53 protein-coding genes and 2 pseudogenes (1 of these 55 cut by a window edge) are annotated in these 56,275 nt (G+C 62.2%); 29 read left to right on the top strand and 26 right to left on the bottom strand.

All coding sequences use genetic code 11. From position 1 onward, the window contains the following. On the bottom strand, nt 1–686 hold the 5' portion of the coding sequence (locus ACF8E5_RS20850) for a LysR family transcriptional regulator (RefSeq protein WP_058605121.1). Its footprint begins 229 nt before the window's first position; 686 of the gene's 915 nt are visible here — the first part of the coding sequence; it begins with the start codon at nt 684–686; its stop codon lies beyond the left edge, outside the window. 204 nt (nt 687–890) lie between these two features. On the opposite strand from ACF8E5_RS20850, the gene ACF8E5_RS20845 reads away from it, so the two are divergent. The 14 genes from ACF8E5_RS20845 to ureG all read left to right on the top strand — a co-directional run bounded on the left by ACF8E5_RS20845 (nt 891) and on the right by ureG (nt 16,266). After that, nucleotides 891–1,913: a zinc-dependent alcohol dehydrogenase family protein gene (locus tag ACF8E5_RS20845; RefSeq protein WP_058605122.1), complete on the top strand. Its 1,023-nt coding sequence runs from the start codon at nt 891–893 to the stop codon at nt 1,911–1,913. A 615-nt stretch (nt 1,914–2,528) separates the two neighbouring features. Then, a complete protein-coding gene (locus ACF8E5_RS20840) occupies nt 2,529–3,908 on the top strand; it encodes a hypothetical protein (protein WP_392475739.1) in 1,380 nt (459 codons plus the stop codon). Beyond that, nucleotides 3,908–5,236: a GntR family transcriptional regulator gene (locus ACF8E5_RS20835; RefSeq protein WP_058639355.1), complete on the top strand. Its 1,329-nt coding sequence runs from the start codon at nt 3,908–3,910 to the stop codon at nt 5,234–5,236. Before ACF8E5_RS20840 ends, ACF8E5_RS20835 begins: the two co-directional genes overlap by 1 nt. A 131-nt stretch (nt 5,237–5,367) precedes the next feature. Beyond that, complete coding sequence (locus ACF8E5_RS20830; protein ID WP_078478698.1) at nt 5,368–7,017, top strand: VRR-NUC domain-containing protein; 1,650 nt, start codon at nt 5,368–5,370, stop codon at nt 7,015–7,017. Beyond that, nucleotides 7,014–9,275, top strand: a complete 2,262-nt coding sequence (locus tag ACF8E5_RS20825; protein ID WP_392475738.1) for an ATP-dependent DNA helicase — start codon at nt 7,014–7,016, stop codon at nt 9,273–9,275. Before ACF8E5_RS20830 ends, ACF8E5_RS20825 begins: the two co-directional genes overlap by 4 nt. A 243-nt stretch (nt 9,276–9,518) precedes the next feature. Next, nucleotides 9,519–10,433: a tyrosine recombinase XerC gene (xerC, locus tag ACF8E5_RS20820; protein WP_197844804.1), complete on the top strand. Its 915-nt coding sequence runs from the start codon at nt 9,519–9,521 to the stop codon at nt 10,431–10,433. Between the two features lie 280 nt (nt 10,434–10,713). Continuing rightward, nucleotides 10,714–11,547 carry an urease accessory protein UreD gene (locus ACF8E5_RS20815; protein WP_326384080.1) on the top strand — a complete coding sequence of 278 codons (834 nt, stop codon included), beginning with the start codon at nt 10,714–10,716 and terminating at the stop codon, nt 11,545–11,547. Between the two features lie 11 nt (nt 11,548–11,558). Continuing rightward, nucleotides 11,559–11,861, top strand: a complete 303-nt coding sequence (locus tag ACF8E5_RS20810; RefSeq protein WP_003253929.1) for an urease subunit gamma — start codon at nt 11,559–11,561, stop codon at nt 11,859–11,861. Nucleotides 11,862–11,880: 19 nt separating this feature from the next. Beyond that, complete coding sequence (locus ACF8E5_RS20805) at nt 11,881–12,198, top strand: urease subunit beta (RefSeq protein ID WP_028687722.1); 318 nt, start codon at nt 11,881–11,883, stop codon at nt 12,196–12,198. Further along, nucleotides 12,195–13,898, top strand: coding sequence for an urease subunit alpha (gene ureC / locus ACF8E5_RS20800; RefSeq protein WP_058639350.1), 1,704 nt, complete (start codon nt 12,195–12,197; stop codon nt 13,896–13,898). Before ACF8E5_RS20805 ends, ureC begins: the two co-directional genes overlap by 4 nt. 10 nt (nt 13,899–13,908) lie before the next feature. Next, nucleotides 13,909–14,394 carry an urease accessory protein UreE gene (ureE, locus tag ACF8E5_RS20795; RefSeq protein ID WP_058639349.1) on the top strand — a complete coding sequence of 162 codons (486 nt, stop codon included), beginning with the start codon at nt 13,909–13,911 and terminating at the stop codon, nt 14,392–14,394. A gap of 17 nt (nt 14,395–14,411) precedes the next feature. Continuing rightward, complete coding sequence (locus tag ACF8E5_RS20790) at nt 14,412–14,957, top strand: HupE/UreJ family protein (RefSeq protein ID WP_058639348.1); 546 nt, start codon at nt 14,412–14,414, stop codon at nt 14,955–14,957. Further along, on the top strand, nt 14,957–15,631 hold the full coding sequence (locus ACF8E5_RS20785) for an urease accessory protein UreF (RefSeq protein ID WP_058605132.1): 675 nt from the start codon (nt 14,957–14,959) through the stop codon (nt 15,629–15,631). The genes ACF8E5_RS20790 and ACF8E5_RS20785 overlap by 1 nt, the downstream gene beginning before the upstream one ends. Before the next feature lie 11 nt (nt 15,632–15,642). Then, on the top strand, nt 15,643–16,266 hold the full coding sequence (ureG, locus tag ACF8E5_RS20780; RefSeq protein ID WP_027915537.1) for an urease accessory protein UreG: 624 nt from the start codon (nt 15,643–15,645) through the stop codon (nt 16,264–16,266). 69 nt (nt 16,267–16,335) lie between these two features. Here the strand turns inward: ureG and ACF8E5_RS20775 are convergent, their stop codons facing one another. From ACF8E5_RS20775 to ACF8E5_RS20725, 11 genes and pseudogenes are all read right to left on the bottom strand, one after another. Further along, nucleotides 16,336–18,537, bottom strand: a complete 2,202-nt coding sequence (locus tag ACF8E5_RS20775; RefSeq protein ID WP_078478691.1) for an LTA synthase family protein — start codon at nt 18,535–18,537, stop codon at nt 16,336–16,338. Nucleotides 18,538–18,671: 134 nt separating this feature from the next. Beyond that, entirely contained in the window at nt 18,672–19,952 is a 1,281-nt protein-coding gene (locus tag ACF8E5_RS20770; RefSeq protein ID WP_058605135.1) for a hypothetical protein, read from the bottom strand. Nucleotides 19,953–19,997: 45 nt separating this feature from the next. Further along, a complete protein-coding gene (locus ACF8E5_RS20765) occupies nt 19,998–20,756 on the bottom strand; it encodes a hypothetical protein (RefSeq protein WP_058639346.1) in 759 nt (252 codons plus the stop codon). A gap of 45 nt (nt 20,757–20,801) precedes the next feature. Beyond that, a complete protein-coding gene (locus tag ACF8E5_RS20760) occupies nt 20,802–21,482 on the bottom strand; it encodes a C39 family peptidase (RefSeq protein WP_023533487.1) in 681 nt (226 codons plus the stop codon). Between the two features lie 60 nt (nt 21,483–21,542). Next, a complete protein-coding gene (locus ACF8E5_RS20755) occupies nt 21,543–22,961 on the bottom strand; it encodes a heme utilization protein (RefSeq protein WP_392475737.1) in 1,419 nt (472 codons plus the stop codon). Between the two features lie 49 nt (nt 22,962–23,010). Next, entirely contained in the window at nt 23,011–23,589 is a 579-nt protein-coding gene (locus ACF8E5_RS20750) for an adhesin (RefSeq protein WP_145254562.1), read from the bottom strand. Between the two features lies 1 nt (nt 23,590). Next, the gene (locus ACF8E5_RS20745) at nt 23,591–24,025 is read right to left on the bottom strand and encodes a hypothetical protein (protein WP_058639343.1); all 435 of its coding nucleotides are present in this window, start codon (nt 24,023–24,025) and stop codon (nt 23,591–23,593) included. 290 nt (nt 24,026–24,315) lie between these two features. Continuing rightward, nucleotides 24,316–24,879 (bottom strand): AAA family ATPase, encoded by a 564-nt coding sequence (locus ACF8E5_RS20740; protein WP_392475736.1) that lies wholly within the window; start codon nt 24,877–24,879, stop codon nt 24,316–24,318. Then, nucleotides 24,876–25,442: a nicotinamide riboside transporter PnuC gene (pnuC, locus tag ACF8E5_RS20735; protein ID WP_392475735.1), complete on the bottom strand. Its 567-nt coding sequence runs from the start codon at nt 25,440–25,442 to the stop codon at nt 24,876–24,878. Before pnuC ends, ACF8E5_RS20740 begins: the two co-directional genes overlap by 4 nt. Nucleotides 25,443–25,554: 112 nt before the next feature. Next, complete coding sequence (locus tag ACF8E5_RS20730; RefSeq protein WP_392475746.1) at nt 25,555–26,289, bottom strand: methyl-accepting chemotaxis protein; 735 nt, start codon at nt 26,287–26,289, stop codon at nt 25,555–25,557. Between the two features lie 138 nt (nt 26,290–26,427). Beyond that, nucleotides 26,428–27,099 (bottom strand): annotated as a pseudogene (locus tag ACF8E5_RS20725) (cache domain-containing protein); the annotation flags it as partial. 387 nt (nt 27,100–27,486) lie between these two features. Here ACF8E5_RS20725 and ACF8E5_RS20720 point away from each other — a divergent pair. Together ACF8E5_RS20720 and ACF8E5_RS20715 are read left to right on the top strand one after the other, a co-directional pair. Then, nucleotides 27,487–28,317, top strand: coding sequence for an undecaprenyl-diphosphate phosphatase (locus tag ACF8E5_RS20720; RefSeq protein WP_078479429.1), 831 nt, complete (start codon nt 27,487–27,489; stop codon nt 28,315–28,317). Continuing rightward, complete coding sequence (locus tag ACF8E5_RS20715; RefSeq protein ID WP_196125475.1) at nt 28,310–28,723, top strand: DUF1294 domain-containing protein; 414 nt, start codon at nt 28,310–28,312, stop codon at nt 28,721–28,723. Before ACF8E5_RS20720 ends, ACF8E5_RS20715 begins: the two co-directional genes overlap by 8 nt. Nucleotides 28,724–28,796: 73 nt before the next feature. Here ACF8E5_RS20715 and ACF8E5_RS20710 read toward each other — a convergent pair whose 3' ends face one another. After that, nucleotides 28,797–29,699, bottom strand: a complete 903-nt coding sequence (locus ACF8E5_RS20710) for a LysR substrate-binding domain-containing protein (protein ID WP_058639339.1) — start codon at nt 29,697–29,699, stop codon at nt 28,797–28,799. A gap of 129 nt (nt 29,700–29,828) precedes the next feature. On the opposite strand from ACF8E5_RS20710, the gene ACF8E5_RS20705 reads away from it, so the two are divergent. From ACF8E5_RS20705 to ACF8E5_RS20695, 3 genes are all read left to right on the top strand, one after another. After that, a complete protein-coding gene (locus ACF8E5_RS20705) occupies nt 29,829–30,440 on the top strand; it encodes an FMN-dependent NADH-azoreductase (RefSeq protein WP_392475734.1) in 612 nt (203 codons plus the stop codon). Nucleotides 30,441–30,630: 190 nt separating this feature from the next. After that, complete coding sequence (locus ACF8E5_RS20700; RefSeq protein ID WP_058605147.1) at nt 30,631–31,515, top strand: EamA family transporter; 885 nt, start codon at nt 30,631–30,633, stop codon at nt 31,513–31,515. 131 nt (nt 31,516–31,646) lie between these two features. After that, a complete protein-coding gene (locus tag ACF8E5_RS20695) occupies nt 31,647–31,946 on the top strand; it encodes a hypothetical protein (protein WP_058639337.1) in 300 nt (99 codons plus the stop codon). Nucleotides 31,947–31,987: 41 nt separating this feature from the next. On the opposite strand, the gene ACF8E5_RS20690 is transcribed toward ACF8E5_RS20695, so the two are convergent. Both ACF8E5_RS20690 and ampC read right to left on the bottom strand, forming a co-directional pair. Then, the gene (locus ACF8E5_RS20690; RefSeq protein WP_058605149.1) at nt 31,988–32,320 is read right to left on the bottom strand and encodes a hypothetical protein; all 333 of its coding nucleotides are present in this window, start codon (nt 32,318–32,320) and stop codon (nt 31,988–31,990) included. A 297-nt stretch (nt 32,321–32,617) separates the two neighbouring features. Continuing rightward, complete coding sequence (gene ampC, locus ACF8E5_RS20685; RefSeq protein WP_196121879.1) at nt 32,618–33,760, bottom strand: class C beta-lactamase; 1,143 nt, start codon at nt 33,758–33,760, stop codon at nt 32,618–32,620. Between the two features lie 114 nt (nt 33,761–33,874). On the opposite strand from ampC, the gene ACF8E5_RS20680 reads away from it, so the two are divergent. Further along, the gene (locus ACF8E5_RS20680) at nt 33,875–34,867 is read left to right on the top strand and encodes a bile acid:sodium symporter family protein (protein ID WP_058639335.1); all 993 of its coding nucleotides are present in this window, start codon (nt 33,875–33,877) and stop codon (nt 34,865–34,867) included. A gap of 50 nt (nt 34,868–34,917) precedes the next feature. Here ACF8E5_RS20680 and ACF8E5_RS20675 read toward each other — a convergent pair whose 3' ends face one another. The 3 genes from ACF8E5_RS20675 to ACF8E5_RS20665 form a co-directional block, all read right to left on the bottom strand. Next, nucleotides 34,918–35,463, bottom strand: coding sequence for a cupin domain-containing protein (locus ACF8E5_RS20675; RefSeq protein ID WP_027915556.1), 546 nt, complete (start codon nt 35,461–35,463; stop codon nt 34,918–34,920). A gap of 139 nt (nt 35,464–35,602) precedes the next feature. After that, nucleotides 35,603–36,130: a cytochrome b gene (locus ACF8E5_RS20670; protein ID WP_058639334.1), complete on the bottom strand. Its 528-nt coding sequence runs from the start codon at nt 36,128–36,130 to the stop codon at nt 35,603–35,605. Further along, nucleotides 36,127–37,179, bottom strand: coding sequence for a catalase family peroxidase (locus ACF8E5_RS20665; RefSeq protein ID WP_392475745.1), 1,053 nt, complete (start codon nt 37,177–37,179; stop codon nt 36,127–36,129). Before ACF8E5_RS20665 ends, ACF8E5_RS20670 begins: the two co-directional genes overlap by 4 nt. 126 nt (nt 37,180–37,305) lie before the next feature. On the opposite strand from ACF8E5_RS20665, the gene ACF8E5_RS20660 reads away from it, so the two are divergent. Both ACF8E5_RS20660 and ACF8E5_RS20655 read left to right on the top strand, forming a co-directional pair. Continuing rightward, entirely contained in the window at nt 37,306–37,827 is a 522-nt protein-coding gene (locus tag ACF8E5_RS20660; protein WP_058605153.1) for a sigma-70 family RNA polymerase sigma factor, read from the top strand. After that, entirely contained in the window at nt 37,824–38,573 is a 750-nt protein-coding gene (locus ACF8E5_RS20655) for an anti-sigma factor family protein (protein WP_392475733.1), read from the top strand. Before ACF8E5_RS20660 ends, ACF8E5_RS20655 begins: the two co-directional genes overlap by 4 nt. 32 nt (nt 38,574–38,605) lie before the next feature. On the opposite strand, the gene xthA is transcribed toward ACF8E5_RS20655, so the two are convergent. Then, the gene (gene xthA / locus ACF8E5_RS20650) at nt 38,606–39,418 is read right to left on the bottom strand and encodes an exodeoxyribonuclease III (RefSeq protein ID WP_058639332.1); all 813 of its coding nucleotides are present in this window, start codon (nt 39,416–39,418) and stop codon (nt 38,606–38,608) included. Between the two features lie 156 nt (nt 39,419–39,574). Here xthA and ACF8E5_RS20645 point away from each other — a divergent pair, with 156 nt between their 5' ends. From ACF8E5_RS20645 to ACF8E5_RS20635, 3 genes are read left to right on the top strand one after another with little or no spacing between them, the layout of a single operon-like run. Next, on the top strand, nt 39,575–40,222 hold the full coding sequence (locus tag ACF8E5_RS20645) for a GNAT family N-acetyltransferase (RefSeq protein WP_392475732.1): 648 nt from the start codon (nt 39,575–39,577) through the stop codon (nt 40,220–40,222). 52 nt (nt 40,223–40,274) lie between these two features. Beyond that, nucleotides 40,275–42,017 carry an autotransporter assembly complex family protein gene (locus ACF8E5_RS20640; protein WP_392475731.1) on the top strand — a complete coding sequence of 581 codons (1,743 nt, stop codon included), beginning with the start codon at nt 40,275–40,277 and terminating at the stop codon, nt 42,015–42,017. Continuing rightward, the gene (locus tag ACF8E5_RS20635) at nt 42,014–45,688 is read left to right on the top strand and encodes a translocation/assembly module TamB domain-containing protein (RefSeq protein WP_145254541.1); all 3,675 of its coding nucleotides are present in this window, start codon (nt 42,014–42,016) and stop codon (nt 45,686–45,688) included. Before ACF8E5_RS20640 ends, ACF8E5_RS20635 begins: the two co-directional genes overlap by 4 nt. A gap of 62 nt (nt 45,689–45,750) precedes the next feature. Here ACF8E5_RS20635 and ACF8E5_RS20630 read toward each other — a convergent pair whose 3' ends face one another. From ACF8E5_RS20630 to ACF8E5_RS20615, 4 genes and pseudogenes are all read right to left on the bottom strand, one after another. Continuing rightward, on the bottom strand, nt 45,751–46,332 hold the full coding sequence (locus tag ACF8E5_RS20630; RefSeq protein ID WP_196125486.1) for a DUF2589 domain-containing protein: 582 nt from the start codon (nt 46,330–46,332) through the stop codon (nt 45,751–45,753). A gap of 85 nt (nt 46,333–46,417) precedes the next feature. Then, nucleotides 46,418–47,053, bottom strand: coding sequence for a DUF2589 domain-containing protein (locus tag ACF8E5_RS20625; protein WP_197844853.1), 636 nt, complete (start codon nt 47,051–47,053; stop codon nt 46,418–46,420). A 57-nt stretch (nt 47,054–47,110) separates the two neighbouring features. Next, complete coding sequence (locus ACF8E5_RS20620) at nt 47,111–47,491, bottom strand: Mor transcription activator family protein (RefSeq protein WP_078478675.1); 381 nt, start codon at nt 47,489–47,491, stop codon at nt 47,111–47,113. A gap of 239 nt (nt 47,492–47,730) precedes the next feature. Beyond that, a pseudogene (locus ACF8E5_RS20615) lies at nt 47,731–48,189 on the bottom strand (hypothetical protein). A 149-nt stretch (nt 48,190–48,338) separates the two neighbouring features. Between ACF8E5_RS20615 and ACF8E5_RS20610 the strand changes: the two are divergent. Then, complete coding sequence (locus tag ACF8E5_RS20610) at nt 48,339–48,527, top strand: hypothetical protein (protein WP_023533551.1); 189 nt, start codon at nt 48,339–48,341, stop codon at nt 48,525–48,527. A gap of 31 nt (nt 48,528–48,558) precedes the next feature. Here the strand turns inward: ACF8E5_RS20610 and ACF8E5_RS20605 are convergent, their stop codons facing one another. Continuing rightward, nucleotides 48,559–48,933, bottom strand: a complete 375-nt coding sequence (locus tag ACF8E5_RS20605; protein ID WP_058639324.1) for a hypothetical protein — start codon at nt 48,931–48,933, stop codon at nt 48,559–48,561. A gap of 222 nt (nt 48,934–49,155) precedes the next feature. Between ACF8E5_RS20605 and ACF8E5_RS20600 the strand changes: the two genes are divergently transcribed. Then, on the top strand, nt 49,156–51,483 hold the full coding sequence (locus ACF8E5_RS20600) for an acylase (RefSeq protein ID WP_392475730.1): 2,328 nt from the start codon (nt 49,156–49,158) through the stop codon (nt 51,481–51,483). Nucleotides 51,484–51,570: 87 nt separating this feature from the next. On the opposite strand, the gene ACF8E5_RS20595 is transcribed toward ACF8E5_RS20600, so the two are convergent. Continuing rightward, on the bottom strand, nt 51,571–52,293 hold the full coding sequence (locus ACF8E5_RS20595) for a UDP-2,3-diacylglucosamine diphosphatase (RefSeq protein WP_326384088.1): 723 nt from the start codon (nt 52,291–52,293) through the stop codon (nt 51,571–51,573). Next, the gene (locus tag ACF8E5_RS20590) at nt 52,290–52,790 is read right to left on the bottom strand and encodes a peptidylprolyl isomerase (protein ID WP_196142799.1); all 501 of its coding nucleotides are present in this window, start codon (nt 52,788–52,790) and stop codon (nt 52,290–52,292) included. The genes ACF8E5_RS20595 and ACF8E5_RS20590 overlap by 4 nt, the downstream gene beginning before the upstream one ends. A 248-nt stretch (nt 52,791–53,038) precedes the next feature. Between ACF8E5_RS20590 and ACF8E5_RS20585 the strand changes: the two genes are divergently transcribed. Both ACF8E5_RS20585 and cysS read left to right on the top strand, forming a co-directional pair. Then, nucleotides 53,039–54,742, top strand: a complete 1,704-nt coding sequence (locus ACF8E5_RS20585) for a glutamine--tRNA ligase/YqeY domain fusion protein (RefSeq protein WP_392475729.1) — start codon at nt 53,039–53,041, stop codon at nt 54,740–54,742. 9 nt (nt 54,743–54,751) lie between these two features. Next, on the top strand, nt 54,752–56,134 hold the full coding sequence (gene cysS, locus ACF8E5_RS20580) for a cysteine--tRNA ligase (RefSeq protein WP_196186447.1): 1,383 nt from the start codon (nt 54,752–54,754) through the stop codon (nt 56,132–56,134). The last annotated feature ends 141 nt before the right edge of the window (nt 56,135–56,275 follow it).

Raw genomic sequence — 56,275 nt, 5'->3', positions numbered from 1 at the left:
AACTGCGGCACGGCCAGGACCACGTGGCGCTTGCGTCCAAGCGCCTGCAGGGCTTCGTCGATGAAGCCCGACAGGTCCCCGGCGAACGACACCAGGGCATGGGGCCTTGCGCAAAAATCATCGAGGCTGATGCTGCCCGGTACGCTGTCGGCCCGCAGCAGCTTCGGCCGGCTGCGGCGCAGCACCTTGCGTTTGGCATTGGCGGGCAGTTCGCTGGTGTAGCTGACGCCGACCGAAATTTCACCGGAGGCCAGCAAGGTGGGCATCAGCAGGTAATTGACGCGCCGTATCACCAGCACGATACCTGGCGCTTCGGCGCGTACGCGCTTGAGCAACTGCGGCAGCAGGCCGAATTCGGCATCGTCCGACAGGCCGATGCGAAACACGGCGTTGCTGGTGGCTGGATCGAACTCGGCCGCTCGGCTGACGGCCGTGGAAATCGAATCCAGCGCGGGCGAGAGCAGGGCGAAGATTTCGTTGGCGCGGGCCGAAGGCTCCATGCTGCGGCCGGTGCGCACAAAAAGCGGATCATCGAACAGGTTGCGCAGGCGCGACAGGGCGGCGCTGATGGCGGGTTGGCCGAGGAACAGCTTTTCCGCTGCACGGGTCACGCTTCGCTCGTGCATGAGCGTTTCGAACACGATCAGCAGGTTGAGGTCTACGCGACGCAAGTCGTTTCGATTCATCGGGGCGCTTCGCCAGAAAAGGAGCAGGGGTGAATATTAAGGCCAAAGGCTGGTAACCTGCACCCATCCAGGGGGCCAATTGCAGGGAAAATGCAGGGCCCAATCGATGACAGGCATGTCGACTATTAATGACCGCGGCTGGTCTGATGGGTAAAGCCCGGATAGAGTCAGTGGTAATTGATGTTTCACGAGGCGAGGTAGGCGATGTCCCGCATGATTCGGTTCCACAAGTTCGGCGCTGCGGATGTGCTCCGTTGCGAGGAGCAGGCTGAGCCGATGCCCGCCGCCGGTGAGGTGCAAATCCGCGTCGAGGCGATCGGTGTCAGCTGGTACGACGTGCTCTGGCGCCAGAACCTGGCGTCCTCCCGTGCACGGCTGCCAGCCGGTATAGGTCATGAAATGGCCGGCGTGGTGACGGCGGTGGGCGAGGCGGTCGACGACATCGTGGTCGGTGACAGGGTCGCGAGCTTCCCCGCCACCAGTGCCAACGATCACCCGGTGTACGGTGACGTCATCGTCTTGCCCCGTTCAGCCATCACCCGCTATCCCGAGGTGCTGACACCGATCGAAGCGAGCGTGCACTACACGCCGCTGCTGATCGCCTATTTTGCGTACGTCGATCTGGCCCGTGCAAAAAGTGGGCAGACGGCACTGGTCACCGATGCCAGTCATTGCGCGGGCCCGGCGTTCGTGCAGCTGGGCAAGGCGCTTGGGCTGACGGTGTTTGCCGCGACCAAGGATGGCGAGCAGCGTGACTATCTGCTCGGCCTGGGCGCTGACAAAGTGATCGTCACCGAGGAGCAGGACCTGGTGATGCAGGTAGGCAAGTACACCGAAGGTCGCGGTGTAGACATGGTGCTCGATGGCCTGGGTGGGCCACAGATGTCGTTGCTCGGTGATGTCTTGGCCCCGCGTGGCAGCCTGGTGCTGTATGGCCTGCAAGGCGGCAACCAGACCCCATTCCCGGCCTGTGCTGCATTCCAGAAGAACATTCAGTTCTACGTGCACTGTATTGGCAATTTTACAGGCAAGCCTGAATTGGGCATCAGCCAGGACCAGGTGGCCTTGCACAGGGCATTGCGCGACATCAACCAGTTCACGGCCGATAAGCTGCTCACGCCGCAGATCATCAAGGTGTATCCGTTCGAGCAAGTGGTCGACGCCCATCGGTACATGGACCAGTGCCCTTGCGGCGGGCGCGTGGTTCTGGACCTCACGCCAGCCTGACAAGCCACTTGCTGATAGCTCGCTTCACTGGGTGGGCATCTACAGGTCGCTGCCGGCCGCATCTGGCTTTACCCGCACATACTCCTCCCAACAGTCAGCCGTCGCCGGCGTGATCCCCGGCGACGGCTGACTGTTCCTGGTTGTTTACTCGCTTCGACCCGTGGCCGGGGGCCTGTGCATGAATTTATAAAAGGATAGGTCCTACAATGGACGAAGACTGATACTACATAAAGTTTCAGTGTTCTCGAGTTGCAGAAATATTTCGCCTCTTATCTTTGATTGAAGTCTTTAAGTTTCAACGTCAAGCTGTCGTTTCATCACTGCTGACTACTTTTTTTCCCCTGATCTGTATCTTTAATTCTTCTGTTGCATATCGATAATGGCGCAATGACAGTTTACGCAAGGAGCGTGATATGAGCAGGGCTGAGCTGGCTGGGCAATGGCGTGAAGGTCCGGTGTGCCATGGGCATGCGGTGAGGGTTTCCGATGTGTGTCGACAGTGAAGGTGAACTTCGTTGTGCGTGAACTGTAACGACCTTTCGGAGTACCCCCGGGCCGGTGGATGCCAAGTGCTTTGTGCATCGACTGACCGCATGAACTGGACGAGGTAATATCGTGACGGCTATTCACGATCAGGCTATGCATCATATCTATCGGCAAGTGCTGGAGCGCTTGTTGAATCATATGTCCCAATCACAACGTGCGTCCTTGCAGTTGTTGATTCAGCGATTGCTAATAGCTGCCGGAGGTGCTGAATATATCGGGACATTCCGTGTATTGGTCCTGCATGGCAACGACCGCCGTAGTGCAAGGTTACTGGCCATGCTTCGGGCTGCGCAATTGAGCATCGCCGCACGCGGGCCGGTCACCTTCCAGTTGCGCGTGTTGGTGATCAGTCAACCCGCTCCCAGTTTCAACACCCTGATAGCTCACGAGCGTGCGTTCAATGCCTTGTTCCTGCAGGATGATCCACGCGTTGAGTTGCTTATGGTCCAGGGCCGGGCAGTCAGGCCCTTTTCGCGAGACTGGGTGCCCAGCAGAGACGACGCCCCTCCGGCCAGCACTGCCATGCTGCTGTTGGGGCATCTGGCAGGGGCTAGGCCCGAGGGGTTGCTAGGCGCTTGGCTTTATCTGGACCTGGCAACCACCTTCAGTGAGGCCGTGCAGTCTCAAACACCTGTCGACGTGATGATCACGGCAATACCGGCGCGAGAGCGGCATCGTTTTCTGGCCTGGTTCCGGCGCATCCTGCACCTTGCAGGCGAAAATGGCTTGCCCGAGGCGCAGCATTGCCTGGCTGCGTTAGCCGATGGGCTCAGTCAACTGTCACGGCGGCTGGAGGGTGTTGGTGGCCAGGAAACCATGCCGGCAGGCCGGGAGGTGCAGGCACGTACACCACTGCGAGTCATGGCGATCGATGAGCTTCTGGCAGACTTGCTTGAAGGGCAAAAACTCGAATCGATGCTCGGCAATGCGTGTGCAGTGCCAGAGGATGCCTATCCATTGGGGGCGTTCGTGGAGCCTGAAACGTTGGCGCAGGTGCGCCAATTGCAGAGCCGCGCTCAGCAAACCCTGGGGTGCAGGCCCGCATTGTCGCTCAAAAGTCAGGTAGACAAACCGGGCACGGGCCGCGCCGCGCAGGCGGGCGGCGTGCTGGGTTTGAGTCACGATCAGTTGATTTGCCTGCTGTTTGCACCTTTCGCTCGCAGGGGTGAGCATTTGGAGCGCTACCTCAAGTGCCGGCATACCGACATGCTGGTGGCATTGCCCTATTTGCACTACGCCTTACGCGGCGAGCCTTGTCCACAGGCCGTGAAGGCTTGGCTCGTCAATGTCAGTGGCTTGCCTGTTGCACAGCTGCGGGCCGTGTATGAAACCAGCTTGCCTGCCTCGGCCATTCGCGTGTTCAGGCACCTGGCCAGGCGTGACATCAACCTGCGTCTGCTGTGTCAGGCGCCATTGCCGGCGCAGGGCAGTGACGTGGAGTGGTCGTGATGCCGCAGGCCCCGCATCGCGAGTTTGCCTACCGCAAGGTCTACCGGTACATCGAAGCACTCATTGATCAATCGCCGCCCGGCCAACGACAGCGTTTGCCCTCGCTGCGTGGCCTGGCTTCGAGGCTGCGGGTGTCGTTGGGCACTGTTCAGCACGCCTATAACCTGCTGGAGGAAGCCGGTCGTGTTCAGCGCCTGCCCAGATCGGGCTACTTCGTGCACGGTGCGTCAAGCAGCGAGCTGGCCATCGTGCCCCGGCAGCTGCCGGTATTCGAGCCATCGCTGTTCGAGCTGAACTTGCACAACCATGAACGCCGGCTGGCGCGTCAGCGGCTGCGAGCCGTGGGCAGGGGGCAGGATCCGGGGAGCGTGAGATTGCGTCAGGCGCTTGCAGAGCGCTACACCCATTCCAGCAGCCGTTACTGGTGCGCCAAGGATGTGCACGTGGCGCCGGACCTCACTGCGTTGCTCGATACGGTGTGGGCAGCGCTCGAACTTCGGCATGCGACAGTACTGGTTCATTCACCGTGCTGCTGGCAGCTACTGCAGGCGCTCGCCCGGACCGGGGTGCCCGTGCTGGAGGTGCCAGTGGATACTCGGGGTGATCTGAATCTGTATGCGCTGACCTGTCTGTTGGAAAGCGAGCCAGTGGGGCTTGTGGTGTTGCCCTCATGTCTGAGCACGCCACAAGGGCGGTTAGTGTCCTCGGCGGGCCAGCAGCAGTTGGGCCATCTGCTTTCACGCTATCGGGTATGGGTGCTGGAAAGCGACCTGGACAGCGAGCTCTGTCACGCAGGCCCGCCTGTCATACGCCAGCGAGACTGGGTGGATGTCAGGCAACTGTTGGTGGTGGGTGGGTTCGAGGCAGTGCTTGGGCCCGAGGCCCCGTATGCCTACGTGCTCGGACCAACCGGAGCACTGACCAGAGGCTTTGGCGAACGGGCTTTCCGCTTGCCACCCTTACGCATGCAAGCGCTGGCCTGCATGTTGGACAAAGGGGAGGTGGATGCACAATGGGCCTGGCTTCGCCAGGCGCTGCAACGCCGTACCCGAACATTGGCACGCGTGCTCGCGTTACGCTTCGGGCCACAGCTGCAACTGCGTTTGCCCGACGGCGGCGGCTTGATCTGGGCAAGGTTGCGCCAGCCTGTGCATTGGGAGTCCATCAGCAAGGCGCTGGCAGGCACGTCGCTGCATGCCATGCCTGGCAAGCACTTCAGCTTGCAGAGCCGCTTTCAGCACCACCTGGCCCTGGGCTGGACCGGCGATGACCCGGTAGAGCTACAGATTGCCGTTGATCGACTGGCTCGGATCGCCGGGCATCCCTGATGACCTTACCAGCCGGCATCGGCCGTGCTGCTACGGTGCGAAGGTGCACGGCCCGACCCGCGGCACTTGTCACATGGGCCCATCTGTATGTATAACCAGTATCCCGTAAAGCTGCCGTCCGACCGATTTCCGTGATTGCCCATTCTGTCGAAGATCCCCTGTATTACCTGCATAACTTCCGCCAGGTCCTGTGCTGGGTGGGGCAGCGCTATGCAGACCTGCTCGATCTGAGCGAGCAGGCGTTCATCGCTGCGTTCGCCGAGTTGGACCCGCCTGCACAAGCGATCATGGTGCGCATGGTCATGCGCAAGGGTGAGCTGTTTCGCGATGATCGCCTGCAGTATGCCGAAGTCGGTGATACCGGGCAGGCTTTGGCACCTCTGATCGGCCTCGGCTGGGTGTGCGAGCCCGAGCACTTGACCCTCGAGCAGTTGTTCACGCTCTTGCGCAAGGATGAACTGGCGCAGTGCTTTGCAGCGCAGCTCAGCCGGCCGCGGGCGGCCAAGCATGAGCTGCTGGCCGAGTTGCAAGCATTGGAACTGGCTCCGCGGTCGCTGCGCCAATGGTTCGCCGACAGTGAGCTGCGTATCGTGCAGTGGTGTCGACAGCCGGTCTGTGACCGAATTCGGCTGCTGTTTTTCGGCAATCTTTATCAAGACTGGTCGGACTTCGTGCTCGCCGACCTGGGGGTGCTGCGCTTCGAGCAAGTAGCGTTCAGCGCTGACTCGCGGGCCTTGCACCAGCGCTCGGAGGTTGATCTGGCCCTGGCGCTGCACCAGTGCGCCGAGCGTCTTGAGGAGGGCGCCGATACCGCTTCGATCCTGGCGACACTGCAAGGCTTGCACAGTGGCAATGCATGGCTAGCCAGGCGCCGGGCGCGGTTGCTGTTCGCGCTGGGCCAGCAGTGCGAACGCAACGGCGAGTGGGATCAGGCCATGGCGGTGTACGCCCAGTGCGCCCACCCCCAGGCGCGCATTCGTCAAGTACGCGTACTGGAGCGCACACAGTCCTGGGAGCAGGCCCATGCCCTGGCTCTGCAACTGGCAGCAGCGCCGGCCAATGCGCTCGAGGTACAGGCGCTGGAGCGCATGTTGCCGCGCCTGGCGCGCAAGCTCGGCGGGCCACCTCAGCGTCGCCAGCGCCTCAAGCCCGTCGAAGTGATGGAGCTGGAACTGCCCAGAGCCCACGCCGAGCTTGGCGTCGAGGAAGCGGTGCGACAGCATCTGGCTGCGGCGGGTGGGGAGGTTCACTATGTGGAAAACACTCTGTTCAACAGCTTGTTCGGCCTGCTGTGCTGGGAGGCCGTGTTCGCCCCGGTCCCAGGAGCCTTCTTCAACCCGTTCCAGTCGGCGCCACAAGACCTGCACGACAGCGACTTCCAGCATCGGCGCAGCCAAGTGTTCGAGCGTTGCCTGAGCCGGCTGGACGACGGGACACATCGGCAGGCCATTCTGGACTGCTATGCCACCAAGCGCGGCCTGCAATCGCCTTTCGTGTTCTGGGGCATGCTCAGTGAAACCCTGCTGGACCAAGCCTTGGGCTGCTTGCCGGGCGCCCATCTGAAGCAGTGCTTTTTGAGGTTGCTGCAGGACATTCGCAACAACCGCACCGGTATGCCGGACCTGATCCAGTTCTGGCCGGAGCAAGGCCGCTACCGCATGGTGGAGGTCAAGGGGCCAGGTGATCGCCTGCAGGACAACCAGCTGCGGTGGCTGGAATTCTGCCGCCTGCATGGCCTGCCGGTCGCGGTGTGTCATGTGCGCTGGAGCGAGGCGGCGTGAGCTACAGCGTAGCCGTACGGGCGTTGTGTGAGTTCAGCGCCAAGGTGGGTGACCTGGACCTGCGCTTCACGCCGTCGCCCACAGCCCAGGAAGGCATTGAAGGCCATCGGCGCGTGGTCGCCCGCCGGGGGGCGGGCTATGAGTCGGAAATCGCCCTTGAAGGGCAGTTTGAAACCCTGCGTGTTCGCGGACGCGCCGACGGCTATGACCCGGCCTGCAACCGCCTCGAAGAAATCAAGACCCACCGGGGTGACCTGGCCCGCCAGCCTGACAATCATCGCCAATTGCATTGGGCTCAGGCCAAGGTCTATGGCTGGCTGCTGTGTCAGGCGCGTGGCCTGTCAGCCCTTGATGTGGCCCTGGTGTATCTGGACGTCGACAGTGACGGGCAGACGCTGATCACCCAGCACTGCACGGCGACTGATCTGCAGGCCTTCTTCGACGACCAGTGCCAACGGTTTCTGGCCTGGGCTCACCGTCAGCAACGACGCCTTGCGCAGCGCGACCAAGGGCTACTGGCGCTGCGCTTTCCCTATCCGCAGTTTCGGCAAGGGCAGCGGCAGCTGTCTGAGACCCTGTACAAGGCCGTGAGCACTGGCCGCTGCCTGATGGCCCAGGCCAGTACCGGCATCGGCAAGACGCTTGGCACGCTGTTTCCCTTGCTCAAGGCCATGGTGCCGCAGCAGTTGGACAAGCTGTTCTTCCTGACAGCCAAGACACCGGGGCGCGCGCTGGCCCTGGATGCCCTTCGCCAACTGACCGATACCCAGGCCCAGCCCGGCTTGCGCACGCTGGAGCTGATCGCCCGCGACAAGGCCTGCGAACACCCGGACAAAGCCTGCCACGGGGAGTCATGTCCGTTGGCGGCGGGCTTCTACGACAGGCTGCCTGCCGCACGCGAAGCCGCCGCTGGCCAGCCCATGCTCGACCGCAGCAGCCTGCGCGCAGTGGCGTTGGCCCATCAGGTATGCCCTTATTACCTGGGGCAGGAAATGGCGCGCTGGGTCGATGTGCTGATTGCCGACTACAACTACTACTTCGATGCCCACGCCTTGCTCTTCGGCCTGGCCCAGGCCAACCAATGGCGTACTGCCGTTTTGGTGGATGAAGCCCACAACCTGGTCGAGCGCGGCCGCAGCATGTACAGCGCCAGTCTCGATCAGGGCCAGCTGCAGGCATTACGTCAACGTAAGCCGGCCGGGCTGACCACGGCGCTGGACCGTTTGAATCGGCAGTGGAATGCGCTGCACAAGGAACAGCGCGCGCCGTACCAGGCCAGTGACGCGTTGCCCCAAGCGCTGCTACGCGCGCTCCAGCAGTGCACCAGCCTGATCCAGGAGCAGATGAACCAATCCCCGGCGCATACCGATCCGCACCTGCTGCAGTTTTTCTTCAACGCGGTGCAGTTCAACCGGGTGGCTGAACTGTTCGACGAGCATTTTCTTTTCGACATCAGCGTGCGCAACGGCCCACGCAATAAGCGCTATTCCACCTTGTGCCTGCGTAACGTCAACCCGGCGCGGCTGCTCGCGCCCCGTATGCAGGCGGCCCGCAGCGTGACCTTGTTTTCAGCCACCCTGAGCCCCCGGCGCTTCTACCACGACCTGCTGGGCATGCCGGCGGACACCGCTTGGCTCGAGGTAGCCGCGCCGTTTCGCGCCGAGCAGCTGGAAGTGCGCATCGCAAGTCAGGTTTCCACGCGTTATCAGCAGCGCAGCGCCTCGTTGGCGCCGATCGTCGAGCTGATTGCGCAGCAATACCAGCGCCTTCCGGGTAACTACCTTGCTTTCTTCAGCAGCTTCGAATATCTGCAGCAGGTGGCCGAGCTGCTGGCGCGCCAGCACGGGCAAATCCCCCTCTGGTCGCAAGCCCCAGGGATGGACGAGGGCGAGCGTCAGGCGTTTCTCGACCGTTTCGTCGAGGGCGGCCGCGGCGTAGGGTTTGCGGTGTTGGGCGGGGCCTTCGGTGAAGGGGTCGATCTGCCGGGGACGCGCTTGATCGGCGCGTTCGTGGCCACTTTGGGCCTGCCCCAGGTCAACCCGATCAACGAGCAGTTCAAGCAGCGGCTTGGTCGCCAGTTCGGCGCTGGGTTCGACTATGCCTACCTGTATCCAGGTGTGCGCAAAGTCATCCAGGCAGCAGGCAGGGTCATCCGGGGCGACCAGGACCGCGGGGTACTGGTACTTATCGACGAGCGCTTTGCCGAACCCCGTGTTCAGCAGATGTTTCCAGGCTGGTGGCCGCCAGCGATTGCTTGACACTGCAGCGCGGGCCCTTTGCCGCTACTGATGAAAAGGCAGCTTTAAGGCCCTGCGTTCGTTCTGGTGGGCCCTTTGCGGTAAGATCAGCGGCCACACCGTTCCACAATCCGTTGTATTTGAGGGCGGTTGAGCGTGTCAGGTTCGCAGTGGCTTGGCCCGTGCGCTGTCTCCGAGGCCTGAGAATGGGTAGCTTGCACTCATCGTCCGCCTGCGCTGCAACACGGCTACAGGATTTATGTTTTGTCCGAACTTTCGAAAAACCCGCTCTTGCAGTACATGGACCGGCTGGCGCCCTCCAGCCAGCAGACCATGCGCTATATCCTCCAGGACGCTGCCGACCGGCTAGGGTTCGTGGACTGCAACCTGGTCGATGTGCCGTGGCATCAGCTCGAGCCTGGTCATGTGATAGGGCTGGTCGCCGCGCTGCGCAGCGATGGTTTTGCGCCCAATAGCTCGTCGCTGTACGTCAACGCCATCCGCGGCGTGATGAACGAGGCCTGGCGACAGGGCCTGATCGACCACGAGCACCTGCTGCGCATGCGTGAGGTCAAACCTGCCACTGGCTCGCGACTACCGCCTGGTCGCAACCTGCGGCGCAGCCTGATTCGGGAACTGATGGACGTCTGCGCCGCTGACCCGCGCCCGCAGGGCGTTCGTGATGCGGCCATCATCGCCTTGTTGTACGGCACCGGCATGCGCAAGTCGGAATCGGTGGACATCGACCTGGACCAGGTGGATTTCGAGGCGCGCAGTTTGCAGGTGGTGGGCAAGGGCAATCACCAGCTGATCAAGTACGCACCGCCCTGGGCCTTCGAAAAACTGCAGGCCTGGCTTGACCTGCGGCGCGCTGGCTTGCCTGTTGGCGCAGAGGACGATCCGTTCCTGTTCAACCGAATTCGGCGGGGCAACCACATCACCCGGGCTCGCATCACCAAGCATGCGATCTACTACATTGCCCGCCAACGCGGTGCGCAGGTCGGTGTGAAGATCATGCCGCACGATTTTCGTCGCGCCTTCATCACGCGGGTCATCGAAGAGCATGACCTGTCCATCGCTCAGAAGTTGGCGCACCACGCCAACATCCAGACCACGGCCATCTATGACCGGCGCGATGACAACGAACGTCGGCGTGCCGTGGACCGTTTCGACTACTGAACACGCCTGTCCCTTGTCGCAAGACAGCCCACCCCATGCCTAGGCCCACGAGCACCTCAATGGCGCTCGTGCATGCCCTCGGCTAGTGCGCGCACCAACCAGCTGCCCAACGCGGGCGCAGCGCTTTGATTCAAGCATCTACCGCTGAGCTGCCGAATTGGCCCATTCCCTGCTATGTCCACCTCGAGAATTTGATCGAGTGGTCAGGCAGGAACGCGTAGTCGTCCCCGCCCGGTCCCCTCGCAACGGCCATCAGGCCACGCACTACAAGGGCTGCAGGATGATGCTCGCAGAGCCGCTAAAAGCATTGGACGACCCGACCGGGTGGAGCGCTTGTCTGCAATTGCGTTTTGTCGTACGCGAGGGTGTGACCCGCCTTGGTGCGCGCCGGCATTTCGGACCTCTTTTGGTGCAGCGGCCATTCTATCCGGAAGGCGTGCCATGCCACGTCTATGTCCTGCACCCGCCAGGCGGCATCGTCGCCGGTGACCGGCTAGAGTTGGACATCAGCCTGGGGCCCGGTAGTCACGCGCTGCTTACCATGCCGGGGGCGAGCAAGTTCTACCGCAGCGTGGGCCCAACGGCGCGCCTGACCCAGCGCTTTCACCTGGCAGCGGGCAGCACACTGGAGTGGCTGCCTCAGGACAGCATCTTTTTCAATGGTGCCAAGACAACGCTCGAGAGCCGCTTCACCCTCGAAGCCGGCGCTCGACTACTGGCCTGGGAAACCTTGTGTCTGGGTAGGCCGGTCATGCAAGAGCGCTTTGAGCAAGGCGCGCTCGACAGCCTGCTGAGCATCGAGCTTGCAGACCAAATCGGCCTGCACGAACGCTTGCGGGTGCGCGGTGGACGCCTGGAGAAGCTCGGTGGTCATCCGTTGCTGGCAACGTTCTGCGCTGCGCCCGCCAATCAAGGCACGCTTGAGGCCATACGCCCGCATCTGGACGCGCTGGGTATCCCGGCAGGCGCGACGCTGCTCGGCTCGCTGCTGGTGATCCGCCTGCTCGATCACGACAACCAACACCTGCAACACACCCTGCAACGCCTTTGGCAGGTGCTGCGTCCGGCCATCCTGGGGTTGTCCGCCTGCCCGCCACGAATCTGGGCCACCTGAAGAGAGTACCAATGGAGCTGACCCCTAGAGAGAAAGACAAACTGTTGCTGTTCACCGCCGCATTGCTGGCCGAACGGCGCCTGGCCCGTGGCCTTAAGCTCAACTACCCCGAGGCGGTGGCGCTGATCAGCGCGGCGGTGCTCGAAGGGGCACGTGACGGGCGTACGGTCGCCGAGCTGATGAGCCTTGGCCGTGAAGTACTGACCCGCGAGCAGGTTATGCCCGGCATCGCCGAGATGCTGCACGACGTGCAGGTAGAAGCAACGTTTCCCGATGGCACCAAGCTTGTGACGGTGCATGACCCCATTGTCTGAAACCCCACCGGAGCCCCTGATGATTCCAGGTGAAATCCAGGTCGCCCTTGGCGACATCGAGCTCAACAGCGGCCGTGCCACCGTCAGCGTGAGCGTTGCCAACCACGGCGACCGCCCCGTGCAGGTCGGGTCGCATTACCATTTCTACGAGGTCAACGCGGCCCTGGTCTTCGAGCGTGGCCCCACCCGCGGGTTTCGCCTGGACATCCCGGCAGGTACCGCCGTGCGTTTCGAACCAGGCCAGGCCCGTACCGTGCAGTTGGTCGCCTATGCCGGCAAGCGCGAGGTGTATGGGTTTCAGGGCAAGGTCATGGGGCCTTTGGAGCGTGAAGCATGAGCCGACTGTCTCGCCAGGCCTATGCCGACATGTTCGGGCCCACGGTAGGGGACCGGGTACGCCTGGCCGACACCGAGCTGTGGGTGGCCGTCGAAAAGGATTACACCCTGTACGGTGAAGAGGTGAAGTTCGGCGGCGGCAAGGTCATCCGTGACGGCATGGGCCAAGGGCAGATGCTGGCCGCCGAGGCCATGGATCTGGTCTTTACCAATGCGCTGATCATCGACCACTGGGGCATCGTCAAAGCTGACATTGGCATCAAGCATGGCCGCATCGCCGGCATTGGCAAGGCCGGCAACCCTGACGTCCAGCCAGGCGTCACCTTGCCGATCGGCCCTGGCACCGAGGTGATTGCGGCCGAAGGCAAGATCGTCACAGCCGGCGGCATCGATTCGCACATCCATTTCATCTGCCCCCAACAGGTGGATGAAGCCCTCAATAGCGGCGTGACGACCTTCATTGGCGGTGGTACCGGGCCCGCCACCGGCACCAATGCCACCACCTGCACTCCAGGCCCCTGGTACTTGGCGCGCATGCTCCAGGCAGCCGACAGCTTGCCCATCAACATAGGGCTGCTAGGCAAAGGCAATGCATCGCGTCCCGAGGCACTGCGCGAGCAGATCGCCGCCGGCGCCGTGGGGCTGAAGCTGCACGAGGATTGGGGCTCGACCCCAGCGGCCATCGACTGTTGCCTGGGGGTGGCCGAGGAGATGGACATCCAAGTGGCCATCCATACCGACACCCTCAATGAGTCCGGCTGCATCGAAGACACCCTGGCCGCCATTGGCGAGCGCACCATCCATACCTTTCACACCGAAGGGGCTGGCGGGGGCCATGCGCCGGACATCATTCGGGCAGCGGGGCAGGCCAATGTACTGCCGTCCTCGACCAACCCCACGTTGCCTTACACGGTCAATACCGTGGATGAGCATCTGGACATGCTGATGGTCTGCCACCACCTGGACCCGAGCATTGCCGAAGACGTCGCCTTCGCCGAGTCGCGTATCCGGCGCGAGACCATTGCGGCCGAGGATATCCTGCACGACATGGGCGCCTTCGCCATGACATCTTCCGATTCCCAGGCCATGGGCCGGGTCGGAGAAGTCGTGCTGCGCACCTGGCAGGTGGCGCACCAGATGAAAAAGCGGCGCGGGCCCCTGGCGCCCGACACGGCGTATAGCGATAACTTCCGGGTCAAGCGCTACATCGCCAAATACACCATCAACCCTGCGGTCACCCACGGCATCGCCCATGAGGTCGGCTCGGTCGAGCCGGGCAAACTGGCGGACCTGGTGTTGTGGTCTCCGGCGTTCTTCGCGGTCAAGCCGGCGTTGGTGATCAAGGGCGGAATGATCGTCACTGCGCCGATGGGCGACGTCAACGGCTCGATTCCAACGCCGCAACCGGTGCACTACCGACCGATGTTCGGCGCCCTGGGCGCGGCCCGCCATGCCACCCGCATGACCTTCCTGCCGCAAGCCGCAATCGACGATGGCCTGCACCAGGCGTTGAACCTGCGCAGCCTGATCGGGGTGGCCCACGGCTGCCGACGGGTGCGCAAGGCCGACATGATCCACAACACCCTGCAACCGGTGATCGAAGTCGATGCCCAGACCTATCAGGTCAGGGCCGACGGTGAACTGCTGGTGTGCGAACCGGCCACCGAGCTGCCGTTGGCGCAGCGCTATTTCCTGTTCTGAAGGAGCCCCGATGTTAGTTCTGACCCGTCGTATCACCGACCCCGGCACCCATGCCGTAACCGGCACTGTCACCCTGGATGTGGACAGCCGCATCAAGAGCCGTTTGCGGGTAACCCTTGACGATGGCCGCGAAGCGGGCCTGATGCTCGAACGGGGGCACTTGCTGCGCGGCGGAGAACTGCTGACGGATGCTACCGGCAGCCAGTTGATCCGGGTGCAGGCCGCGGCCGAAGCAGTCTCGACCGTGCGGTGTGCAGACCCGCACCTGCTGGCACGCGCCGCCTACCACCTGGGGAATCGACACGTACCTCTGCAGATCGAGCCTGGCCTGCTGCGCTTTCAGCATGACCATGTGCTCGATGACATGCTGCGCGGCCTGGGCCTGACCGTGGAGGCCGAACAAGCGCCTTTCGAGCCTGAGGCCGGTGCCTACCAGAGCACACCCCATACCCATGGCCATGGTCACCCCTTCGTGCGCCTGCCTGCTCATTCCTGACCCTACTGGAGCTACCTATGAAAAAGACGTTCGCGCTGTTGTTACTGATGCTGGCGTTGCCCGCTTTCGCCCACCCTGGTCACGATACCCACCCGCTACAGGACGGGCTGTTGCACCCGTTGACCGGGCTGGATCACCTGTTGATGCTGCTGGGCACTGGCGTGTTGGCGGCGCTCACTGGCCGCACGTTGCTGCTGCCCTTGGCGACATTGGCGGCGATGTTCGCCGGTGCTGTAGGGGGACACTTGTTCGGCAATGTACTGGGCATGGAAACCCTGATTGCAGGCTCGCTGGTGGTGGCCGGTGCGGCCATGCTGCTGCCAGCACGGCAACTGCTGCTGGCGCTGGCCATGCCGGTGTTTGCGCTGTTCCATGGCTGGGCGCATGGGGTAGAGGCGACGCCCAGCGCGTTCTGGCAATTCAGCGCAGGCTTCGTTGCAGTGAGCGGGCTGTTACTGGCCTGTGGCTACGCAGCAGGCTTGCTGCTGCGCCGCCATGCACGGCTGCAGAAAGCGTTCGGCGGTGGGCTGCTGGCCGGCGCAGCACTGGTGCTGGCCGGTTGATGAGCACCGATCTGGCGTTGCTGCGGTTGCTGCAGCTGGCAAGCCCCGGCTTGCCGGTCGGGGGCTTCACCTATTCGCAAGGCCTGGAATGGGCAGTCGAGGCAGGGTGGGTCAAGGACACAGATGGTTTTGCCGCCTGGCAGCGCGAACAGATCCAGGACACCTTGGCGTACCTGGACTGGCCCGTGCTTGTCCGCCTGTACAACGCCTGCCTGGCCAGCGATGCCCAGGCCTACGCCCATTGGTGCCAGTTCTTGCTGGCCAATCGCGAAACGGCAGAGCTGCGCCTGGAAGAGCAACAGCGTGGGGCCGCCCTGGCGCGACTGCTCGACGGTTGGCAGCTGGCCCAGGTTCCGGCTTGGCGTGACAGCCTGGGGCTCACCCAGCTGGGTGGCATGGCCTGGCTGGCCGTGCATTGGGCGATCCCCTTGCGGCAACTGGCCATGGGCTACGGTTTCGCCTGGCTTGAAGGGGCGGTAATGGCCGGTGTCAAGCTGGTGCCGTTCGGCCAACAGGCTGCCCAGACCCTGCTGCACGCGCTGAGCAATGACTTGCCCGAGGCATTCGACCACGCCCTGACCCTTGGCGACGACCAGCTTGGCGGCGGCTTGCCACTGTTGGCCATCGCTTCATCGCGTCATGAAACCCAATACACCCGTTTGTTCCGTTCTTGAGGACTGCCTGAATGCAAAGCTATCAACAACCCCTGCGTGTCGGTGTGGGTGGCCCCGTGGGCTCCGGCAAGACCGCATTGCTCGAAGCGCTGTGCAAGGCCATGCGCGACCATTACCAGATCGCGGTGGTGACCAATGACATCTATACCAAGGAAGACCAGCGCATCCTGACCGAAGCCGGTGCACTTGAGCCTGAGCGCATCGTAGGCGTCGAAACCGGCGGCTGCCCGCACACGGCCATCCGTGAAGATGCGTCGATGAACCTCGCAGCCGTCGAGGAGCTGGCACGCAAGTTTGGCAACCTTGAAGTCATCTTTGTCGAAAGTGGCGGCGATAACCTGAGTGCGACGTTCAGCCCCGAGCTGGCCGACCTCACTATCTACGTGATCGACGTAGCTGAAGGCGAGAAGATTCCGCGCAAGGGTGGACCCGGCATCACCAAGTCGGATTTCCTGGTCATCAACAAGACCGACCTGGCACCGTACGTTGGGGCTTCACTCGAAGTAATGGAGCGTGACACCCAACGGATGCGGCCCGAGCGGCCCTGGACGTTCAGCAATCTGAAAAAGGGGGAGGGGTTGCAGGCGGTGATCGACTTCATCATCGAGCGGGGCATGCTGGGCGTGCGAACCTGACACCCGCTTGATGGGCAATACCCAGCCAGGCGGGTATGCCAGGCTGGGTAGACGCGACCCGGCAGCGCATCAGCCTGAGTGCGCGACGTGCTCCGGCGTCAGTTCATCCTGGAAATCCTCCTCGCCAGGCAATGCGGTGATCACGCTGAAGTCACTCACCTCGACCTGCCCACCGCCATAGCCCAGCAGGTGGAAGGAGAAGGCCTTGCGCTCCACCGGGTTGTCGAAACCGAACTCCATCTCCAGCGGCTCGTCAGCGGTGACCCTGACTTCCTCGGGCAAGCCTAGCGGCACATCCTGCTCCAGTTGCTTGGCCTTGAGCTGGATATACGCGGCGTGCCTGGCGTCCAGCGCACGCACCTTGACCCTGACCCGCGTGCGCGAGCCCTCGGGCATTTCCAGGTACTGCGCGCCGATCAGGTTATCGGCCCAATCGTCATGGATGCGCTTGCGCAACTGGATGGGTGAAGGCCCGCCAAATTGATAGCGCAGGTTGAGGGGGCTTTGCATCAGCGACTGGTCCAGTACGCCGGCCAATGCCCCCATCTGCTGGCCCAGTGCGCTGTCGCCCTGGTCCAGGTAGCGGGCCTGATCGGCAATGAAACCTTCGCTGGCGTAACGGCGACAGCGCTGCTGGAAATCGCACTCGGTAAACACGCCCTTGCCGTTGTGGTAGCGGAGCATGCCATTGGTGAACGAGATCATTTCACGACCGGTGTCGTAGTCTCGGTACATCGACCGCCCGCCAAGGGCCAGCGGGATGGGCAGCGCGAAATAGTCCAGCAGCGAAGTGGCCAGGTCGACATGCCCGTAGGTGCCGCCCTTGAGGTGAGGTAACTGGGCCTGATCGGGTGCGAGGGTCAGGTTGAAGCCCCAGGAAGAGGCCAGACGCACCCCATCGATGCCGTGGGATTCATCCGAGGTGATTACCACCAAGGTGTCCTTGAGCACGCCCCGGCGCTCCAGGTTATCCAGGAAGGCCCCCAGGGCATCGTCCAGATAGGCCACGGCGGCCTGCTTGGGCGTGTCGAAGCGCGCCAGGTAATCGGCAGGGGCGGAGTAGGGCTGGTGGGTGCCGACGGTGAGCAGGGTGAGCATCCACGGTTTGTCTTGCTTGCGCAGTTGCCCGACGTAATTCAGTGCGCCCTCGAAAAAGGCTCGGTCATCCTTGCCCCACGGGAAGTCCAGGTAATTGCGGTTGGCGAACCACTCCACGCCATGTACCGAATCAAAACCTATGTGGGGCATGATGCGGTCCTTGGCCATGAAACGAAGCCCAGCGCCCTGCAGGTAATGGGTGGTAAAACCAGCCTGGCGCAACTGTGCCGGCAGGCAGGCCTGGTTGCGCTCGGCCTGGGTCAGCAACTCCACGCCCTTGGGCGTACCGTTGGCCAGCTTGTCGTAGTCGCCACAGAGCATTGCATACAAGCCGCGTATGGTCTGATGGCTGTGCAGGACATAGTCCGGGGTGTTCATGCCCCGCGCTGCCCATTGGCTCAGGCGCGGCATCAGGTCTTCGTCGAAGCGGCTGTGCAGCGCCTCGCGATTGGGGCGCAGGTAGGCACCCGGTATGCCCTCGAGCGTGATGACCAGCAGGTTGCGCGCGCTGCCCGGGCCATCGAGCAGGCGTTGGCCGTTGAGGTCCGACTGGGTGAGGCCGGCGCTCGGCAGGGGGGTGAACGGCGTCGCCTGGCCGCTCCAGCGTTGCACCTGGCGCTGCACATCGCCCACCGCCGCAGAGACGAGCTGATGGCCCAGGTTGTATTGACGCCACTGTTCGGCATCGGAGGGTGCCAGGTGTTGGCTGGCCCAATGCACGCCGAACAACGCCAGGACCGCCATCCACGCCTTGCGTGGCAGCGATCGGCCAGGCTGTGTACGCGTCTTCCACGCCCAGGCCAGCCAGGCCAGCAGCCCGGCACCCAAGGACCAAGGCAGCCAGGCGTGGGCCAGACCGCCCCCGGTGGAGTTCTCCATAAACTGCGGGTCGACCAGATAGGCGAGGTCTGCGCTGGTGGGCAACCGTCCCACCGCGCTGACCAGTTCGGCCGAGGCGACCCAGAGGAGGGCCCACGCCAACAGCACCGGCAGCGCCAGCCACCAAGGCCGGCGGTGCAAAAGCAGCACCAGTGCGCCGCCCAAGGCCAGGTCGGAGAGATAGCCAAGCGGGTTGGACCAGCCCAACACGGCACGTGCGCCCAGAGGTAGCACCAGCACCAACACGGCCAAGGCGGCGAGCCGCTGGTGTGAGGGGTCTGAAAGGCTCTTCACAAAAATCTTTCCTTTGCCATTAAATCGTCATCAAACTGTGGCTGATGATAACAGGCCGAGGCCGGGCAAGGCGGGCGTGCAAAGCGCGGGCACACAAAAGGAGGCCCGCGTAAGCGGGCCCGGTGCGTCGTTCATCAGAAGTAGTAAGGGAATTTGAGGCTGAACGAGAAATCGGGCGCATCATCTGTCAGCCCAATGGACAGGTTGGGCACGATCGTGAGGTTGTTGGTCGCCGCAAACGTCATGCCGACGTTGAAGTTGGCCGCGTTGTAGTCGCTGTTGGAGACCGATTGCCAGTCACCACCGTCGGGCTTGATCTTGCTCTTGCGTCCGAACTGGTCGGAGACCGAGAACGACATGCTCATCTTCTCGTTCAGCGCGAAGGCAATACCCGCACCGATCTGCCACGAGTCGCCCAGCTTCACGTCACCTGGGACCTTGCTGTTGACCTGCGGGCTGATGTCGCTGAAGGAGTCTTGCAGGTTGTATGTGTAGGACAAGCTGCCGAACAGCACGGCCGGATCGAACGTCTTGACCAGCGAGATACCCGGCGTGATGGACCAGACCCCATTGCCGGTCGGCAGGCTCTCGGGCACGGAAAGATTGTCGTTGCCCGCCACTTCGCGCAGCTTGATCCCATAGGGGTCCTTGCCGGTCGGCGCCTTGACCCGCAGGGTGGCCACGGCGTCTGGCCAGGTCTCGGATTCGTCCAGGAACTTGTAGGCGACACCTACGTTGATATCGCCGATTTCCGGGTCCCGCGTGACCGTGGCGTCCGAGGTGCTCGGCCCGGCACCGCCTGCGCCGCCAGACGAATAGGTGGACTCGCGGTAGATGACCGGGACGTTGATGTCGAACTGCCAGCGCTGGTCCAGGTTGTAGCGTGCCGTCAGGTCCAAGGTCCAGTTGTCGGCCTTGATCCGGTCCAGGTTGATATTGCCCAGGAAGATCGAATCCAGCGCCAGGAAGCCGTTGAGGGTCAGGGCGCGGGTGTCGTAGTGGGTGTAGGTCAAGCCGGTTTCGAGGCTGAACTTGCCACCCCCGAAGAACCCGCTGGCCTCGTCGTACAGGTTGGAGACGCTTTGCGCAGGCTCGGAGTCTGCGGCCAGCGCCTGTCCATACGAACTGCCGGTGGTCCCAGGCGCCCCGGCAGCGACGGTCTGGGCCCCCTTGACCCGTTCGCTGGGCGATCGCACCAGGCGTTTTGGCGGGGGCGCGGCCGGGGTTTCTTCGACCTGGCGAACCCGCTGCTCCAGCACCATCAGCGCCTGCTGCTGGGCTTCATAGCGGCGCTTGAGTTCGGTCAGTTCCTGTTTGAGTGCTTCTACTTGCGGATCTACAGCGGCGTACAGCGATGTGGCGGGTGCCAAGGTTGTCAAACACACAACCGCTTTGAGTGCTAACGATCGTTGCATGAAGATGCCGTCCCTTCCGACTGCTGTGATGAGACTGAGCGTAGATCAGTATCCGACAGAGCGAAGCCCTTTGAGCTGGTCCAGGCTGCCATTTAGCGAAGCGGCAGTCGGCAGGTTCTGGCGCATGACCACGTTCAGGGAGGTGACGTTGTTCACCAGGTTGCCATTGCCAAGCACGGTGGTGTTCTGCATCAACCCGCCCTGGGCCAGGCGCTGCACGCTGCTGCCCTGGTTGGCGTTGGCGTCTATGTTCATTTGTACGCCCACGCCTGTGGACGATACGCTCAGCGCGCCGGCACCGTTCTCGGCCATCAGCGTCTGCCCAGCGGCCAAGACCTGGCCATGGGGCTGCACGGCGGGGGCCTGATCGGCCTTGGTCACGTTGACGTTTACAGTGTTGTACGCACTGTTGTCGTCGCCGGCCGCGCGGACCACCTGGGTCACCCCCTGGGTGGTGCCGAGCCCGGCACCGCCGCTCACCGTGCCGCTGCCTTGGGCGACCGGCTGGGCGCCTCCCTGGGCCGTCGGCGCGCCGTGCTCATCGATCAGCGAGACATAGAACTGCGGCTTGATCGTGGCCTCTTGCACCTGCAAGGTGCTGCTGGCGCCTATCACTTCACCGCGCGCGTTCTGCCAGGTGCTGCTCATGACGATGCCAAAACTCACGATTCGGCCCGGCATCACGTAGCGCCCACGCAAGCTCGCCAGCTCCTGGTCCTTGAGCTCGATGGGGTGCAGCACTTCGGCGTGGACAGGCAGGCAGGCCGTCATGCAGGCCAGCACCAACCAGGTAGGGGTCTTCATGCAATGCTCCCCGGCGCATCATGCACCTTGTTCTTGGAAGAGGCGTTAGAAGAAATCGCTTCGAATGAAGCCGTAGTCCAGCAGATCGGCATCCTTGACGGGCGTGAAGCCGTCCAGGCGGCCTTTGGCCGTCAGCGGCAACGGAGGGTCGAGCAGGGCGTTGTGCTTGTCGTAGCCCTGGCCGATCACCGCGAAGATGATGCCGTTCCAGCCCTTGAGGAAGTCCTCGGTTCTGTAGCGCTTGTGCCCCAACACCGGATCGCCGATGTAGACCCAGCCTCGGTCGACCTTCTGCATGACCACAAAATGCTTGTAGCCGCGGATGTCCATCAGTACCACCACCGGGATTCGTACGCTGTTAAGGGTCTCGGGCGCCACCCGGTATCCCCGGGCGCGCATGCCCAGGCTTTCCACGTAGCGCTTCATGTCGAGCATCGAAAACCCCTGGGTGCGGACCAGGTTCTGGTCGGCATGGGTCAGCATGCCTTCGATGATCTGGTGTTCGTCCACGTCCAGCCAGTAGGCCTGGCGCAGGATGGTTGCCAGCGCGGCGGCGCCGCAGCTGAAGTCGGTTTTCTGTTGCACCAAGTCGGCGAACTTGCGTTCGCGCATGCTCTGGATGGGCTTGAACACCACCGCACCGCCGGGCAGGACGGACAGGGGCATCTGGGCTGCTTGACCCATGCTGGCCAGGCACAGCAGGAACGCCAGGGCGAATACGCGCATGATCGACGCCTTTGGATGCGTTGAAGATAGGCCCCCTGAAAGGGGGCCTTGGGTCTGGCATCAGAACGAGGTATTGGAGATAGCCAGCGAGTTGCTCTGCTGGTTGCCGACACCGGCCGCCACGTTCACGCCCAGGTTGCCGCTGCCGCCATTGACCGAACCGCTAAGGGTTGCAGTGTTGGTCACAGGGTTGGCCCAGCCGGTCGGGGTCAGCACTTGGAAGGACACGGTATTGCTCAAGTCGTAAGCGCTGCTTTCGCTGTAGCTCTTGGCCACGTCGTTGGAGGACTGACTGGAGGTTTCGCCAGACTTTTCAAACGCCGAAGCCGAAGCGTTCTCGTAGGACGAGTCATGGGACTTGGTGTACGACGAGTCCCGCGAATGGTTATAGGCCGACTCGCTCGACTTGTCGTAGTTGGAGTCGAAGGCTTTCTCGAACGAAGAGTCGTAGGCACTTTGCTGCGAGGTGTTTACCGAGGCATCCAGGGATGCATTGAGTGAACCGTCGACGCTGCTGGTGCGGGTGCGCTCGCGATCACCGTTGGTCAGGGTCAGGGTACGCGTGGCATCGGCAGCCGCTGCCAGGCTGGCACTGAGGCTGGCGCTGTTCGAAGCGCTGGCGCTGCCGCTGGCCGAACCGCTCATGCCCCAGCTGTTGGAGCCACTGGCACTGGCACTGTTGGAGCCGCTGGCGTTATTGGCACTCGAACCACTCGCATTCCAGCCGCTGGAGCCGCTGGAGCTGGCACTTTGCGAGCCCGCCAGGTTGAAGCTGGACGAGGCACTGCGGTCATCGGTCGAGTTCAGCGTACCTTCACGCGAGCTGGAACCGGTGGCCGAGGTGGTGAAGGTCAGGGTATCGACACGGTAAGTGCGGTCGGCCCCATTGTTGACCACAAGCCCAGGACCGTTCTGGTCGGCCTTGGCCGTAGCCGTGGCGTTGCCGATACCGGCATTGGTATTGGCGATGGCCATGCTGTTTTTCTGCTGGTTCAGGTCGCCGCCGGCAATGTTGATGCCTACGTTGCCCGAGCTGCCTTCGCCAGAGCCGCTCATCACCGCCGAAGACTGGGTCGACCAGTTGTCGACACGGTTGTTGTTGCTGTACTGGCTGACGTCAGCATTGGCTTGCGCGGTGCCGAAGACGAAACTGTTGTCCAGGGTAGAGTCGGCAGCGGCGTTGGCGATGGCCGACGCGTTGCCCTGCTGGTTACCGTTACCAGACGCCACGTTGACACCCACGTTGCCACTGGCGCCAGTTGCCGAGCTGCTCATTTCAGCTTCGTTCACGGTGCCCTGGTTGGTGATGGTGTTGCCGGTGCTACGCTGGGTGTCCAGCGCATCGGCCTTGGCCGAGATAGGCAGCCAGGTGGTGCTGTTGCCGTTGTAGCTGCGACGGTTCTGATCGGCTTGTACAGCAACGGCCATGACCGCAGCAATTGCGAAAACCAGAGGCTTGAGTGCCATCGAAGGTTTCATGGTGATTCTCCGTACTCTAAAGGTTAAGTGTCGTTCATGACTCAAACGGTCAGTCGGCGACTCGTATGCTCAAGGTGTTGGCCATGCGGTTTCCCACCCCGGCACTCTGATTCAGCTGAACCACGCCACGGCCACCGGTGAACGCCTGGTCACTGGTGGTGACCTGGCGATGACCTGTCGGGGTAGCAGCTGAGTCAAAGGTGTTGAGCAGCGTCACGTTCTGTTGCAGGAGGACGCTGTCGTCGATGCTTTGCGGTTGTGTTCCGACGCTGATGCGCAGGGCGTTGGCCTGCTGGGTGCCGGCACCGGCGCTCTGGTTGACACCAAGCGCGCCATTACCGTGGCTGAACGAGGCGCCGCCAATGCGGGCTTGGGTATCCATGGGAGCGTGCGCAGGCGTATTGAGCCGTTGCCGGATCTGGGTCGTGGCACTGGCGCCGTGGCCGAGGGCGAAGGCCCGGGCATTGGCCTGCTGCTGCATGTCCCCGGCGGCCTGGTTAACCGTCATGTTGCCCTGATAGGCACGGCCGGCGTCGTCGATGGTGGCGCTGTTGCTGATGGCAGTCGGTGGCTGGGCCATGGCAGAGGCGCTGCACAGCAGGGTGATGACGAGCAGGGCAGGCTTCATGTCATTTGCCCCCCGTCAGGATCTGCAGGGGCGCGAGGCCTTTCTGCACGCTCGAATTGACCATGTTGGAGATCCCGTTGCCCGACCCTGCTCCACGCCCGCCAGAGAGGTTGGGCAACTGGCTCTGGTGGCCAAGGTTGCTGCCCAGGTGATCGGTGTGTTGGGTGATCAGGGCGTTGATGCCTGAGCCGCTGCTGATGCTGGCGAAGTCGCCATCGCTCAACTCGTTGGTCTGGCGCAGCACATGATTGACCGGGTTGGCATTGACGGTGGTGGGTGTGGGGTCCGGACGCAGTGGGGGAATCACGGCATTGCGTGTCTGCACGTCGCGGGTAATGACGATGGTGCCATTGTCGGCTTGGGCGGTCGCGCTGAGCGAGCTGATCGCGCACCCCAGCAGCAACAGGTAACCCAGGCGTTTGTCGATGTTCCTCACGACGGCAATTCCTTCTTCAGCCGCTGGCCTTGTTCAGCGTTGCGCTAGCAAGAGCAGAAGCCGTGCCGCTTTTGAGAAGTCGTTGTATTTCAGGGGGTTAGCGCGATGAAAGCTGTCGTGTAGGGCTGCGTTGTGTCAGTGCTGATACAACGACTATTGACTGATGACCAAGCGGTCACCTCTAGGGCTGGGTTTGATTGGAATGACAGGCAGTGTATCGGTGGCGTGACACTTATCGGAGCTCACGGCGTAAGCCGCATGCTTGCGGGGTTGGCAACAGCCGGGGTGTGTCAGAGGCTTAACACCGGCTCAGAGCCCCGCAGCGTCGAGGCGACCAGTTCCAGCGCCAGGGCCTGACGTGTCGCCCAGTCACCTTCGATGATGTGATAAGGCTGATCGTGGTCTTGCAGCCAGTGCAGGCTTGCCTCGAAAAACTGCTGGCGCTCTCGCACATCTGGTTGGGTGCGCTGGCCATCGGCAACCCAGGGTACGCCCTCTGGGCTGAGAAGCAGGTGCAGGTCGTAGTGACGATCGAGCAGAGCCTGCTCCAGCCAAGGTGGGCAATCGCCGAACAAGGTCTGGCTCCAGAGCATGTTGCTGAGCAGGTGGGTGTCCAGAATCAACAGCGACGGCGAGGCTGCGCGTGCAGCGTCTTCCCAGGCCAACTGCCCACGGGCGATGCTGGGGATGTCGGCGTAGCACGTGTCGCGGCAGTGCTGGTCGACGAAATGACGCACGTACTCACCCACCACCAGCCCTCCGAAACGCGCCTGGATCTGGCCGCTGAGCCAGCTCTTGCCACTGGATTCGGGGCCGCACAGCACCACAACCTGGGTGCTCGTGACAGCGCTCATGGCTTCACCAACGCCGGGTCCCGGTGCCATTCCAGCCATCCGCGCAGGGCAATGAGGGTGAGCACCGCAAACAGCGCCGCGGTGAAATACAAGTGCTGGTGCAGGTACTGCCCGACATAGATGATGTCCACCACGACCCACAGGGGCCAGCATTGCAAGCGCTTTTGCGCCATCCACAGCTGGGCCACCAGGCTAAAGCCGGTCAGGCTGGCATCCAGCCAGGGCAGGGCGGCATCGGTCCAGGTGGCCATGGCAGTACCCAATGCTGCGCTAAGCAGTACGCCCAGGCCCAGGTGGATGACCAGCGCGCCGGGCCGTAAGCTCGATACCTGGCGTGCCGCGTCTTGCCGTTCAGGCCGCTTCCACTGCCACCAGCCATACAGTTGCAACAGCGCATAGGCAACTTGAAGCAGCATCCCCGAATAGAGCTTGACCTCATAAAATAGCCAGGCATAGATCAGCACCATGATCAGGCCGAGGGGCCAGCACCAGGCGTTCTGCTTGACCGTGAGCCACACAGCGATGACGCCGAGGACGGCGGCGATGAATTCAAGGCCGGACATCGGCGATCCTTGGAGATTTCAGGGAGGGGCGCGATTGTAGCGGTTAGCTCAAGGAAGGTGTAGAGCGTTGCCGGGATCAGGGCCGTCTAGCAGCCCTGAGCCGGTGTCGGCTTCAGACCCTGAACTGGCGCAGCAGTTGTTCCAGGTCCTGGCTGAGGCGGCCCAGCGCCACGCCGGCCTCACTGGACTGGCGTGCCGCCTCGGCCGCCTGCTGCGAAAGGCCTGCCGTGTCCAGCACGTTGCGGTTGATGTCCTCGACCACGTGGGACTGCTGCAGGGTGGCGCTGGCAATAGAGGCATTCAACGCTGTCAGGGTGTGCAGGGCCTGGTTGATCGCATCTAGGCTGGCGCCTGCTTCGCGGGCTTGCGTGACGGTTTGCCGTGAGGCCTCGCTGCTGGTGTCGATCGCCTTGACGGCGGCATCGGACTGGCTCTGCAAGTGTTCGATCATGGTGTGGATCTCGGCCGTGGACTGGGCCGTGCGCTGCGCCAGCAGGCGTACCTCATCGGCTACCACGGCAAAACCCCTGCCTTGTTCGCCCGCGCGAGCCGCTTCGATCGCCGCGTTAAGCGCCAGCAGGTTGGTTTGTTCTGCGATCGAGCGGATCACGTCCAGCACGCCGCCAATACGGGTACTGTGCCCGGCCAGGTCACGGATTACTTGCACCGCCTGTTCGATGGTCATGGACAATCGGTCGATCTGGGCCAGGCTGCCATGGATCGCCTGCTGCCCATGGGCGACCTGTTGCTGAGCGCAGTGCATTTCCCCGGCGGCCTGCTCGGCGGTCTTGGCCACATCCTGCACGGCGTAGGTCACCTCGTTCACGGCCGTTGCCACCTGGTCCATCTGCAGGGATTGTTGGGCGCTTTGCTGTTGCGCCGCACCGGCATTGTCGCCTACATGGTCGGCTGATCTGGCCAGCGCATGCGCCGCACTTTGTAATTGCCCGATCACCCCTTGCAACTTGCCGTTGAAGCGGTTGAAGTGCTCGCCCAGCTGACTGAGTTCATCGCGCCCGTGGGTGTCCAGGCGCCGGGTCAGGTCGCTTTCGCCGCTGGCGATATTGCCCATGGCCTGCACGGCTTCCTGTAGCGGGCGGGCAATGCTGCGTGCGATCACCCAGACCATCAGGCCCATCAGCAGCGCGATCGCCATGCCCAGCAGCGAAGCGTCACGCAGCTGGCGAGCGAACTCGGTCTGTACGTCGTCAACGTAGACCCCAGAGCCGATGATCCAGCCCCAGGGCTTGAACAGCTGGATGTAGGATGTCTTGGCAACAGGTTCGCTAGCCCCTGGCTTGGGCCAGCGGTAATTCACGGGCCCAGCCTCCTGCTGGCGCGCCAGCGCGACCATTTCGTTGAATACGGCAAAGCCATCCGGGTCGCGAATGCCCGAAAGGTCCTGGCCGTCGAGCTTGGGATTGGCCGGATGCATGATCATGCGCGGGGTCAGGTCGTTGATCCAGAAGTAGTCGTCATGGTCATAGCGCAACGCCCTTACCACTTGCAGGGCTTGTTGCTGGGCCGCGTCACGGCTCAAGGTACCGGCGGCCTCCAGCTGTTGGAAATGCGCCAGTACACCTGTGGCCGTTTCCACCACATGCCGGGTTTTCTCTGCCTTGGCTTGGTACAAGTCGCCGTGGATCTGGCGCAGCATCAGCAGACCAAGCACCAACAGCATGGCTATGGCCACTATCAGGATCAGCCATAAACGGCTGCTGATCGACATCGATCTAAGCGTCTTCATTGCGCATGCTCCATTTGTTCTTGTTCTCACCTGCATCCAAGCACGCCTGCGGCCATGGACCCACTCGACCAATGGCTAAGTGCCATGTGCCGTGGAGTCTGTTGCCTGCCACGTCATGACAGTGCAAAGGAGCTCTGCCAGCATTTCGGCGGCGCAAGATGAAACCTTTAGTAACCGTGAACTTTTCCACTGGCTTTGCGACCAACAGACGCTGTAAAACAGCCGGGCCGCGTGCGGCAATATTCAGGCAAATCAAGAACAAGGAGCTTGCCACGAGCAGGCTCCATCGGGGGAATGATGGATTTTTGGACGGCCTTTCAGGCAATCATACTGGGCGTGGTGGAAGGGCTGACGGAGTTCCTGCCGATTTCCAGTACTGGCCACCAGATCATCGTTGCCGACCTCATCGGTTTCACAGGTGAGCGGGCGATGGCCTTCAACATCATCATTCAGCTGGCCGCCATCCTGGCGGTGATGTGGGAGTTTCGCGGCAAAATATTCGCTGTGGTCCGTGGGTTGCCGAATCAGCCCAGAGCGCAGCGCTTCACCGGCAACTTGCTGTTGGCCTTCCTGCCGGCGTTGGTATTGGGTGTATTGTTCGCCGACCTGATTCATGAGTACTTGTTCAACGCTGTCACCGTGGCAGCTGCGCTGGTACTGGGTGGGGTGGTCATGCTCTGGGCCGAGCGACGCCAACACAGGGTTCAGGTGACTCATGTCGACGAGATGCACTGGAGCCACGCGCTTAAAATCGGTTTCGTGCAGTGTCTGGCCATGATCCCGGGGACCTCGCGTTCCGGCTCGACCATCATCGGCGGCCTGCTGTTTGGCCTGTCGCGTACTGCCGCGACGGAGTTTTCCTTCTTTCTGGCGATGCCGACGATGGTGGGGGCTGCCGTGTATTCGGGTTACAAGTACCGTCATCTGTTCCAGCCCGATGATCTGCCGGTCTTTGCGCTGGGCTTCGTCACCTCGTTCATCTTCGCGATGATCGCCGTACGCGGTCTGCTGAAATTCATCGCCAACCACAGTTATGCAGCCTTTGCCTGGTATCGGATCGTCTTCGGCATGCTGATCCTGGCGAGCTGGCTGTTTGGCTGGGTCGACTGGACCGTCGCTCATGGATGAGCAGTCAGACCGCCAGCGCCCGACACGGATACGCAATGCCAAGTTCAAGGGAGTGCTGCTGGGGCTGCTGTGTGTGCTGCCGGTGTTGGGCGTCGCGTGCCTGGCCTACGACGCGCAGGCGTGGTGGCCGCTGGTGGTGTACCCGGTGATGAGTCTGCTCACTGTGTTGCTCTATTGGTGCGACAAGTCCCAGGCCCGCAGCCAAGCGCGACGCACCCCGGAGAAGCTGCTGCATGGTGTAGAACTGTTCGGTGGCTGGCCTGGGGCTCTGCTGGCGCAGCAGGTGTTCCGGCACAAGACACGCAAGGTGCCTTACCAGGTCAAGTTCTGGGCCATCGTGGTCGTGCACCAGGCCGCCTGGGCGTATTGGCTGTTCTTTCAAGGGCGAGCTGCAGCGTTGGGGTGAAGCCGCTGTATCACGAATGGGGGCGAGCGCCCCCATTGAAGTCCCGGCCACTCGGGTTGGGCTCAGTGATGTGTCACACGTAACGTTCCCCGCACGTTTCGAATGAGGCGGCCAAATGGTCGATCCATACCCGCACCGCAGGCGTGACACCGCGTCGGTGCGGGTAAACCGCCTGCAGGTAGCCGCCTGGCAAGGACCAGTCCGGAAGTAATCTAACGAGTTCACCGCGTTGGAGCTGCTCTTCACAAAACAGGCTGGGCAGGGCGGTGAAGCCCAGCCCAGCGCGTACAGCTGCATTACGTACCACGAAATCGTCCACTGACAGCCTGGGTTCGAGCGCCAAGGCGCGTTGTTGGCCCCCTGGCCCCTGCAGCCTCAGGTGTACCAGGCGGTCGGCCTCGGGTGCACCCAGCACCGGCAGGTCGGCCAGCTGCTCAGGCGTGCGCACCTGGGGGGCGAAACCGGGCGCGGCTACCAGTTGCATCTGTGCCTGACACAGTCGCCTGGTCACCAGCGTAGGGTCTTCATCGCCCAAGTCGCGCACTCGCAGCGCTACATCTATTCCTTCAGAGATCAGGTCCACTCTACGGTTGAGCAAGACCAGATCCAGCTGCACGAGCGGATACTGTTGCAGAAACCGGGTTACCACGTCCGGCAAGAACGCATGACCCAAGGCCACCGGGCAGGACACGCGTAGCCTGCCGCGTGGTTCACTGCTCATGCTGGCTACTGCCTCTTCAGCGGCTTCAGCTTCGAGGAGCATGGCTTGGCAGTGATGCAGGTAGCGTTCGCCCACGGCTGTCAGTTTCACTTGCCGCGTGGTGCGCTGTAGCAGGCGCATGCCCAAGCGATCCTCCAGTTCGGCGATACGGCGGGATAGCCTTGATTTCGGAATGCCGAGCTGGCGTCCAGCGGCGGCGAACCCGCCTGCTTCGACGACACGGGCAAAGTAAAACAGGTCGTTCAAATCCTGCATGGCACGGCTCATTGTTCCAGGGGTAGGACAAACTAGCGCGATTGGGCGCACTTATCATCCATTACACACTTAGGTAACATCCTTTTCATCGAATATATTCAGCCTTACCCCCTTTCACAGGAGTACCCCATGAAACTGCTGCACATCGATTCGAGCATCCTGGGTGACAACTCGGCCTCGCGCCAATTGAGCCGTGAAGTCGTCGCCGCGTGGCAGGCCGCTGAGCCGAACGTTGAAGTGGGTTATCGCGACCTGGCAGCCGATGCCATCGCTCACTTCTCGGCCGCAACCCTGATGGCTGCCGGCACCGGTGAAGAGCTGCGCGATGCGGCCCAGGCCTTCGAGGCCAAGCTCAGTGCCGAGACCCTCGAAGAGTTCCTGGCCGCCGACGCAGTGGTCATCGGCGCGCCAATGTACAACTTCAGCGTGCCGACCCAACTCAAGGCTTGGATCGACCGCATCGCCGTCGCCGGCAAGACCTTCCGTTATACCGAGGCTGGTCCAGAAGGCCTGTGCGGTGACAAGAAAGTGGTGCTGGTTTCCACGGCAGGGGGAATGCACGCCGATCAACCAACAGGGGTCGGCCACGAAGACTTCCTCAAGGTGTTCCTGGGCTTCATCGGCATTACCGACCTGCACGTGGTTCGAGCTCATGGCCTGGCTTATGGCCCGGAGCAGCGCACCCTAGCGATTGCCGCGGCACAGGCGCACATCGAAAACGATCTGTTCGCGGTGGCATAAAGGCAGGGGAAACAGCGCAAATTGAGGGTCGCCTAGGCGGCCCTTTTTCATGGGCGTACCAACCGCATGTTGCTGATGGCCGCACAGCTCACTGTTGCGCAACGCTAGGGCGCAACTGTAATGGTGGTTCATTGAGGAATAGCCTTATGCTGTAACGAAATATGTATAAGTGCTGAAGAAGGAAGCCGCAATGCCGCTCAAGGACCTGCTCATCGCTCTGGTGGTAATCATCGCCTGGGGCGTCAACTTCGTCGTGATCAAGGTCGGGCTCGATGGGTTGCCACCCATGTTGCTGGGGGCGCTGCGTTTTCTGCTTGTGGCTTTTCCCGCGGTGTTCTTCATCAAGCGGCCGAACCTGCCGTGGCGTTGGTTGATCGCCTACGGTGCGACCATCTCGCTGGGGCAGTTTGCATTTCTGTTCCAGGCCATGGCCAGCGGCATGCCACCGGGGCTCGCTTCATTGGTCCTGCAGTCCCAGGCCTTCTTCACCTTGGGCTTCGCTGCGCTGTTTCTGGGCGAGCGCTTGCGCGTGGCCAGCGTGCTCGGGCTGCTGGTGGCCGCCGGTGGGCTAGCGCTGATCGGCAGCGAAGACGGTAGCCATGTCCCCATGCTCGCGCTGGTACTGACCTTGTGTGGCGGGGCGATGTGGGGCTTGGGCAACATCATCACTCGTCGCTTCGGGTCGATAGACCTGGTGGCATTGGTCATCTGGGGCGGCTTGATCCCTCCGCTGCCTTTTCTGCTGCTCTCTGGCTGGTTGGAGGGGCCTGAACGCATCAGCCAGGCGCTCACGCACATCGGCTGGCACTCGATTGCCGCGCTGGCATACCTTGCATTCGTGGCCACCATTCTGGGCTACAGCCTCTGGAGCACGCTGTTGTCGCGCCATCCGGCCGGAAAGGTCGCGCCTTTTTCGCTGCTGGTACCTGTCATAGGCCTGAGTTCATCAGCGCTGCTGCTGGGCGAGCGCCTGACCGAAACCCAGGGTTGGGGTGCCTTGCTGGTTATGAGTGGCTTGTTGGTGAACGTGTTCGGCGCCCGACTCGGACAGCGGCTCAAGGCTGCGAGGGCCTGAGTAATTACGAGTGCTACCTGTCTTTTTTTAAGCGTTGATTGACCAAGCTCATGATGTCGGTCAGTTACGGTCGCCTATCAGGCACGGATATGGTTCCTTGGTTACGTTTTTTGTAAGGAGGACCGCAAACGATGCGAGTCAGGGACGAAACCTATTGGCAGTGGGCCGATGCACAACTGCACAGCCGCTGCCACGACGAAGTGCTGAGCGATGGCACCACCCTGGATGTGCAGGTGCGCCTGTCCAGGCAAGGCGCAACTCAACTGTTTCTCGGCCTTTACGCACGCAATGGGCAGGCTCTGGTGGAGGAGTATTATCCTGCGCGCTCTGGGGAAACCATGACCCGGGCGCTGGTTTGGGGTGTTGAGCGCGCTCGGGCGTTGGCCACAGGTGCCATGCCATTACCTAAAAACGCCAAAAGGCGCGCATGAAAAAGCCCGGCGCGGTGGCCGGGCTTGATACAGCGTGACGGTCAGTACTGCGCTTCGATCACTTTCACGGCACGTTGCGTACGTGCCTCTGGCCATTGCTGTTGCAGGGTTTGCAAGACACGGCCGACGAACTCGGTATCGGCAGCCGCCTTCTTGCCCACATAGCCCTGGCCTCGGCGATAGGCCTTGAATCGCGCACGCATGCTTGGCAGGTGCTCCTGGAATTCATCTTCGATCGTGTTGGGTGGCAAGCGGTCCAGGCGCACTTCGCCGCTTTGGCTCACCCACAACAGATGGTCATCAAGGCTGTCCTTGCGCGTGGCGAACAGCTTGGCCAATTGATCGATGGTCGGATTGTCGTTCAAGTTCATCATAAAGCCCCCATTACCCAGTTTCAGGTGATTTTCACAGTTGGCGCTATCGCGATGTAGCGCGTTTCCAAGGCTGCTACTGCAGCTTTGCAACAGGGGCTTTCTCACGCTGCCTTTTGGACAGTTCCCTCTCCACGGACCGCCTGCGTTACCGCGCAGGCGGCCTGGAACACCCTTGCCACGGCTCCCGATCAGGGAGACGGCCTCATCATGCACAAACGCGATGAACGGCGTCAACCATTTTGTAGTGATATTTTCTGCTCACTACATTTTCGTGGAGTTGTTCGACAATCCTCGATTTCAAAGCCCTGAAAGAATCTCGTATGCCGCGCGCACGCGGGCTTCGTTGGGGTAGTTGCGGTTGGCTAGAAGCACGATGGCCAACCCCTCAGACGGGACGAATGCTGCGTAGGCACCGAAACCATTGGTGGAGCCTGTCTTGTTGTACCAGGCTCCCGCCAATGGGGCGGCAGGCGGCTGCAGCCGTTGTGCCGGCTGGGGGCCTCGTATCATCTGCGGGCCATTGCCGGCGATGAGGGTGCGCAGTGCAACGGGGTACGCATAACGCTCCCAGCCTAAGCCTTGTGTCATTTCACCGATCTGGGCGTAGCCGCTACGGGTGATGAGGGTGGCGCGGGCCAAGGGCGCAGGCAGACCGTCGGGCTGCATGTTCAAGCGCACATAACGCAGCAGATCGCTGGCACTGGTCTTGATGCCGTAGGCTTGCTGCGCATAAGGGCCAGGGTTTACGCGCACTGGCTTGTCGCTGGCATCGTAGCCTTGGGCATACAGGCTACGTGCATCACTGGGCACCTCCAGGTAGGTACTGTGCAGGCCCATGGGCTCCAGCACGTTGTGCTCAAGCAAGGTGGCAAACGGTTGGTGTTGGGCGCGGGCGGCCAGGTCGCCGAACAGGCCCAGGCTCGGGTTGGAGTAACACCGTTGGGCACCTGGCGTGCCTTTGGCCTGCCATTGGCGCAAAAACGTCACCACTTGCTGGGGTGTTTCCACGGTGTCGGGAAACTGCAAGGGCAGGCAATCGGCACTGTAGGTGCCCAGGTCCAGCACGGTGGCGTCGCCCAGGGGAGTGCCAGCCAGGGCCGGGTGATAGCGTTTGGCAGGGGCGTCCAGGGCAAGCTGGCCTTCGGCATTGGCCACTGCCACCAACGTGGCGGTGAATGTCTTGCTCAGCGAGCCAATTTCGAAGAGGGTGTCGCGGCTAACGGGCACGCCGCTGTCGCGGCTGGCGACGCCGTAGCTGAAGTAATGAGCGTGGCCATTCGCATACAGCGCGACCGCCATGCCGCTGATGCCCTGGGCCTGCATCAGGGGACCGATGACGGTGTCGACTTTGATTCGCAGCGGGTCATTGGCGTAGGCGGGTAACCAGGGGGCGCCGAGTGTGAGGGCGACCGCAAGGGCCACGGAGCGGGAGCAGATCATGAAGATTCCTTGGCTGACTGTCCGTTGCGCGATACCAGGAGGGGTTCCGGCGTTAGCGCCTGGGGGCGCTAGACCTTATCCTCCGTCCTTGCCCAAAGACAAGACGGAGCTGTGATGAAGTACCTGCGCATGCTGTTCGACAACTTCACCCTTGCCTTGCTGGCTGTGGTAGCGATCGCCACCGTGTTGCCTTGCTCAGGGCAGGGGGCGGTGTATTTCGGCTGGCTCACCAACCTGGCGATCGGTTTGTTGTTTTTCCTGCACGGGGCCAAGCTCTCGCGGGAGGCAATCATCGCTGGAGCGGGGCATTGGCGCCTGCACCTGCTGGTGTTTTCCTGCACGTTCGTGCTGTTTCCGCTGCTGGGCATGGCGTTCAAGCCGCTGTTCCTGCCACTGGTAGGAGACGAGCTCTACTTGGGGGTGCTGTACCTTTGCGCCCTGCCTGCCACCGTCCAGTCGGCCATCGCGTTCACCTCGCTGGCGCGGGGTAACGTGCCAGCGGCCATCTGCAGCGCAGCCGCATCCAGCCTGCTGGGCATATTCCTGACCCCGGTTCTGGTGATGCTGTTGCTGGGCGCCAGCGGCGACACCGGCTCGGGTCTGGACGCAGTGCTCAAGATCACCCTGCAGTTGCTGGTGCCATTCGTGGCCGGGCAACTGGCCCGCCGCTGGATCGGTGCCTGGGTTAAACGCAATGCGCGCTGGCTGAAGATCGTCGACCAGGGCTCGATTCTGCTGGTGGTCTACACCGCCTTCAGCGAGGCGGTGGTCACGGGCTTGTGGCACACTGTTTCGCCGCAGCACCTGGCAGGCCTGTTCGCCGTTTGCGGCATCCTGCTGACCGTGGTGTTGGTGGGGACCAGCCTGTTGGGCAAAGTGCTTGGTTTCAACCTCGAAGACCGGATCACCATCCTGTTCGCAGGCTCGAAGAAGAGCCTGGCAACCGGTGTGCCGATGGCGCAGGTGCTGTTCGTCGGAAGCGGCATCGGCGCAATGATCCTGCCATTGATGCTGTTCCACCAGATCCAGCTGATGGTCTGCGCTGTGCTGGCCCAACACTATGCGAGCCGCGAGCAGGATGATATCGAGGTGCCGACGGTGCGATGACCCGGTGATGGTTGCAGCTCACGTGGTCTGCAACCATCACGTCGCCTGGGTCAGAAGTTCGCGGGGGTATTGGCGCTGATGATCTCTGCTTCGTCCTGGCCAATATTCTTGAAACTGTGGGGCAGGGTGGTAGGGATGTAGTAGCCATCTCCCGCATTGAGCACGCTGACCTGGCCATCGACCCACAGCTCGACGGTGCCTCGCGTGACGAGCCCGCACTCTTCGCCCTCGGCGTGCACGATGGGCTCGCCCGAGTCGGCACCTGGGGCGTAAAGCTCGCGCAGCATGCGCATTTGCCGGCCCTCGACGCTGGCACCTACCAGCAGCATGCGCAATCCGTTGCGACCCAAGTCGGGCTGCTCGCCCGCCCGGAACACGAAACGCTCCTCACGCACGGGTTCATCGAAGCTGAAAAACTCTGCCAGGCTCATCGGAATGCCCTCCAGCAGCTTTTTCAAGGAACTGACCGATGGGCTGACGCGGTTCTGCTCGATCTGCGAAATGGTCGAGTTGGTGAGCCCGCTGCGGCGCGCCAACTCTCGCTGGGAGAGGTTGTTGCGTTCACGCACTAGTTTGAGTCGCGTCCCCGTGTCCATAGCCGCCTTGTAATAAGAGGTGTCAAGAATAATGAGCGAGGCGCATTAAAACACACTCTCAAGGCTTGCGCGCTGCGGTTTGCAGGTGCCCGCTGCCAGCGAGGCCGGACGGGCCATCGCCAGGCAAGATGCGGCGCCCTCAGTCCGCCTTTGATCCTGGCCACATGCTGCGCAGCACCCCATCACGGCGAACCCAGGCGTGCATCAGCGCAGCGCCCACGTGTACCAGTACCGTGGCGAACAACAGGTAGCCTCCCCAGCCGTGCGCCTGGCGCAGCACGGCATACAGCTGCAAATCATGGGGCACGATCGCCGGCAGGCCAAACGGGCGAGGGTACCCGCCGGCCGAGAGCATGGCCCACCCCAGCAAGGGCATGGCTAGCATGAGGCCGTACAGCAGCAGGTGCGAAGCGCCGGCAGCCAGGCGCTGGAAGGCTGGTAGGTCCTGGGGCAGAGGTGGATGGGGAATGCTCAGGCGCACGATGATGCGCGCTACGATCAGCACCAGCAGCGCAAGCCCCGTGATCTTGTGCAAGCTGACCAGTACGGGGTGACGGACCGACAGGTCCGTGACCATGCTCACGCCGATCAAGAGCATGGCCAGGATCAGGAACGCCATCGACCAGTGCAGCAGGCGGGCGACGGGATGAAAGGTGGTGGGTTTCATGGTCGGGCTCCCGTGCTCAAGGACTCGCGGCTACGACGGTTGAATGATTCCGAATAGGCCGCTGACCGGGCCGCGAGTATAGGGTCGGCGGAGGGTTCGATGCCGTGGGGCAGTATCAAGGGGTCAAAGTTGAGGTCGCGGCAGGCACCCTGTTCCGGTGCGTCGACCTGCTCAAGCACCAGGGTGCCTGCGTTGACGCTGCGCCGGCTCGCTGGCCAAGGCTTGGCAGGGTCGTCGATAGCGTCGCCCGGTTCGGCCAGTACCAGGCGCAGGGTCCAGCGCAACGGCCCCAGCGCCAGCCGTCGTCGCAGGTCATGTTGCAGGAACAGAGGGTCGTCCACCTTCGCCGGTAAGGCCGTGTACGGCGTGAGCGGTTCAAGCTGCCAGCGCACCGGATGGGCATGGCCGTCGTGATCGATCAACTTGAATGCATTGATGCTGTGGTACTGGGTGTTGGCGAAGCTGTCGCTGGGCTTGTAGCTGGCTGCCCATTGCTTGAACGCGGCGCTCTCGGGGTGGGCTGCAAAGAAGGCCTGTACCTTGGCAGGGTCGGGCTTGCGCGTGGCCGGGTCCGGGGTGTTGGCCAGCACCTGCTCGTAGAACGCCTCGGCCGTACTTACCGCCAGAACGGGCGGGTTGTTCATGCCGGTCCTCCAGACTTGCCCATCGTCGGTGGCGAGTTCGATTGCCAGGCTGCGCACGGGGATGCCGGTGTCAGGCGCAAACGGGTTGGCACCACCAATGGCCAGGCGGCCTGTGACCGGCACATGCGCCTGGGTGAATGCCCGTGCCGTCGACAAGCTTGCCGCTTGCCCGCTGGCCTGGAAATAGCCGCTCACGCACAGGCCTTTAGCGTGGTTCTTGCGATAACCCGGGTAGTGCCCAGCCTGGGCCTCGAACGTGTCGATGATGCGCTGTGGTGTGAGCGCGGATTGGCCAAGCCAGCCGGCGCTGTAGGCGAAGCCCGCACCGGCAGCCAGCATCACCGCGCCGATTGCGGCAAGCCGCCAGGCCTTGGCCCGGCCGTGCAAAGGTTGGTTCATGGTCAGTCCCGTTGATTTCACGAAAAGTGCCAGTACGACGCTGCCCTGGAAAAGTTATTCCCCGAGCGGGAATAACTTTTTCTCCAACGCGTCTGTTCTCTAGACTGCCCCATCATCGACCGGATATTTTCCATGCAGGACTTGGACGACCAACAATGGCGAGCGCTACTGGCCCGACTACGTCGCTTCGCCCTCTGGCTGACCCGCGAGGCGGGAAGTGCGGATGACCTCGTGCAGGCCACGGTCGAACGTGCCTTGAGCCGGCGTCAGCAGCATCAGGATCCCGATGCCCTGCGCGCCTGGCTGTTCACCATCCTTTATCGATTGTTTCTGGATGGCAAACGGCGAGAACGGTTGCATGCCCGCTGGCTGTCCTGGTTCGCCAGCAGTAGCGCTGCCGAAGAAACGGCCGGCGATAACCTTGAGGACATCGTGCTGGCGCAGGCGGATTTGCAGGCATTTGGCCGGCTCAAGACCGAGCAGCGCGCGTTGCTGTTGCTAGTGAGCGTTGAGGGCCTGAGTTACAAGGAGGCTGCCCAGACGTTGGGTATTCCAATCGGTACTGTCATGTCACGGCTGTCGCGGGCGCGCGATGCCCTGCGTGCATTGACCGAGGACAGCCCTCGACCACCGGCCTTGCGGAGATTGAAATGACCCGTCTTATTCCTAGCGAAGAAGAGCTTCACGCCTACGTCGATGACCGCCTGGACCCGGTGCGCCGTGCCGAAGTCCAGGCCTGGCTGGCCAATCATCCAAAGGCTGCGCAACGTGTGGAAGGCTGGCGCGCCGATGCGCGCCAGTTGCGCACGAGCCTGGCGGGCCTTGCGCAGCCGCTGGCGGGCCCGCGGGTTGACCGCGATCAGCTGCGCCAACAGGCGCGACACCGCCTGAAGCGTCGCTGGGCAAGTGCTGCAGCGATCGTCCTAGCCTTAGGCGTTGGGGGACTTGGCGGGTGGCAGGCGCGCGATGCCAGCTTTGCCGACGCAAAGCCCATGGCTGATGCCGTGCAGGCCCACCGATTGTTTGCCGACAGCCAAGCGCTGGATATTCAGGCGCGTGACCCCGATCAATTGCGCACCTGGCTGCAAGCGCACTTTCACCAGGTGGGCCAACTGCCTGATTTGGCAGGCTACGGGTTCGCCCCGGTGGGCGCCCGGCTGCTCAGTAACGAGCAAGGGCCGGCGGCGCTGGTGGTGTTCCAGGACGGGGCGGGGCGCCGTATCAGCCTGTTCCTGCGCTCACCCGGCGAGCACTTCCGGCGCATGCCGCAAGGGCAGCGAATCGATGGGCAGCTCCAGGCCCGATACTGGTCCCATGGCGCCTACAATTTCGCCCTGGTCAGTGCTGTCGATGATGGTCGCGGTGTGGGTATCGGCGAGGCCTTGCGCACGACGTTGTGAGCCGTACAAGGCCTCCTGCGCCCTAGGCTGGCTTAGCTGAGCTCTAGCCAGATGGGCGCATGATCCGACGGTTTTTCCATCGCGCGCAGTTCGTAATCCACGCCTGCAGCCTTGATCCTCGGAACCAGGCTTGCCGAGGCCATGATCAGGTCGATGCGCAGGCCACGCTTGGGCTCGTCCTCGAAGCCGCGGCTGCGGTAGTCGAACCAGCTGAAACGGTCGTCGACACCCGGGTGCAGATGCCGGAAGCTGTCCACCAGCCCCCAGCCTTTCAAGCGCTCCATCCACTCCCGCTCCTCTGGCAGGAAGCTGCATTTGCCGGTCCTGAGCCAGCGCTTGGCATTGTCTGGGCCGATACCGATGTCGCAATCCTCTGGGGATATGTTCATGTCGCCCATGACCAACACGGGCTGGTCACTGCGAAACTGGCTTTCGAGCAGCGCTTGCAGGTCCGCGTAGAAACGCTGCTTGGCGGGAAACTTGGTGGGGTGGTCGCGGCTTTCGCCCTGGGGGAAATAGCCGTTCATGACGGTGATGGGGTTGCCGTGGTGGTCGGCGAAGGTGCCCCAGATGAAGCGCCGCTGGGCGTCTTCTTCGTCCGTTGAAAACCCTTTGTGCAAGCTCAAAGGTGCCTGGCGTGACAGCAAGGCGACACCGTAGTGGCCCTTTTGCCCGTGGTAATGCACGTGGTAGCCCAGAGCCTGGACCTCGGCCAGTGGAAACTGATCGTCGCTGACCTTGGTTTCCTGCAGGCCGATGATGTCCGGCTGGTGCTTTTCGACCAAGGCGGCCAACTGGTGTGGGCGCGCCCGCAGGCCATTGATGTTGAAGCAGACGATCTTCATGCAGAGCCGATCCCGGTAAAAAGTCGCGATGCTAGCCGACATCGGCGTTGATCACCAGCATGAGGGCGCTTAGGCGCGGCTGACATGGCGCGAAGGTGAACGATGGGCGGCATTGTGCCTCCAAGGCCTATCAGCCAGCCCAGAAGGTTCCCCTCCATGTCTCAAGCCCCTGCCGCCGAGGCCCGCGTTTGGCTGCTCGACTCCGGTTATCGCCGCGAAACCCGGGCACTGCTGTACACCGTCTACCGGAACGACCCTACCTTCGCTTATCTGCTCGAAGCGCATCGCCCTGGTTATGAGCGCCGCCTGCGTACGCTGCTACGCGAGTGGGTACGCCAGCATTTCTACCTGCAACTGCCCGCCGTTGGCCTGCTGCTGGACGATCGCTTGGTAGGCGTCGCGCTGATTGTGCCGCCACTGCGGCGTCTGGGTGTGGCTGACAGTTGGGCCTGGCGCCTGCGCATGATGGTTGGCGCGGGGGTGCGCGCCACCCGGCGCTTCATGGCGTACCAGGCGGCTGTCTCGACATGCCGGCCTACCGATCAAGTGCACGTGCTGCCGCTACTGGGGGTGTTGCCGGCGCTGCAAGGCCAGGTGTATCCGGCCCAGTTGTTACATGCGGTACAACAATGGTGTATGAAGAATGGGCAGGTCGAAGGGATCGTCGTCGACACGGGCAATGATGAACACGTGGCGTTTTATCACACGCAAGGCTTTGTCGAGGTTGGCGAGGTCGCCATTGGGACAGTGCGCCAACGCGTTCTGATGTATGACAGCGCTCAGGTCAGTGAACCCTTGGCGTGAATGGCGTTTCGGTTGGCTTCTTTTACACCCTTGGTCTGGTAGCATGCGCGGGATGACATATTCAGGAAGAGTTCGCTGGGGCCTGGTGATCTGGGCCGTCAGCTTTGCTGCATGGGGCCAGAGCGAATTGGTGGTGACGGTCAAGCCGGCCAACAAGGCGCTCAAGGCCAATGTCGAGGGCTATATCGGTAGCTTGGGCGACCGCGACGAGCAAGCGCTGCTGCGTTTCAGTCGCGGGGCCGAGGAGCAGGCGCGCAAAGCGGCCCAGGCGCTGGGCTACTACCAGGCCCAGATAAGTACCGACGTCAAGCCGCCCCGCGACGATGACGGTTCACCACGACTGGTGGTCAACATCGTGCCCGGCGAGCCGATACGCCTGCGCAACGTGACCGTGCGTGTCGAGGGGCCGGCCAGTGACATGACCGCGTTCAGAGTGCCTTCCGGGGGCGCGCTTCGCACTGGCGAGCAACTGAACCATGGTGTCTATGAGGATGCCAAGCGTGTCATTCAGAACCAGGCCTCACGCTATGGCTTCTTCGCAGGTCGCTTCAGCCAGCAGCGTCTGGCCGTCGATCCCCGCGCCGGGGTGGCCGATATCGACCTGGTCTACCAAAGTGGGCCGCGGTACCGACTGGGCGCGGTCACCTTCAGTGGCGATACGCCGTTGGACGACGATTTGCTGCAGCGGATGGTCTCGTTCAAACCCGGTACGCCCTACGATTCGGAGCTGATTGCCGAACTCAACAGCGACTTGCAGTCCAGCGGCTACTTCGAGGGTGTGCGCGTAGACGCCGCGCCCACGGCCGCAGTCGCTCAGAATATTCCGGTCGATGTACGCCTGGAAACCCGCAAGCCTCGCACATTGGGCTTGGGCCTTGGGTATTCCACCGACGTTGGCCCGCGCGGCAAGGCCAACTGGACGCGCCATTGGGTCAATCCCCAGGGGCACAGCTATGGCTGGGAAGCGGAGCTGTCGGCGCCGCGTCAAAACGTGGGGCTGTGGTACGACATCCCGTTGGACCCACCATTGACCGACAAACTGCGATTTGCCGGGGGGTACCAGAACGAAGAACTGGCGGGCACCGACACCCTCAGCAAGCTCTTGACGGTAGGCCCTGAATGGCACAGCAAGCTGCCCAGCGGCTGGCAGCGGGTCATATCGCTCAAGTACCAGCGCGAAGAGTACCGGCTGGGGGACGATGCGGGCCTTAGCAACCTGCTCATGCCCGGTATCAGCTATTTATTCCTGCGCAGCGACAACCGCATTGACCCCCATAATGGCTATCGCGTGCAGTTCGAAGCGCAAGTGGCAAAGGAAGGCCTGGGTTCCGATACGAACCTGCTGCGCGGCAACGTGCTGCTCAAAGGGCTCACCACGGTAGGTCAGAACCACCGGCTGCTGGGCCGCGTTCAGTTCGGCGGCAGCGCCACCAACGGTTTCCAGAACAGCGTTCCGCCTTCGCTGCGGTTCTTCGCTGGTGGCGACCAGAGCGTGCGCGGCTACGACTACCAGACCCTGTCGCCGAAAAACAGCGACGGGGATCGCATCGGTGGCCGTTACCTGGTGGCGGGCAGCGTCGAATACCAGTATTCCCTGACGGACAAATGGCGCCTGGCGACCTTCGTCGACCAGGGCAACGCGTTCAACAACTTCGAGTTGCCCAACCTGAAGACGGGGGTCGGCTTCGGCGTACGCTGGGTTTCACCGGTAGGGCCGCTACGCTTGGACTTGGCCAAGGCCTTGGACGACGACGGCGGCATCCGCCTGCACTTTTCCATGGGGCCTGAGCTTTGAAATCTGTCATCAAATACATGCTGCTGGGCCTGTTTGGGCTCGTGGCCGTCCTGACGCTGACCATCGCGTTGGTGATCGGCACCGAGGGCGGCAGCCGTTGGGCGCTGGGCAAGGTTCCCGGGCTGACCGTGGAGGGTTTCGCAGGACGCTTGGCGGGCACCTGGCAAGCCACTCGTCTTTCCTACGTCGATGGGCAGACCCAAGTCCAGACGCAGGCGCCGTTGCTGAACTGGTCCCCGGCATGCCTGCTGCGTGGGGCTTTGTGCATCGAGCAGTTGCACGCAGAACGAATCGACATGGCGTTCGCCCCCTCGACTGACGTCAGCGACGACGGCCCGCTGCAACTGCCCACATTGGACTTGCCGCTTGCCATCGAACTGGGCGAGGTGAAGATAGGGCAACTGCGCCTGGATGGCAGCGACCTGCTCGGTGATCTGCAACTGGCTGCGCACTGGACCGGTGAAGGCATGCGCATCGACAGCCTGCACCTGACCCGCGACGATCTGCAGTTGGGCCTGCAAGGTGATGTGAAGCCTCAAGGCGATTGGCCTGTGCAGTTGCAGGCCCAGGTGCAGCTCCCCGCCGTGGGGGACAAGCCATGGCAACTGGCATTGCAAGCCACGGGTGAACTGCAACGCTCGCTTGACCTGACCGGGACGAGCAATGGGTATCTGGATGCCACCCTTGCGGGCAAGGTCCAGGCATTGGCTGAACACCTGCCGGCCAGCCTGAGCATTCAGACCAAGGCGTTCAAGCCATCCGAGGCACTGCCCGACACCCTGCAGCTCGATGACCTGGTGCTGTTAGCCGATGGGAACCTTGAGACGGGCTATGCATTGACCGGGTCTGCCAACTTGCCAGCCCAGCAGTCGCCCATCGCCCTGGCTTTGTCCGGGATGGTCGACAGCAAAGGTGCCGTGGTCAAGGGCCTTGATCTCAACGCAGGCGATAGCCAGCAGGTGAAGCTGCAAGCCAAGGTCGACTGGCAGGACGGCCTGGCAGCGGACGCCCAATTGGCTTGGCAGGACTTTCCCTGGCTGCGCCTGTACCCGCTGGATACACCGCCTGAGGTGACGCTCAAACGCCTGAACGCGCAGGTTCGCTATCGCGACGGTCGCTACGAGGGCAGCTTTGATGGCGATCTGGACGGGCCTGCCGGCGCCTTCAAGGTGGCAAGCCCTTTCGAAGGGGATCTGGAGCAGGTCACTTTGCCAACGCTGGCGCTTACTGCGGGACAAGGCAAGGCGACAGGCCGTGTGGCCGTACGCTTCGCGCAAGCGCTCGCCTGGGACGTGGACCTGCAGTTGTCGGCGCTGAACCCGGCCTATTGGGTGGCGGAGCTACCTGGAACATTGGCCGGGCCGTTGCGTAGCAAAGGCCAGCTGCAGGGCGATGACCTGTCGCTCGACGCTCAGCTCGACCTCAAGGGGCGCCTGCGCGGCCAACCCGCTGTGCTCAACGTTCAGGCGGACGGGGCAGGGCAGCGCTGGACACTGGCAGCCTTGCGCGTGCAACTGGGTGACAATCGTATAAACGGAAGTGGCAGCCTGCAACAGCGCCTGGCCGGCAAGGTGGACATCGATCTGCCACGGCTGGGGCAGCTGTGGCCCGAGCTGCAGGGCCAGGTCAAGGGGCAACTGGACGTGGCCGGTACCCTGCAGGCGCCGCAAGGCACGCTGGCATTGCGCGGTACCGGGTTGGCACAGGCCGAGAATCGCTTGCAGCAACTGAATCTCTCGGCCCGTCTGGACGACCGGCAACGGGCCAATATCGACTTGAAAGTCACGGGTATCCAGGCGGGTGACACCGCCCTCGGTACGCTGCAGGCGGTCGGCAATGGTGACATGCGACGACAGGCATTGACGCTGGCGTTGAACGGCCCGCAACTGAAGCTGGACGTGGGTCTGGACGGGCAACTGGATAACGGTGACTGGCGCGGCCGCCTAGCCACTGGGCGGGTACAGGCTGGCGGGCAAGACTGGCAATTGCAGGCGCCTGCCAAACTGCAGCGCCTGGCCAGCGGTCAGCTGGATTTCGGCGCCCACTGCTGGCGTTCCGGGCAGGCCAGTCTGTGTGGTGATGATCAACGGTTGGCGCCTGAGCCGCGCCTGCGGTACCACCTCAAGCGCTTCCCGCTGGACAGCCTGGCGCAGTGGATGCCCAAGGATTTCGCATGGCAGGGCCTGCTCAATGCCGACATCAACCTGGACCTGCCCGCCAGCGGCCCAAAGGGCACCGTGGTGGTTGACGCCAGTGGCGGCACATTGCGTGTCAATGACGGTAACCGCTGGGTCGATTTCCCCTACCAGACCCTGCGGCTGGATAGCACCTTGGCGCCGCGGCGTATCGATACGCGTCTTGCATTCCTGGGGGAGCGCCTGGGGCAGCTGAATCTCACGGCGCGTATCGATCCACTGGGCAAGGACAAGCCGTTGTCCGGCGACTTCAACCTGGCCGGTCTCGACCTCTCAGTGGCCCGTCCCTTCGTGCCGATGGTTGAGCACCTGGCTGGGGAGCTCAAGGGGAGCGGGCAGCTGTCTGGCACGCTGCTGGCGCCGCAAGTCAACGGCAGCATGAATTTGAGCGGCGGCCAGATCACCGGTGCCGAACTGCCGATTCAGTTCCAGGACCTGGGCCTTCAGGCCCGGATCGCGGGTGAACAGGTGCAGCTTGCCGGCACCTGGCGCAGCGGCACTGCAGGTCGCGGCCAGGTCGATGGCAACCTGACCTGGGGCCAGGCGCTGGGGATGAACATCCGCGTGCAAGGGCAGCAGTTGCCTGTCACGGTCGAACCCTATGCCACGCTGGAGGTAGCGCCGGACCTTACCCTGGAACTGATCGACGACAAGTTGGCAGTCACAGGCAAGGTGCAGGTGCCCAACGGCAAGATCACGGTGCGCGAGCTGCCCCCTTCCACGGTTAAGGTTTCCGACGACACGGTCATCGTCGGCAACCAGACCGAGGAGGGCAAGCCGCCGATGGCCATGGCCATGGATATCGATGTCGAGGTAGGCCGAGGCAAACTGTCGTTCAGTGGTTTCGGCCTGACTGCCAACCTGTTGGGGCACGTGCATATCGGTGACAACCTCGATACGCGTGGCGAGTTGAGCCTGGCCGATGGTCGCTACCGCGCCTACGGCCAGCGGCTGACCATCCGCCGCGCCCGGCTGCTGTTTGCCGGGCCGATCGACCAGCCCTACCTGGACATCGAAGCGATCCGCCAAGTCGATGACGTGATCGCCGGCATCCGCTTGAGCGGCAACGCCGAGCAGCCGACCAGTACGGTGTTTTCCGAGCCTGCCATGAGCCAGGAACAAGCGTTGTCCTACCTGGTGCTTGGCCGTCCGTTGGGGGCATCGGGTGAAGACAACAACATGCTGGCCGAGGCTGCCTTGGGACTGGGGTTGGCCGGCAGCGCAGGGATCACGGGTAATGTGGCATCCCGCCTGGGTATCGATGACTTCCAGCTCGATACCGAGGGCTCAGGCAACACCACCAGTGTGGTGGCCAGTGGCAACCTGACCGAGAAACTCAGCCTGCGCTATGGAGTGGGCGTGTTCGAGCCGGCCAACACCATCGCCCTGCGCTACAAGCTCAGCAAGAAGGTGTATGTCGAGGCTGCCAGTGGCGTGGCAAGCTCCCTGGACGTCTTCTACAAACGCGACTTCTAGTCGCCACCGAAGGTTGCCGGCTTGGTCCGACCGAGAGTCGGGTTAAGCAGGTGGTTTGGGAATCAACGTACCGTCGCCGCCTCGATGAATTCGTTGGTGGGCGAGGGTGGTGGCGCTGGAGCTGGAGCCGGAGCCGGAGCCGGAGCCGGGGCGCGAACTGGGATGATCAAGTTGGTGTATTCCTCGATCAGCCGGTTCAAGGCCTCGGGCGGTTCGCTTGCCTGGAACTGCATCCGGATCTGCACCTCGTCGGGGTCGCGGCTATCTCCTTGGCGCCCCTGGCCACCGATGGTTACCTTGAAACTGGCCGAGCGGCTTGCGTCGGCTGGGGTGAATGCTCGTCGTGCTTCGGTATTCTGGACGCGAACCGACAGGTCGACCTGCATCCGTTCCAGTGCCAACCCTTTAGGCGACACTAGCGCGAAAAGGGGCACGCGCATCAGGTGCTGCCCATCCATGGCCACCTCGACCATCTTCGCGGTCATCGGCGCGCCCAGCTCCTGGTGATTGCAGTCGAAAAAACGATCGAACAGTTCAATGTACTGTTGCGCGATCATGCTGTTGGCGGCGCTCGCAGCTTCCTGCAGGCCGCGAGTGATTTCGCGCAGGTCAATGGAGGTCATAGGGACAGGGCTCTTGTCCATGGGTTCGACTCATTGGGCCAAGTGGGTCCCCTGAAGAGCCTTCAGGGGGACAGTTCGCGCCGCGCCGTGACTGCGCTGGCAGTAGTCATGCCGTTGGGCTATCGAGCTCTTCCTGAGCCTGAGGTGGCGCACTCAAGGCTGGCGATTGCTGCGTGACATCCTTTGCAATAATGGGCTTGGTAGCCGCCTCCGTGAGGAAGTCGATCACCCTCATCATTGCCTCTGGTGGGTCCTGTCGCTTGAGGGTCGTGTTGAAGGCGTAGCGTGCCCGGGTGTCGGTCTTGCGCGTTTGCGAGGACTTATGGCTCACGCTGCCCTTGACGTTGAGCTTGAAGGGGCCCCAGCCCAAGGAGGCGGCGCCTTCTGCGTTCATGTCCCTGGCCGAAGTGGCTTCGGACATCTGATTGATGACCAGCTCGAATTCGACGGTGCCGTTTTCGATGGCGATGTTGGGGTGGGTGATCGCCGCCATTAGCGGCACTTGCAGCGTCTTTTTGACCACGCCCTGTGATTGGCCCTGCTCGTCGGCGATGGTCTCGTCATAGTCGAACTGGATAGCGACCGCCTTGCCGTCCTGTACGCAGACTTGCATGAGGAAGTCTGCGTAGGATTTGCTGGCGGTGACCTGGGCCTGGACCATGGCCTGCAACGGGCCCGCAATCATGCGGTCCATGGGCAAGGCACTGATGACGGACCCTATGAGGCTGTTGTCTATGGACATGCTGGGTTCTCTTTTAAATTTCAGGTTAAGGGTGTGTATGGGTTGAGGAGGCTTCGCTCATCGCAACGGCAAATCCTGACGGCGGATGTTGCCGATCTGGCGCAGGCTCAGGCCGTACTTGTCGGCCAACAAGCTGCGCGAGAATCCGCTGGCGCTTTCTTTTTGAATCTGGTGGTTGCGCAATTGGCGGATAAAATGATCAGCCTTGGGAATCTCAAGCGCGACACCTGCAAAGCGCTTGATCAGGGCGTCGAGTGCCTCAGCCGGTAACACGTCAGCAAGTTTGGTTCGATCGCGGTGTTTTGGAATGTACTTAGGCCTACCGCCAAATGCGCAGGTCAGCTGGTACGCGTTTTCTATGCCTATGCACTCAATCAGTGCCTGTAGCGATTGCGGCAATTGGCTAACGTCGATGTGGCTCAAGTCTGGCGTTTCCATATGACGCTCCTTCGAAAATGGTAGGGGTCACCAGCGGCATAACGTCGAGGTGTGGCTAAATTCTCTGTGATAGCCGGCGGGACCCGCTAGGCGCCATTAGGGGTGAGGGCTGTAGTTTCGGTTACTAGCTTATGCAGGCAGCGCAGTCTCACGGTGTAGGAAAAAAACATGCAAGCGCTTGAAAAACGAATGTTCCCGAAGGGATGTGCGCAACGTATGGCACTTTGGGTATTAGCACCTCAGTCGCAGGGGTAGGCACTGAGTAGACTGGCACTGCCCACGTGTGCGTCCTGAAGACTTCTCGGCCCGGATGGCACGGACCTCTAGTCCACCTGCACGCAGAGCGCGTGCAGAGGCTGCCTGTTACGGGATCCGATAATCCGGTCATCGAAGGTCCTGCGGTAGATCGCGTGGGTCTCGGACACCGGCCGGACTTGGTCGGCGCGCGCCAGGGTCTGCTGCGCAAGTGTTGGCAATACAGCGGAGGGCACCTCGAATCGCAACGAAGTGTTGCCAGGATTCAGATAGCCAGCCTTTCGAACCCGTTGCCACAACTGTTGCCACTGGCTGCTCCCTGCTTGCTGGCTCAGCGTGTAACCAAGATCGAGCAGTCTTGCGCAAGGCACCTCAGTTGTATTGAAAGCATGCAGTGGCGTGGCGGTCAGGCACAGCATGAGTGTTAACAGGCGTTTGTTCATGGGGCTCCCCACACGTGTGATGAAGCCGAATGTTTTCAGGTTGGGGTGCTACCAGGCAGCAGGAAATGCAGCGCCGGGGCGTGCGAACGTTGTATCATCTGCGCGGCTTGAGCTAAGCCATCTGTCCCGGATGTAGCAAGGAACCGTCGATGACACACGTGCAGCGCCTCAAATATTCCCTCCTGATCATTCTGGTGGTCCTTGGGCTAATGATCGGCCTTTCCCATTTGCAAAAAGCGGGTACGATCAGCGAGCAGACCTTTCAGATGCTGGCTATCGCCATTGCCGTGGTTGTGGTCGTGATCAACGGCATACTGCGACGTAAAGTCAGGCGATGACGTTTGTCGGTCCAGTGGCCAACCCAGCTACTCAGGCTGAGGTGGGTCGCTCCAGCAGGGCACGTGCCTGCGGATCAAGGCTGTAGCATTTGTCAGCACCTAGCTGAATCACGCCTTCGGCACATAACCGTTTGAGCACTTCTCGTACGCTGAGAAATGACAACGGTATGTCCAACTGCTCCAGTTGCGCATGCACACCCCGCACGCCAATGCTTCTTCCATTTCGCTCTGCCGCGTGCAGGGCGTCTATCACTTTCAGCCGTATCAGGCTCGTACGCAGCCCGAAGCTGCGCAGCAACTCCCGTATCTGCTCGTTGCCGGTTCGTTCGTCGACCTGCGCGTCCTGCCCAGTCGGGGTGTTGGCCTGCGCCGTGTTGGCTTGCACTGGAGTTGGCGGGTTGTACATGTGAATGCTCCTTTTCTTGGACGAACCGAACGATGGGTGCCTCTTTGAATAAGACGAATGAGCGCCTGTAATCTGCAATGCAAAGCGAAAAAACCTTCATCAGTTGTTGTGGGCTCAGATCAAGCGGCTTCTTTTACCGTCACGCCTGGTCCCTGTACACGAGCGTCAGGCCTGAGCGTAAAGGCCGCCTAAACTCTTCTTGCGTTCGTTCGTTTCACCGGCATGAACCGTATTCGAGGAGTGTCCGTGTCCCCATTTATCCGCTCAAGCCGTTGTGCCGGTCTGGCCGCAGCGCTCATGGTTGCGGCCTTAACCGCACACGCTCGTCCCGTAGCGCCAGATGCCAGCGCCCAGATCCGTCGCACTACCTATGGCGTGCCACATATCGTGGCCAAGGATGAAAGAGGACTCGGTTATGGCATTGGCTATGCCTATGCCCAGGACAATCTTTGTTTGCTGGCTGACCAGGTCCTGACGGTCAGCGGTGAGCGCTCGCGCTATTTTGGTGGTCAAGGCCAGACCGTGGACCAGCGCGAGAACCTGGCCAGCGATGTCTTCTTCACCTGGCTCAACGGGCCGACACAGGTGCAGGCGTTTCTGGACGCGCAGCCCGCTGCCATCCAGGCTCTCTTGGCGGGTTATGCCAGTGGGTTCAATCGAGCACTGGCTGAGCGTCGTCAGCAGGGCCTGCCACCGGAATGTGGAGGGGGTGAGTGGGTGCGCGCCATCACCAGCCAGGACCTGGTCAAGCTTACACGGCGGTTACTTGCAGAAGGTGGGGTCGGGCAGTTCGTCGAAGCCCTGGCCGGCGCGCAGCCGCCCGAGAACGATGTCCGGCGGCCCGCCGTCGCTTACGGGAAAGCGCTGGAACAGCAGCAACGGTTTGCCACCCAGCGTGGCAGCAACGCCATTGCAGTGGGTGCCCAGCGTTCGGTCAATGGGCGTGGTTTGCTGTTGGCCAACCCGCATTTCCCATGGGTGGGAGGCATGCGGTTCTACCAGATGCAATTGACCATCCCCGGTGAACTCGATGTGATGGGTGCAGCATTACCTGGCTTGCCGACGATCAACATCGGCTTTAATCGCCACCTGGCGTGGACCCATACCGTCGACACCTCCAGGCATTTCACCTTGTTTCGCCTGCAACTCGACCCCAAGGACCCAACCCGCTACGTGCTCGACGGCAAGTCCCTGCCGCTGACCCGCCAAAGCGTCAGCATCATGGTCAAGGCCGCCGATGGCCGACTGCAAAAAGTCGAGCGTGTTCTGTATAGCTCGTCATTTGGTCCGGTCGTTCAGTGGCCTGGGCGGTTGGACTGGGACAGGCATACGGCCTACAGCCTGCGTGATGCCAACAGCGATAACGCCCGCGTGCTGCAACAGTGGTACCAGATCAATCGTGCCGACAGCGTGGCGGCGCTGACGCGTTCCATTGAGCAGCTGCATGGTATTCCTTGGGTCAACACCGTCGCCGTGGATGAACGTGGCAAGACGACCTACCTGAACCAGTCAGTGGTGCCTTACGTCGACCAGGCATTGCTCGATGCCTGCGGTGGCGAACAGACAGGCCCGCTGGTAGTGCTCGATGGTTCCCGCAGCCTGTGCAACTGGAAAGTCGACAGCCGCGCTGCCCAACCCGGTACGGTTCCGGCGCAGCTGATGCCCCGTCTGGAGCGCGATGATTTCGTGCAGAACTCCAACGATCCAGCCTGGATGACCAACCCTGCGCAGCCGATGACAGGCTACTCGCCCTTGGTCAGCCGCAGCGATCAGCCTCTGGGCATGCGTGGGCGCTTCGCGTTGGAACGTCTGCAAGGCAGGGCGCTGCTTGGTGTGGAAGATCTGCAGCGCTTGGTGACCGATGACAAAGTCTACCTTGCGCGTTTGCTGCTGCCGGATCTGCTGAGCTGGTGCAAGCGTGCCCCCACTGATGTCGAGCCCGTGTGCCGCAGCCTGGCCAGCTGGAACGGCAAGGCCAACCAGCAGAGCAACATGGGGCTGGTGCACTTTGAAAACATCTACAACGCAATCGAGCATCAACCGCAGGTATGGCGAGTGGCGTTCGATCGCAACGATCCTGTGCATACCCCGCGTGGTCTGGCGGTTGAGCAGGCATCGGTGAGCAGGGTGGTTCATCAGGCGGCCCTTGCCTCACTCCGGCAAGTGGCCGAGGAGGGCATCGACCCGAAGGCGCACTGGGGGCAGGTACAACAGGCCCATGATGGCACGCCAGTGCCGGGCGGGCCCCAGGCGCTTGGCGTGTACAACGCCATGTACAGTGTGCCGATGGGGCAGGGCAAGCGCTTGGTTGTCAGCGGCACCAGCTACCTACAGCTGGTCAGCTTCACCGGTGAAGGTCCCAAGGCACGCGGTCTGCTGGCGTTCTCCCAATCGAGCGAGGCGGCCTCGCCCCATGCCAGTGATCAGACCAAGGCGTTCGCTGCCGGTCAGTTGCATGATATGCCGTTCACAGAGAAGCAGATCAAGGCCGATCCGGCGTACCGGGAGGTGATTATCCGCGAGCGAGATGAGCGGCTGGGCATTCAGTGAGTGTCGAGACGGGAGGCAAGCCTTGCTCGTCTCCCGCATAAGCATCAGACGGGCTAGCCCACTATCGAGCAAATAGCGCTCAAGCGCTCAGGAAAATTCGAACGGCGCCAGCTGAAACTCTTGCGCGTCCACTTGCAAGGCCCAGGCACGCTTGTCCCAGTCGCCCAGGACAATGCGCCGGGCCGGCTCCCCATCCACCATCAGCTTGTGAATGGCCGGGCGATGAGTATGGCCGTGCACCAGCGTGCGAACGTCGTGCGCCGCCATGACCTTGGGCACTTCTTCGGGCGTGACGTCAACGATCTCCGTGGATTTCATTCGCGTCTGGGCGCGGCTTTCGCTGCGCAGCTTGCGTGCCAATTTCAGGCGAACTGACAAGGGAAGGTGCCTAAGCAACCAAAGGCTCAGGGGATTGCGCAGCAATCGCCGCATTTTCATGTAGCCCAGGTCTCGGGTGCACAAGGTGTCGCCGTGCATCAACAGCACTCGTTCTGCTCCCAGCTCCACCACACAAGGATCGCTCAGCAGGGTACAGCCTGCAGCTTCGCAAAAGGCCTGGCCGATCAGGAAATCGCGGTTGCCGTGCATCAGGTAGAGCGCAGTGCCGCTGTCGCTGAGCCGTCGCATGGCTTGGCAGATCGACTGCTGAAAAGCGGTCATGGCATCGTCGCCGATCCACGCTTCGAAAAAATCGCCCAATATGTACAGCGCCTTTGCCTGGCGAGCCCGACCTTCGAGCAGACCAAGAAACGCCCGGGTAATGTCCGGGCGTTCTTCTTGCAGGTGCAGATCGGAGATCAGCAGTATCACTCAATGATCTCGGCTTTCTCGATGATCACGTCGTCCTTAGGCACGTCCTGGTGGCCAGCGCTCGAGCCGGTGGCAACTTTCTCGATGGCGTCGACGACTTCACGGCCTTCGATCACTTCACCGAACACGGCGTAGCCCCAGCCCTGGGTGGTTTTGCCGCTGTGGTTGAGGAAATCGTTGTCCGAAGCGTTGATGAAGAATTGTGCCGAGGCAGAGTGCGGGTCCATGGTGCGGGCCATGGCGATGCTGTACTTCTTGTTCTTCAGGCCGTTGTCGGCTTCGTTCTGGATGCTGGCGCGGGTTTTCTTCTGGGACATGCCAGCTTCAAAGCCGCCGCCCTGAATCATGAAGCCTTTAATGACGCGGTGAAAAACGGTGCCGTCGTAGTGGCCGTCCTTGACGTACTGAACGAAGTTTTCGGTCGTCTGCGGCGCTTTCTCGGCGTCCAGCTGCAGGACGATGTCGCCGTGGTTGGTGCTCAGTTTGACTTTGGACATGCTGAAACTCGCTTTTTCAAGGCAATCGAAAATAGGATGCGCTGGGCGCTGATTACTACCAGACGCGGCGTCAGGCGTTGGGGACACATGGCGCGCTTGCGCCATTTTGCCAAGGCTGCGGCAAAAAGGCGTGAGAAATCACGCGAGTTTGGCGGAGCCCGACTGTCGGCAGCTTGACTGCTTCGGCTATGATAGGCCCTTTGATTCATTCGGCCTACCCAGGCCGGCTACGTGCATTCAAGGATCCTATGAGCAAGCCCACTGCCGACAACGCGCCCAACGCCGCTGCCAAAGGCGCCCCCGCTGTCCCTGCGAACTTCCTGCGGCCGATCATCCAGGCCGACCTGGACTCGGGCAAGCACGCCAGCATCGTTACCCGCTTCCCGCCCGAGCCCAATGGCTACCTGCACATCGGCCATGCAAAGTCGATCTGCGTCAATTTCGGCCTGGCCAAGGAGTTTGGAGGTGTCTGTCACCTGCGCTTTGACGACACCAACCCTGCCAAGGAAGACCAGGAGTACATCGATGCCATCCAGCGCGATGTAAAGTGGCTGGGCTTCGACTGGGCCGGCGACGTTCGCTACGCCTCGAGCTACTTCGACCAACTGCACGCCTGGGCCGTCGAGCTGATCAAGCAGGGCAAGGCCTACGTGTGCGATCTCACGCCGGAGCAGGCCAAGGAGTACCGCGGCAACCTCAAGGAACCAGGCAAGAACAGCCCGTACCGCGAGCGCAGCTTGGAGGAGAACCTCGACCTGTTCGCCCGCATGAAGGCCGGTGAGTTCAAGGACGGTGAGCGCGTGCTGCGCGCCAAGATCGACATGGCTTCGCCCAACATGAACCTGCGTGACCCGATCCTCTACCGGATTCGCCATGCCCACCACCACCAGACGGGCGATACCTGGTGCATCTACCCGAACTACGACTTCACTCACGGCCAGTCGGATGCCATCGAAGGCATCACCCATTCCATCTGCACGCTGGAGTTCGAAGGACACCGGCCGCTGTACGAGTGGTTCCTGGACAACCTGCCGGTGCCTGCGCATCCGCGCCAGTACGAGTTCAGCCGTCTTAACCTCAACTACACCATCACCTCCAAGCGCAAGCTCAAGCAACTGGTGGACGAGCAACACGTCGAGGGCTGGGACGACCCGCGCATGTCCACCTTGTCGGGCTTCCGCCGCCGTGGCTACACCCCGGCGTCGATCCGCAACTTCTGCGAAATGATCGGTACCAACCGCTCGGACGGTGTGGTCGATATGTCCATGCTGGAGTTCTGCATCCGCGACGATCTGGACCGCACTGCACCCCGCGCGATGTGCGTGCTGCGCCCATTGAAGGTGGTGATCACCAACTATCCCGAAGGCCAGACCGAGCAGCTCGAACTCCCGCGCCATCCCAAGGAAGACATGGGCGTGCGCGTGCTGCCATTCGCACGTGAGCTGTACATCGACCGCGACGACTTCATGGAAGAGCCGCCCAAGGGCTACAAACGTCTGGAGCCTAACGGCGAAGTGCGCCTGCGCGGTAGCTACGTCATCCGCGCCGATGAGGCGATCAGGGACGCCGAGGGCACCATCGTCGAGCTGCGCTGCTCCTACGATCCGGACACCCTGGGCAAGAACCCCGAAGGCCGCAAGGTCAAGGGGGTGATCCACTGGGTGCCGGCCGAGGGCAGTGTGGAATGCGAAGTCCGGTTGTACGACCGTCTGTTCCGCTCGGCAAACCCTGAGAAGACCGAGGAGGGTGGCACTTTCCTCGACAACATCAACCCTGATTCGCTGCAAGTGCTCAGCGGCTGCCGTGCCGAGCCCTCGCTGGCCCAGGCGCAGCCGGAAGATCGCTTCCAGTTCGAACGCGAAGGCTACTTCTGTGCTGACCTCAAGGACAGCCAGCCGGGCCGCCCGGTATTCAACCGCACCGTCACCCTGCGTGACTCCTGGGGCAGCTGAGGAACTACCGTGCTCACGATCTACAACACCCTGACCAAGACCAAGGAGCCGTTCAAGCCGTTGGACGGCAACAACGTGCGCATGTATGTCTGCGGCATGACCGTCTATGACTACTGCCACCTGGGCCATGGTCGCAGCATGGTGGCTTTCGACCTGGCCACCCGCTGGTTGCGCAAGAGCGGCTACAACCTGACGTACGTGCGCAACATCACCGACATCGATGACAAGATCATCAACCGGGCCAACGAGAACGGCGAAACCTTCGATGCACTCACCGCCCGCATGATCGATGCGATGCACGAGGACGAACGCCGCCTCAACATCCTGCCTCCGGACCAGGAACCGCGCGCCACCGATCACATTGCCGGCATGCATGCCATGATCCAGACCTTGATCGACAAAGGTTATGCGTATGCGCCTGGCAACGGCGACGTGTACTACCGCGTCGGCAAGTTTGTGGGTTACGGCAAGCTCTCGCGCAAGAAGATCGAAGACTTGCGTATTGGTGCGCGAATCGAAGTCGGCGAGGCCAAGCAGGATCCGCTGGACTTCGTCCTGTGGAAAGGCGTCAAACCGGGCGAGCCCAGCTGGGAGTCGCCTTGGGGGCCTGGCCGCCCTGGCTGGCACATCGAATGCTCGGTGATGTCCACGTGCTGCCTGGGTGAGAGTTTCGATATCCATGGCGGCGGCAGCGACCTTGAGTTCCCGCATCACGAGAACGAAATTGCCCAGAGCGAAGCTGCCACCGGCAAACCGTACGCCAACGCCTGGATGCACTGCGGCATGATCCGCATCAACGGCGAGAAGATGTCCAAGTCGCTGAATAACTTCTTCACCATTCGCGACGTGCTGGAAAAGTATCACCCCGAAGTGGTGCGCTATCTGCTGGTGGCCAGCCACTACCGCAGCGCGATCAACTATTCAGAGGATAGCCTTCGCGACGCCAAGGGTGCACTGGAGCGGTTCTACCATGCTTTGCGTGGCTTGCCTCGTATACCGGCCAGCGGCGGGGAGGCCTTTGTCGAGCGTTTCACTGCTGCGATGAACGACGACTTCGGCACGCCTGAAGCCTGCGCCGTGTTGTTCGATCTGGTCCGCGAAATCAACCGCCTGCGCGAGAGCGACGTGTCGGCCGCGGCTGGCTTGGCGGGGCGTTTGCGTGAGCTGGGTGACGTGCTGGGTGTGTTGCAGCTGGAGGCCGATGACTTCCTGCGTGCAGGCGCTGAGGGGAAGGTGGACGCGGCCCAGGTCGAGGGTTTGATCCAGGCGCGCTTGCAGGCGCGGGCGGACAAGAACTGGGGAGAGTCCGATCGCATTCGTGACCAGTTGACGGCCATGGGTGTGGTGCTTGAAGACAGCAAGGGTGGGACGACCTGGCGGTTGGCGGACTGATCTGGGGGAGGGCGAGCGGGATTGGGTTGCTTGCAACCCATGTCCAGCCCGCCTGTAACTCGGCGATGGCCAAGCGATTACCGTCGTCCTTGTCCGCGTCCTTACCGCCACGTGCTTTCTGCTTTTGCTTCTAAGCGCGCA

The sequence above is a fragment of the Pseudomonas sp. WSY_20 genome, assembly GCF_043104335.1.
GTDB classification, from domain to species: domain Bacteria; phylum Pseudomonadota; class Gammaproteobacteria; order Pseudomonadales; family Pseudomonadaceae; genus Aquipseudomonas; species Aquipseudomonas parafulva_B.
This window is presented reverse-complemented; position numbering and strand designations above follow the sequence as displayed.

Bases quoted from the DNA above. Each gene is read 5' to 3' on its own strand.
- ACF8E5_RS20845 (WP_058605122.1), top strand. From the start codon at position 891: ATGTCCCGCATGATTCGGTTCCACAAGTTCGGCGCTGCGGATGTGCTC.
- ACF8E5_RS20835 (WP_058639355.1), top strand. From the start codon at position 3,908: ATGCCGCAGGCCCCGCATCGCGAGTTTGCCTACCGCAAGGTCTACCGG.
- ACF8E5_RS20815 (WP_326384080.1), top strand. From the start codon at position 10,714: ATGATGCTCGCAGAGCCGCTAAAAGCATTGGACGACCCGACCGGGTGG.
- ACF8E5_RS20810 (WP_003253929.1), top strand. From the start codon at position 11,559: ATGGAGCTGACCCCTAGAGAGAAAGACAAACTGTTGCTGTTCACCGCC.
- ACF8E5_RS20805 (WP_028687722.1), top strand. From the start codon at position 11,881: ATGATTCCAGGTGAAATCCAGGTCGCCCTTGGCGACATCGAGCTCAAC.
- ureC (WP_058639350.1), top strand. From the start codon at position 12,195: ATGAGCCGACTGTCTCGCCAGGCCTATGCCGACATGTTCGGGCCCACG.
- ureE (WP_058639349.1), top strand. From the start codon at position 13,909: ATGTTAGTTCTGACCCGTCGTATCACCGACCCCGGCACCCATGCCGTA.
- ACF8E5_RS20790 (WP_058639348.1), top strand. From the start codon at position 14,412: ATGAAAAAGACGTTCGCGCTGTTGTTACTGATGCTGGCGTTGCCCGCT.
- ACF8E5_RS20785 (WP_058605132.1), top strand. From the start codon at position 14,957: ATGAGCACCGATCTGGCGTTGCTGCGGTTGCTGCAGCTGGCAAGCCCC.
- ureG (WP_027915537.1), top strand. From the start codon at position 15,643: ATGCAAAGCTATCAACAACCCCTGCGTGTCGGTGTGGGTGGCCCCGTG.
- ACF8E5_RS20770 (WP_058605135.1), bottom strand. From the start codon at position 19,952: ATGCAACGATCGTTAGCACTCAAAGCGGTTGTGTGTTTGACAACCTTG.
- ACF8E5_RS20765 (WP_058639346.1), bottom strand. From the start codon at position 20,756: ATGAAGACCCCTACCTGGTTGGTGCTGGCCTGCATGACGGCCTGCCTG.
- ACF8E5_RS20760 (WP_023533487.1), bottom strand. From the start codon at position 21,482: ATGCGCGTATTCGCCCTGGCGTTCCTGCTGTGCCTGGCCAGCATGGGT.
- ACF8E5_RS20755 (WP_392475737.1), bottom strand. From the start codon at position 22,961: ATGAAACCTTCGATGGCACTCAAGCCTCTGGTTTTCGCAATTGCTGCG.
- ACF8E5_RS20750 (WP_145254562.1), bottom strand. From the start codon at position 23,589: ATGAAGCCTGCCCTGCTCGTCATCACCCTGCTGTGCAGCGCCTCTGCC.
- ACF8E5_RS20740 (WP_392475736.1), bottom strand. From the start codon at position 24,879: ATGAGCGCTGTCACGAGCACCCAGGTTGTGGTGCTGTGCGGCCCCGAA.
- pnuC (WP_392475735.1), bottom strand. From the start codon at position 25,442: ATGTCCGGCCTTGAATTCATCGCCGCCGTCCTCGGCGTCATCGCTGTG.
- ACF8E5_RS20730 (WP_392475746.1), bottom strand. From the start codon at position 26,289: ATGGACCAGGTGGCAACGGCCGTGAACGAGGTGACCTACGCCGTGCAG.
- ACF8E5_RS20720 (WP_078479429.1), top strand. From the start codon at position 27,487: ATGGATTTTTGGACGGCCTTTCAGGCAATCATACTGGGCGTGGTGGAA.
- ACF8E5_RS20715 (WP_196125475.1), top strand. From the start codon at position 28,310: ATGGATGAGCAGTCAGACCGCCAGCGCCCGACACGGATACGCAATGCC.
- ACF8E5_RS20710 (WP_058639339.1), bottom strand. From the start codon at position 29,699: ATGCAGGATTTGAACGACCTGTTTTACTTTGCCCGTGTCGTCGAAGCA.
- ACF8E5_RS20705 (WP_392475734.1), top strand. From the start codon at position 29,829: ATGAAACTGCTGCACATCGATTCGAGCATCCTGGGTGACAACTCGGCC.
- ACF8E5_RS20700 (WP_058605147.1), top strand. From the start codon at position 30,631: ATGCCGCTCAAGGACCTGCTCATCGCTCTGGTGGTAATCATCGCCTGG.
- ACF8E5_RS20695 (WP_058639337.1), top strand. From the start codon at position 31,647: ATGCGAGTCAGGGACGAAACCTATTGGCAGTGGGCCGATGCACAACTG.
- ACF8E5_RS20690 (WP_058605149.1), bottom strand. From the start codon at position 32,320: ATGATGAACTTGAACGACAATCCGACCATCGATCAATTGGCCAAGCTG.
- ampC (WP_196121879.1), bottom strand. From the start codon at position 33,760: ATGATCTGCTCCCGCTCCGTGGCCCTTGCGGTCGCCCTCACACTCGGC.
- ACF8E5_RS20680 (WP_058639335.1), top strand. From the start codon at position 33,875: ATGAAGTACCTGCGCATGCTGTTCGACAACTTCACCCTTGCCTTGCTG.
- ACF8E5_RS20675 (WP_027915556.1), bottom strand. From the start codon at position 35,463: ATGGACACGGGGACGCGACTCAAACTAGTGCGTGAACGCAACAACCTC.
- ACF8E5_RS20670 (WP_058639334.1), bottom strand. From the start codon at position 36,130: ATGAAACCCACCACCTTTCATCCCGTCGCCCGCCTGCTGCACTGGTCG.
- ACF8E5_RS20660 (WP_058605153.1), top strand. From the start codon at position 37,306: ATGCAGGACTTGGACGACCAACAATGGCGAGCGCTACTGGCCCGACTA.
- ACF8E5_RS20655 (WP_392475733.1), top strand. From the start codon at position 37,824: ATGACCCGTCTTATTCCTAGCGAAGAAGAGCTTCACGCCTACGTCGAT.
- xthA (WP_058639332.1), bottom strand. From the start codon at position 39,418: ATGAAGATCGTCTGCTTCAACATCAATGGCCTGCGGGCGCGCCCACAC.
- ACF8E5_RS20645 (WP_392475732.1), top strand. From the start codon at position 39,575: ATGTCTCAAGCCCCTGCCGCCGAGGCCCGCGTTTGGCTGCTCGACTCC.
- ACF8E5_RS20640 (WP_392475731.1), top strand. From the start codon at position 40,275: ATGACATATTCAGGAAGAGTTCGCTGGGGCCTGGTGATCTGGGCCGTC.
- ACF8E5_RS20630 (WP_196125486.1), bottom strand. From the start codon at position 46,332: ATGGACAAGAGCCCTGTCCCTATGACCTCCATTGACCTGCGCGAAATC.
- ACF8E5_RS20625 (WP_197844853.1), bottom strand. From the start codon at position 47,053: ATGTCCATAGACAACAGCCTCATAGGGTCCGTCATCAGTGCCTTGCCC.
- ACF8E5_RS20620 (WP_078478675.1), bottom strand. From the start codon at position 47,491: ATGGAAACGCCAGACTTGAGCCACATCGACGTTAGCCAATTGCCGCAA.
- ACF8E5_RS20610 (WP_023533551.1), top strand. From the start codon at position 48,339: ATGACACACGTGCAGCGCCTCAAATATTCCCTCCTGATCATTCTGGTG.
- ACF8E5_RS20605 (WP_058639324.1), bottom strand. From the start codon at position 48,933: ATGTACAACCCGCCAACTCCAGTGCAAGCCAACACGGCGCAGGCCAAC.
- ACF8E5_RS20600 (WP_392475730.1), top strand. From the start codon at position 49,156: ATGAACCGTATTCGAGGAGTGTCCGTGTCCCCATTTATCCGCTCAAGC.
- ACF8E5_RS20590 (WP_196142799.1), bottom strand. From the start codon at position 52,790: ATGTCCAAAGTCAAACTGAGCACCAACCACGGCGACATCGTCCTGCAG.
- ACF8E5_RS20585 (WP_392475729.1), top strand. From the start codon at position 53,039: ATGAGCAAGCCCACTGCCGACAACGCGCCCAACGCCGCTGCCAAAGGC.